The following is a 57671-nucleotide window of genomic DNA, read 5'->3' as shown; positions in this document are numbered from 1 at the left end:
CCGTCCTCGTGGTACTCGGCGTCGAGCTGCATGGGCGGGTACATGCCGTCGGCGTACCAGTCCAGGTGCCCGGAGATCTGGAAGAGCTGCTCCTTGGTGATGTGCGGCGAGTTCACGAAGGAGTAGCCGGCCTGCACGTGCCGGCGGCGCGAGTACTCCTCCATCTCCATGCGGATGATGCCGCCCTTGGGGTGGAACACCGCCAGTCCGGACCCGATCTCCTCGGGGAACGAGAACAGGTCGAGCTCGTTGCCGAGCTTGCGGTGGTCGCGGCGCTCGGCCTCGGCGATGCGCTCGAGGTACGCCTTGAGCTCGTCCTTGGTCGGCCACGCGGTGCCGTAGACGCGCTGCAGCTGCGGGTTCTTCTCCGAGCCGCGCCAGTAGGCGGCCGCGGACCGGGTGAGCTGGAAGCCGTTGCCGATCAGGCGCGTGCTGGGCAGGTGCGGGCCGCGGCACAGGTCCTGCCACACGACGGTCTCGGACTCGCGCCCCGCGCCACGCACGTTCTGGTAGATCGACAGTCCACCGAGCCCCACCTCGACGGAGGCGCCGTCGGTGTCCCCGGCCTCGCCCTTGAGCCCGATGAGCTCGAGCTTGTACGGCTCGGCCGCGAGCTCCTCGCGCGCCTGCGCCTCGGTGACGTCCCACCGCCGGAAGGTCTGGCCCTCCTTGACGATGCGCCCCATGACCTTCTCGATCGCCTTGAGGTCCTCCGGGGTGAACGGGGTCTCGACGTCGAAGTCGTAGTAGAAGCCGTCCGTGATCGGCGGGCCGATGCCCAGGCGGGCCTTCGGGTTGACCTCCTGCACCGCCTGGGCGAGCACGTGGGCGGCCGAGTGCCGCAGCACCGCGAGACCGTCCGGGGAGTCGATGGTCACCGGCTCCACCACGGCACCGGGCGCCAGCGGCGCGGCGAGGTCCTTCAGCTCACCGTCGACGCGCACGACGACGACGTCGCGGCGGTCGGCGAACAGGTCGGCGCCCGTCGTGCCCTGCGCGACCGGGGTCTCGACGCCGTCGACGGTCAGGGTCATCTGCTCGGGCACGTTCGTGGGCTCCTCGGGTCTGCCCGCTCCGCGGGTCGCGGCGGGTCGGCGGCGCGGGTCGGCGGTCGTCGACACGGGCCAGGTCGATGCTACCGACCGCGGTCGGCACGGACCGCACCGCGGTCGTGCCGGACGGCCGGCGGACGGCTGCGGGGCGGCTGCGGGGGCGGCTCAGGCGGGCGGCGGTGCGGCCGACAGGTCGTGCGGGACGTGCGCGTCGAGCTCCGCGAGCCACGCGGCCACGGACGCGTCGGACGGCATCCGCCAGTCGCCGCGCGGCGACATGGTGCCGCCCTCGCTCACCTTCGGCCCGTTCGGCAGCGCGGAGCGCTTGAACTGGCTGGCGAAGAACCGCCGCAGGAACACCTCGAGCCACCGCCGCACCGTCGGCAGGTCGTACGCGGGCCGCCGGTCCTGCGGCCAGCCCGGGGGCCACTCCCCCGCCGACGCGTCGTGCCACGCGTGCCACGCGAGGAAGGCGACCCGGCTGGGACGCATGCCGTGGCGCAGCAGCTGGTACAGCGCGAAGTCGTGCAGCGCGTACGGGCCGATCGTGTCCTCCGTGGACTGGATCCGCTCGCCCTCGCGCGCCGGCACCAGCTCCGGGGAGATCTCCTGGTCCAGGACGCGCAGCAGCACGGCGTTCGTGGCGTCGTCGAAGTGCCCCTCGCCCACCACCCAGCGGATGAGGTGCTGGATGAGTGTCTTGGGCACGCCGGCGTTGACGGCGTAGTGGGACATCTGGTCCCCCACGCCGTACGTGCACCAGCCGAGCGCCAGCTCGGAGAGGTCCCCGGTCCCCAGCACGATGCCGCCGCGCTGGTTGGCGGCCCGGAACAGGTAGTCGGTGCGCAGGCCCGCCTGCACGTTCTCGAACGTGACGTCGTAGACCTCCTCGCCGGCACCGGCGGGGTGGCCGAGGTCCGCGAGCATCTGCCGGGCGGCAGGGCGGATGTCGATCGTCTCGAACGTCGTGCCGAGCGACTCCATGAGCGCCAGCGCGCTGGCCCTGGTGCCCTCGCTGGTGGCGAACCCGGGCATCGTGAACGCGAGGATGTCGCTGCGGGGACGGCCGAGCCGGTCCATGGCCCGCGCGGCGACGATCAGCGCGTGCGTCGAGTCCAGCCCGCCGGACACCCCGATGACGACCTTGGCGCCACCGACCGCGCGCAGCCGCTGCTCCAGGCCGCTGACCTGGATGTTGTAGGCCTCGTAGCAGTCGAGGGCGAGTCGCTGCGGGTCGTCCGGGACGAACGGGAAGCGGTCGACGCGGCGCCGCAGCCCGACGTCGCCCGTCGGCGGGTCGAGCGTGAAGGCGACGGTCCGGTGCGAGGCACCGGCGGGCGCCATGCCCAGCCCGCGGCGGTTGTCGTCGAAGGTCCCCGTGCGCTGGCGGTGCTGACGCAGCCGGTCGAGGTCGACGTCGGCCACCGTGTGCACCGGATCGTCGACGAACCGCTCCCCCTCGGCCAGCAGCTCGCCGAGCTCGTAGACCATCGTCTGGCCGTCCCACGAGAGGTCGGTGGTCGACTCGCCGTACCCGGCGGCGGCGTAGACGTACGCCGCCGCGCAGCGCGCCGACGCCGACCGCACCAGCAGCCGACGGTCTTCCGCGCGCCCCACGGTGATCGGGCTGGACGAGAGGTTGACGAGCACCGTGGCGCCCGCGAGCGCGGCCGTGGCGCTGGGCGGGACGGGCACCCACAGGTCCTCGCACACCTCGACGTGCAGCACGAGCCCGGGCACGTCGGTCGCGGCGAACAGCAGGTCGGGGCCGATCGGCACGTCCTGCCCGGCGATCGTGGTGGTGCCGCGGACGTCGTCCCCGGGGGCGAACCAGCGTCGCTCGTAGAACTCCCGGTACGTGGGCAGGTACGACTTCGGCGCCACGCCGAGGACCCGGCCGCGGTGCACGACCACGGCGGTGTTGAGGAGCCGCCCGCCGTGCGCGAGCGGCGCGCCCACGACCAGGACCGGCCGCAGGTCGCGCGAGGCGGCGACGACCTCGTCGAGCGCGGTGCGCACGGCGTCGAGCAGGGCGTCCTGCAGGAACAGGTCGTCGATCGCGTAGCCGGACAGGCACAGCTCGGGCAGCACGGCCACGGCGACGCCGTCGTCGTGGCAGGCACGCGCGGCCGCGATGACGGCGGTCGCGTTGCGGGCCGGGTCGGCGACGGTGACCGGCACCGTGCACGCGGCGACCCGGGCGAAGCCGTGGGCGTAGGCGGAGAGGAAGTCCACCTCGCGAGTCTGGCACGGAGCGCGGGTGCCGACGTCAGCGCAGGCCCCGGCCGGCGCGGTCCCCGAGCAGCGGCGCCGGCTCCCGGCGCGACGGGCGGGGTCGCCCTGGGGTGGCAGCAGCCGCGCACCGGGTCCGGACACGACGACGCCCCCGGCCGTCAGGCCGGGGGCGTCGTCGAACGGGTGGGCGATACTGGGTTCGAACCAGTGACCTCCTCGGTGTGAACGAGGCGCTCTACCACTGAGCCAATCGCCCGCTGCGTGCACCGTCCGGGCCCGTCCAGGGCCGACCCTCTGAGGGCAGACCACCGGCGAACCACCCGTGGGCGGCACGGGAGACGATGTTAGCGGACGTCGGCCCGAACGCCGAACCGACGTCGTCGTCGGCGTGCCGCACCTGCCGTCGGAGCACCGCGCACGAGGGCCGCGGGGCGCTCACGACGGCGCCCCGGACCGCCGCCACGCGGGGCGACTTGCCGGGATCTGCACCCGCCCGGGCGATGTGCAACGTTTTCCATCACGGTGAAAGGGTCCGGGCGGGTGAACTGTGGGCAAGCAACGGTCCAATGGGACATCGGTCCTGCCATGATGTGAGTCCACGGCCCGTGCGGGCAACACCACGCGACAGGAGGACCCGATGACGGGATCGTCGTACGACGTCATCGAGGTCGTCGCCATGCAGCTCATCGGGTCCGATGCGACCGTCATCCCGGTGTCCGCGGAGCTCTGCTTCCGCACCACCGACCCCTACACCGTGCGCGCCGTCTTCACCGGCGCCCACACGATGTCGACGTGGCTGCTCGGCCGCGAGCTGCTCGCCCAGGGCGTGCACGCGGTCGCCGACGCCCCGGCCGGCACCGGTGACGTGCAGGTGTGGCGCGACGACGACCCCGACTACACCCTCGTGTCGCTCTCGGGCGTCGAGGGAAGCGCGCTGCTGGCGGCGCCGACGGAGCCGCTGCTGCGGTTCCTCGCCGCGACCGAGTCCCTCGTCCCCGTGGGCGCGGAGTCGGACAAGATGGAGGGCGAGATCACGGCGCTGATCGCCGCCCTGCTCACCGCCTGACCCGCGGCACCACCCAGACGACCACAGCCGGTCCCGCACGCGCGGGGCCGGCTGTCGTCGTCCGGGGCGCACCACCGTCCAGCCGTGCCGCCGTCCGCCCGTGCGGCGGTCCGGGGCCCGCCGCCGTCCGGCACCGCGGGCTACGGGTCGAGGTCCTGGGGCAGCCGCTCGAGGAACACGCGTCGGGCCTCCTGCGAGAGCGGTCCGGGTGTCACGTCCACGTCGTCGAGGCGCACGACCGGGGTCACGTGACGTACGGACCCCGTCAGGGCCAGGTGGGCGCGCCCGGCGGCCACGTCGTCCAGCACCTCCCACGGCAGCTCGTCGGGACGCGCCTCGCGCACCGGGAGCCCGGCCTCGCGCCCCCACAGCAGCACGAGCTCGCGCGTGATGCCCGCCAGCGCACCGGTCTCCAACGAGGGCGTCAGCAGCTCCCCGGCGGTCTCGACGAACACGTTGGACCCCGTGCCCTCCGCCAGGCGTCCCCGGGTGTCCGCCAGCAGGGCCTCGTCGGCGCCGTGCTCGCGCGCGCGGGCGAGCGCCACGACGTTCTCGCCGTACGACGTGGTCTTCAGGCCGGCCAGCGGCGAGCGCTCGTTGCGGACCCACGGCACCCGCACCGCGCGGGCGACCTCGGCGGCCGCCGCCGGCCCGGCGACCACGACGACCACGGGGCGCTGCTCGTCCGGCGCGTCGCGCTGCGTGCCCAACGGTCCTGGACCGCCGGTCACGGTGATCCGCAGGCGGCCCGCCCGCTCCCCTGCCGTGGCGAGCACCGCGCGCACGCCGGTACGCACCTCGTCGAGCGGCGGCGGCGGCAGCCCCAACCCCCGCGCGGACGCCTCCAGGCGGGCCAGGTGCCGGGTCAGGGCGAACGCGACGCCGTGGTGCACGGAGCAGGTCTCGAAGACGCCGTCGCCGACGGTCACGCCGTGGTCGACGGCCGTGAGCAGCGGCTCGTCCGGGGTGCGCAGCCGGCCGTCGGCCCAGATGGTCACGTCCACGCCGCCATCCTGCCACCGGCGAGGCGTTCGCCGCCGGGCGTCAGCGCGACGCGAGGCCGACCAGCCGGGCGGCCTTGAGCTCGGTCTCGTCCCACTCCGCAACGGCGTCGCTCGCCCACGTGATGCCGGCCCCGGTGCCGAAGCGCAGGACGTCGTCGCGCCACCAGAAGGTGCGGATGCCGACGGCGAGCTCGGCGGACCAGGTGCCGTCACGGGCCACGTGCACCCATCCGACCAGCCCGCAGTACGGGCCGCGCGGGACGGGCTCGAGCTCCGTGATCACGTCGAGCGCCGAGCTCTTGGGCGCCCCGGACACCGAACCCGGCGGGTACGTGGCGGCGAGCAGCCGGGTGAACCCGTCCGGCGCGTCCCGGACCTCGGGGAGCAGGTCGCCGGCGACGGTCGTGACGAGGTGCACCAGGCCGGGGTGCTGCTCGGTGGCCAGGAGGTCGGTCACCCGCACGGTCCCGGGCCGGCACACGCGCTGCAGGTCGTTGCGCACGAGGTCGGTGATCATCACGTTCTCGGCGCGGTCCTTGGCGCTCAGACCGGCGGGCGTGGCGGCCGTGCCCTTGATGGGGGCCGACGTGACGACGCCGTCCCGCACCCGCAGGAAGAGCTCGGGCGAGGCCGTGACGACCCACCCGGGGGCCACAGGCCCGCCGGAGGGCACGTGGACGCCCCCGGAGTACGGCGCCGGGTTCCCGGCCGCGAGGCGGGCACCCAGGGCGCGGGCAGCGGGCTCACGGCCGTCGCCCGCGTGCAGCGGCGCGGAGAGCACGCGGCAGACGTTCGCCTGGTACACCAGCCCGTCGCGCACGTGCGCGCGGACCCGCTCGACCGCGGCCACGTAGCCGGCGCGGTCCAGCGACGACGTCCAGGCCGCGCGCGGCGGCCCCTGCCAGCCCCCCGACGCACCCTGCGCAACGGCCGCCGGGCGCACGTCGGCGAAGCGCCACGCGTCGACGCGGCCCTCGAACTCCCCCACGACCGCCCACCAGCCCGGCGCCGCCGTCGCACCCGGCCGGGCCCGCAGATCGGCGTGCTCGAGGACCCCTCGGGCGTGACGACCCCCGAACCAGGCCTCACCGGGGGCGACGACGGGCGATGCGGACGGGCTGGGCACGGGGCCAACCTACCGAGCACCGACGGGCGTCCGGGCCGGTCACGGGGCCCGCGGAACCCACCCGCGGACACGCTGGTGAGGGGCCGGTTGGACTCTCACCGAGTTTGTCGTCTAGAGTCTTCGACGCACCAGGAACGCCGGTGAAACGGCGGAACTGACGCGCGGACGTGGCTCAGTGGTAGAGCATCACCTTGCCAAGGTGAGGGTCGCGGGTTCGAATCCCGTCGTCCGCTCGGAGGCTATCCCCATCGGTACCCAACCGTTGTGGACTGCGGTCTCAGCGGTGGAGTGGCCGAGAGGCGAGGCAGCGGCCTGCAAAGCCGTATACACGGGTTCGAATCCCGTCTCCACCTCGCATGTACTCCCCCATGGGCGATTGGCGCAGCGGTAGCGCGCTTCCCTGACACGGAAGAGGTCACTGGTTCGATCCCAGTATCGCCCACCAGCACCACTCAGCGAGAGCCGTCCCGGATGTCCGGGACGGCTCTTCTGCTGTCCGGTGACGTCGGCGGCCGACGTCACCCCGTCAGCTCCCCGCGGGCAGCACCAGCCCCGCACCGGGGATCGCGGCGAGCAGGTCTCGCGTGTACCGCTCCCGGGGGGCGTCGAACACGTCGTCCGTCGGGGCGTGCTCGACGACCTTGCCCTCGCGCATGACGACGACCGAGTCCGCGATCTGCCGGACCACGGCGAGGTCGTGCGTGATGAACAGGTAGGCCAGTCCCAGCTCGCGCTGCAGCCCGGCGAGCAGGTCGAGGACCTGCGCCTGCACGAGGACGTCGAGCGCCGAGACGGCCTCGTCGAGCACGACGACCTCGGGCTCGAGCGCCAGGGCGCGCGCGACGGCGACGCGCTGCCGCTGCCCCCCGGACAGCTCGGCGGGGAAGCGGCGCATGACGTCCTGCGGCAGGGCCACCATATCGAGCAGGTCGCGCACCCGGGCCTCGCGGGCGGCACGGTCGCCGACCCGGTGCAGCCGCAGCGGCTCCTCGAGGGACCGGTACACCGAGTACTGCGGGTCCAGCGACCCGTACGGGTTCTGGAAGACCGGCTGGATGCGGCGGCGGAACGCGAGCTGCTCCCGGCGGCTCAGCCCGCCGACGTCCTGCCCGTCGAACAGCACCGTGCCGGCCGTCGGCTCCAGCAGGCCGAGCACCATGTTCGCCGCGGTCGACTTGCCCGAGCCGGACTCCCCCACCAGTGCCAGCGTGCGGCCACGGGTGAGCGTGAAGCTCACGTCGTCCACGGCCGTGAAGCCGGTCGCGCGCGCACCACGGCCACGGGTGCGGAACACCTTGGTCAGGTGCGAGGCCACGACGACCTCGTCGCGTGGCGCCGCGGGCTCGTCGGCGTGCCGCGCGAGGAGGTCGTCGACGGGCTCCTCGCCCCGCGCGTGCGCGACCTGGATGCGCCGGGACGACAGCGAGGGCGCCGAGGTCACGAGGCGCCGCGTATACGGGTGCTGGGGGTCCGCGAGGATCGCGCGCGCCGGGCCGGACTCCACGACCTGCCCGCGGTACATGACGACGAGGTGCTCGGCGCGCTCGGCGGCCAGGCCGAGGTCGTGCGTGATGAACAGCACGGCCGTGCCGAGCTCGTCCGTGAGCACGTCCAGGTGGTCGAGGATCTGCCGCTGCACGGTCACGTCGAGCGCCGACGTCGGCTCGTCGGCGATGAGCAGCCGGGGCCGCGCCGCGAGCGCGATCGCGATGAGCGCGCGCTGGCGCATCCCGCCGGAGAACTCGTGGGGGTACATCGTCGCCCGCTGCGCGGCCTCGGGAAGGCCGGCCTCCGCCAGCAGCTCGGCGACCCGCGCGCGCCGCTGCGCCCGCGACCCGCGGAAGCCGTTGGCCCGCAGCGCCTCCTCGACCTGGGAGCCGATCCGCCACACGGGGTTGAGGTTCGACATCGGGTCCTGCGGGACCAGACCGATCTGGTCCCCCCGCAGCGCCTCGACCTCGCGGCGCCCGAGCCCGACCACCTCACGACCCGCGAACCGGATGCTGCCGCCGGTGACCTTGCCGGTGCCCGGCAGCAGGTCGACGACGGCGTGCGCGGTCGTCGACTTGCCCGACCCGGACTCCCCCACGATGGCGACGGACTGCCCCGGGTAGACGGTGAGGTCGGCGCCGCGGACGGCCTGCACCGGCCCGCCACCGGTCGAGAACGTCACCTCCAGGCCCCGGACCTCGAGCAGCGGGACGTCCGGGTCGGGCGGGGTACGGGGCGTGGGGGCGCTCATCGGGTGCGTGCCTTCGGGTCGAGGGCGTCGCGCACGACGTCGCCCATCATGATGAAGCCGAGGACGGTCAGGGCCAGGGCCCCGGCCGGGTACAGCAGGATCTCCGGGTCGGTGCGGATGGCGCCCTGCGCCTGGGAGATGTCCCCGCCCCAGGACACGACCGACGGGGGCAGCCCGATGCCGAGGAAGCTCAGCGTGGCCTCGGCGACGATGAACGTGCCCAGGGCGACGGTCGCGTAGACGATGATCGGCGCGGCCGAGTTCGGCAGCACGTGGCGCACGAGGATCCCCGCGCGCCCCATGCCGAGCGACCGTGCCGCGGTGACGAACTCGTCGTTCTTGACGGACATCACCGTGCCGCGTGCGATGCGTGCGATGGGCGGCCACCCGAAGGACGCGAGCACGAGGGCCACCGTCAGGGCCGTGCGGGTGCTCGCCAGGCTCATGATGACGATCGCGGCCAGCACCAGCGGGATGGCGAAGAAGATGTCCGTCACGCGTGCCAGCAGCGTGTCCGCCCACCCCCCGAGGTAGCCGGCGAGCGCACCGGCCACGGTCCCGACGACGGTCACCAGCAGCGTGGTCAGCACCCCCACCGTCAGCGACGCCCGCGCGCCGTGCATCGTGCGCGAGAAGATGTCGCAGCCCTGGCGGTCGAAGCCGAAGACGTGGCCGGCCCGCGCGGGGTCGAGCGCGTCGGACAGCGCGCAGGTGCGCGGGTCGATCGAGGTGAACAGCCCGGGGAACGCCGCCACCAGCAGGACCAGGACGATCAGCGCCCCGGACACCCAGAACAGGGGTCGGCGACGCATCCCGCGCCACGCCTCGCGCCAGAAGCCGGCGGGTGCGTCCTGCGTCCGGACGGCGTCGACGGCGCCGAGGTCCTCGGTGAGGGGCTGCGCGACGTGCTCCTGCCCGGGGCGCGGTGCGGTGCGCAGGGCGCGCGTGGCGCCGGTCGTGGGAAGTGCGTCAGGCATAGCGGATCCTCGGGTCCAGCGCGGCGTACAGCAGGTCGACCGCGAGGTTGGCGACGATGTAGACGAGCACGAGCACGGTGGTCAGCGAGACCACGGTCACGTTCTCGCCGCGTGTGATGGCGTCGAAGAGCGTGCCCCCGACACCGTGGATGTTGAAGATCCCCTCGGTGACGATCGCGCCGCCCATGAGCGCGCCCAGGTCGGCACCGAGGAACGTCACGACGGGGATGAGCGAGTTGCGCAGCACGTGCCGTCCGGTGACCTGCGCGCGGGACAGCCCCTTGGCGCGCGCGGTGCGCACGAAGTCGGCCGACAGGCTCTCCTGCACGGAGGTCCGCGTCAGCCGCAGCACGTAGGCGAAGGACGTCGCCGCGAGGACGGTCGCCGGCATCAGCAGGCTGACCACGTCGGGGTCGCGTCCGGCGGTGATCGGCAGCCAGCCGAGCTGGACACCGACGACGATCTGCAGCACGAAGCCGACGACGAACGTCGGGACCGCGATGACCAGCAGGCTGAGCACCAGGACGGAGGAGTCGAACAGCCCGCCCTTGCGCATCCCGGCGAGCAGCCCGAAGCCGACCCCGAGGACGGCCTCGATGAGCAGCGCCATGAGGGCGAGCTGGAACGTCACCGGCAGCGCCTGGGCGATGACCTCGGTGACCTCGCGCCCCGTGAACGTGACCCCCAGGTCGAGCGTCACGATCCCCTTGAGGTACAGCAGGTACTGCACGAGGAACGGCTCGTCGAGGTGGAACTCGGCGCGGATCTGCTCCTGCACCGCCTCGGGCAGACCGCGCTCACCGCCGAGCGCGAGGACGGGGTCGCCCGGGCGCAGGAACACCAGGGCGTACAGCAGGAGCGTGGCTCCGAGGAACACGGGGATGACCTGCAGGACCCTGCGGCCGATGTACCAGCGCATGCCGACGTCTCTTCCGGTGGTCACGTCACGAGCGGGTGGACGGGTCCCGGCGCCGCCGGTGGGCGGCGCCGGGACCGGGTCTCACTCGCTCGTGGTGACCTGGTAGAGGATCGGGTCGGAGTCCCAGCCGAACTCGACGTCCTCGACGGTGTCGGCCCAGCCGCCGGTCGCGTTGTTGTACCAGAGCGGGATGCCCGGCAGCTCCTCGAACAGGATCGCCTCGGCCTCCAGGTACAGGGCCACGGCGTCCTCCGGGCTGTCCGCACCGTTGGCCTCGGCGAGCTTGGCGTCGAAGGCCGCGTTGGACCACTGCCCGTCGTTCGACCCCGCGCCCGTGCCGTACAAGGGGCCGAGGAAGTTGCTCATGGCCGGGTAGTCGGCCTGCCACCCGCCGCGGAAGAGCCCCGGCACGGCGCCCGCGTCGCGGGCGTCGAGGTACTCGTCGAACGTCGGGTACGGGTAGAACTCGCAGCCGATCTCGAGCACCGTGCGGATGTTGTTGCACACCGCGTCGACCCACGTCTGGTGGTCCGAGTCGGCGTTCGACGCGATCTGCAGGGTGTAGTCGCCGACCGGCGCGAGCGCCTCGGCCTGCGCCCACAGGTCGACCGCCAGCTCCGCGTCGTAGTCCAGGACGTCGTTGCCGGGGATGTCCTCGGTCCAGCCGTCGATGACCGGTGACGTGAAGTCCGTGGCCGGCGTGCGCGACCCGGAGAAGATCGTCTCGGTCACCTCGGCGCGGTTGATCGCGTGGGACACCGCCTGGCGGCGCAGCTGGCCCGCCTCACCCTGGAACTCCGGCAGCCACTGCGGCACGGTCAGCACCTGGATGACGGCCGCCGGCTGGTTGGCCGACCGACCCTCGAGCTCGTCCTCGAACGTCGCGAACGCCGACGACGGAACGTTCTTGATGATGTCGAGCTGACCGCCGAGCAGGTCGTTGTACGCCGAGTCCTCGTCGGTGTACGCGATGAGCTCGAGGCCTGCGTTCTGCGGCGTGCGCTCCCCGGTGTACTCGGGGTTGGGCAGCAGCGTGATGCTCGAGTCGTGCTCCCAGGAGTCCAGCATGTAGGGGCCGTTGCCGACCGGCGCCTCGCCGAAGGCCTCGGGGTCCTCGAAGAACGCCTCCGGCAGCGGGAAGAACGCGGCGTAGCCGAGGCGGATCGGGAAGTCGGACTCGGGCTGGCTGAGCGTGACGACGAGCGTGCTGTCGTCCTCCACGACCAGGCCGCCGGCCTCGATGAGGGACACGTCCTCGTCGTAGGAGAACCCCGCGATGGGCTCGAAGAAGTACGACAGGCTCTGCTTGTTGTCGAGCGCGGCGCCGTAGTCCCACGCCTTGGCGAAGCTCTCCGCGGTGACGTCGGTCCCGTCGCTGAACGTCCACCCGTCGGCGATCGTGATCGTCCACGTGAGGTTGTCGTCGGACTCGATCGACTCGGCGACCTCGTTGTGGACGGCCCCCTCGGCGTCGTAGTACACGAGCCCGGCGAACAGGTTCTGCACCACCATGCCGCCGTAGACCTCGTTGGTCATGGTGGGGATCAGCGGGTTCTGCGGCTCGCCGTTGTGGACGGTGACGACACCCCCGCCTGCGTCCGCCGTGGCCGTGTCCGAGCCCCCGTCGTCGCCGCCGGACGCGCAGGCCGTCAGGGCCAGAGCGCCGGACAGGCCGAGCGCGGTGAGGACGGTGAGGCGCCTGGTTCTCATGTGTTCCTCCGGTACGAGGCGGCGTCGGGTGTGCCGCCGTCGGTGGCGCCCTCCGTGACGGGTGGCGCGTCCGTGGTGCGGACGCGCCGGACAGTAGGCGAAGCGCTCCCGTCGGCACACCCGTCCGCCGCCTGCAAGACCCGCTGTTACTCAACTGCATCCGCGTGTTTACACGCCTGACACCAATGCCCGGGAATCGCGATACTGACCATTCTTGTTGGCGTCCATCACGGTTCACCCGCACGGGCGACAACCGCGCCTGGTGCCAGGACGACCGCCCCCGTCCACGCCCTTCGCACGGGGCGATACGCGACGTACAGTGCGGATCGACCACGTGCCGACCACCTGCCGACCACGCGCAGGGCGTCAGGAGCAGCGACTTGACCACCGTCGTGACCTCCCGCGGACCCGCCCCCAAGGGGCGGATCCTCGATGCGGCAGACGTGCTCTTCTATGACAGGGGCATCCGGGACGTCAGCATCGAGGACGTCGTCGTCCTCGCCGGGACCACGCGCATGACGCTGTACCGGCACTTCCCGTCCAAGGACGAGCTCGTGCTCGCGCACCTGCGCCGGCGCGCCGAGCACGAACGCGCGGTCGTGGCGGGTGTCGTCGACGTCGCGGCGCGCGAGCGGCGCAACCCGCTGCTGCTGCTCGCGGCCCGCCTGCGCGACGACGTCGCCGCGCCCGGGTTCCGCGGGTGCCCGTTCCTCAACGCCGCGGCCGAGTACCGCGACCCCGAGCACCCGGTGCGGCGCCTCGTCGCCGCGCACCGGGCCTGGTACCGGACACGCCTCGTGGGGCTCGTCGCCGAGACCGGCGCGCACGACCCCGAGGGGACCGCCGACAGGATCGTGCTGCTGCGCGACGGCGCGATGGCCGGCGGGGCGCTGGGTGGCGGCGCGCCGGGTGGCGCGTCCTCGCCGGCCGGTGCCCTGCCGCCCGCCGTGGCCGCGGTGCTGGGGGTGCGCAGCTGACGGGACGGCGCGGGCCTCAGCCCGCCAGGAGCTGCACCGCCGTCACGTCCGGCGTCGGCAGGCCGTCGCGCGCCAGCACGGTCACGACGACGAGTCCGTCGGTCCGGGCCGCGCCGTCCACCGGGAGGTCCTCGTGCACGACGCCGTCCCGCTCCGCGGTCGCGGCCGGCTGCACCACCGCGGGGCCGAGGCGCACCTCGTGCGCGCGCGGGTCGTCCGCGCCGGCCGCCCGGTACGTCACCCGCACCACGCGCCCCCGGCCCTCCGGGTCGCGCAGCGCGTAGGAGAACCACCCCCTCGCGCTGCGCGTGCGCGTCCCGCCGTCGCTGCGGGCCCGGGTGCCCTCACCGGCGAAGCCGTGGTCCGACTCGGGCTGCTGCTCACCGGCGGCGACCTCGTCGAGCACCGTCACCCGCGGCGCGTCGGACGCGTCGAGCGCCGTGAGCCGCGCGCGTCGCACGTCCGCGTCCTCGCCCACCGGCCAGTACACCGTGTAGCGCACGTCGTGCAGGCGCGTGAACGGCTCGAGCCGTACGCGCGTGGGGACGTCCGCACCGGCGCACCGGACGGTGAGGTCCACGGTGAGCGGGTCGCGCGCCGCCAGGGTCACGGCCCGCGCGGGGTCGCCGACGACCACCGGCGTCGCCGCCAGCGGCCGGACGGGACCGGCCGCGACGTGCCCCATGCGCTCGGGGCCGGCGAGCAGGCCGTCGAGGTCGTCCTCGCCGTCACGCGCGGCGAGCACGACGGGCCCCCAGCGGTACGCGACCCAGGACGCGTCGCCGGGCAGGGGCTCGGCCACCAGACCCGTGGTGAACCGGACGGTCAGCGTCCGCTCCCCCGACCAGGTGCGGCGCACCACCAGGTGACCGTCGTCGAGCACGGTGGCCACAGGCGCACCGTCCTCCTCGACGACCACCTCGGACGCCCACCCGGGCCGGCGCAGGCGCAGGGCGAACGCGACGGGCTCGCGGACGGCGACACGGACGACGGCCACGTCGGACCGGTGCAGGTCGGCCTCGACGCGCACGGTGGCGCCGCGCTCGGCCCAGTCGAGCTCGGCGCCCAGGTACAGGTTGACCGCGAGGTCGTCGTCGTACCGCGAGAAGACCAGCGCGCCGTAGCCCGCGTGGTTCTCCGTGCCCGTGCCCACGCAGCACCACATGGACGTCTCCGGCTGGGAGTACACCCGGTAGTGCGCCGGCCGCAGCGGTGTGAAGTACACGAGACCGCCGTGCTGCGGGTGCTGCGAGGACAGGACGTGGTTGTACGTCGCGCGCTCGTAGTGCTCGAGGAGGTCCAGGTCCCCCGTCGCCGCGAAGCGCAGCGCCGTCAGCTCGAGCATGTTGGCGGTGTTGCACGTCTCGGGCCCCTGGCGGTCGGTGACCGCGGCGACGGGGTCGTCGTGGAAGTGCTCGCGCACCGAGTTGCCCCCGATCGCCAGCGTGCGGTGCCCGGTCACGGTGCGCCAGAACGTGTCCGCGGCCGCGGCGTAGCGCTCCTCCCCCGTCAGGTCGGCCAGCCGGGCGTACCCGACGACCTTGGCGATCTGCGTGTTCGCGTGCAGCCCGCCGAGCTCGTCGCGCCCGGCGGCGAGCGGGTCCAGCAGCCGGCGGTGCTCGAAGCGGCGCGCCTCCGCCAGGTGCGCGGGGTCGCCGGTGAGCTGCGCGAGCGTCGCGAACGCGTCGGCCATCCCGCCGAACTCGGTGGTCAGCACGTCCTCGAAGACGTCGTCCGGCACCGCGCGGCTGACCGACAGCCACCACCCGGCCCAGGCGACGGCGAGCCGCATGGCGCGGGCCGACCCCGCGAAGGTGGCCGCGTCGAGCAGCCCGGCGAACGTCTTGTGCAGGTTGTACAGGGGCACCCAGCGCCCGTTGAGGCTGAACGTGTCGGCGTCGACGACGCCCGCCGCGAGCTCCTCGCCGAGCCGCGCGCCTCCGGGCACGCCCCCGAGGTACCCCGTGCCGACCGCCTCCTGGCAGCGCTCCAGGACGTCGAGCACGCGCTCGAGCCGGTCCCGCAGGCGGGCGTCACCGGTCGCCGCCCACAGCTTCGCGCACGCCGACAGGTGGTGCCCGCCCATGTGACCACCCATGCCGTCGCCCTCCCAGTTGCCGTAGCCGGGGCCGCTCGGCAGGCCCGCCTCGCGCAGGTAGGGCGCGCAGAGCCGGTCCGGGTCGAGCGCGAGCACGTAGCGCACCGACGCGTCCTGGGCGACGCGGAACGGCCCGTCGAGCAGACGGACCTGCGACAGCGGGAACGTCCCGACGGGACGGGGGGTGCGGGGTGCGCCCGACGGGGCGACGGTCAGCGGCATGACGGTTCCTCACGGTGGAGCGGGTGGCGGGCGTGGCGGCGCGCGCGACGGGGTGCGCGGGTGGTGCCCGGCGACCTCAGGCCCGCGGGATACGGCCGACGAGGTGCGCGAGCGCCCCGTCGCGTGCGAAGACCGGCAGGGTCGCGAGCGGGGCGTCCACGTCGAGCCACTGCCCGCCGTCGTACACCTGCCCCGTCACGAGCGACGTCCACGTCGCCCCCTCCGGCAGCCAGACCCGACGGGACGTCGCACCCGCCTCCAGCACGGGGGCGACGAGCAACGACGGCCCGTACAGGTACTGGTCCGCCACCCGCCACGCCCACGGGTCGTCCGGGAACTCGTGGGCGAGACCCCGCATGACCGGCTGACCGTCGGTGTGCGCGGCGGCCATCAGCTCGCGCGTGTACCCGCGCAGCTCCTCCCGCAGGTGCACGTAACGCTCCAGCACGCCGTAGACGGCGTCGCCGAAGGACCACAGCTCGTTGCCCGCCCCCGTGGGGTTGCGCTCCGAACCGTCCGCGGCCCGCACCGGGCTCGCCGGGACGCGGTCACCGTGCAGCCGCATCACCGGCAGGAAGGTGCCCACCTGGAACCAGCGCACCAGCAGCTCGTGGAAGGCGGGGTCGTCCGTGCGGCCGCCACCGAAACCGCCGATGTCGGTGGTGAACCACGGGATGCCGGCGGCACCCATGTGGACGCCGGCGACGATCTGGCGGCGCAGCGTCGGGAAGTCGGAGTGGATGTCGCCCGACCACACCAGCGCCCCGTAGCGCTGCGACCCCGCCCACGCGCAGCGCACGAGGTTGACGACCTCCCGCTCCCCGTCGGCCGTCTGCCCGTCGAAGAACGCGCGCGAGAAGGCCTGCGGGTACCAGTTGGCCACCTCGGTCCCCTGGCCGGCGTGGAACCGGTAGGCGTCGTGGTCGTAGACCCCGAACTCGGGCTCCGCCTCGTCCAGCCAGAACAGGCGGACGCCGTGGCGCGCGTACCCCTCGCGGCACCGGTCCCACAGGAACCGCCGCGCCTCGGGGTTCGTCGCGTCGACGAACCGGCTCGGTCCGCCGAACCACATCTGCACGTCGATACCGCGGTTCGTGCGCACGAGCAGGTTGCGCCGCGACATCTCGGGGAAGTTCTCGGACTCCGGCGACACCTGCGGCCAGACGGACACCATGAGCTCGACGCCCAGCTCGCGCAGCTCGGCCACCATCGCCGCCGGGTCCGGCCAGAACTCGTCCTCGAACCGGTAGTCGCCCAGGTGCGGCCAGTGGAAGAAGTCCGCGACGATCACGTCGAGCGGCAGGCCGCGGCGCACGTGCTCGCGCGCGACCGCCAGCAGCTCGGCCTGGCTCGCGTAGCGCAGCTTGCACTGCCAGAACCCCAGACCGTGCTCGGGCATCATCGGCGCGTGGCCCGTCGCCTCGGCGTAGCGCCGGCTGACGTCCGCCGGCGTCGCGCCCGCGGTCACCCAGTAGTCGATCTGGCGGCAGGCCTCCGCCGTCCACTCGGTGCGGTTGGCCGCGAACGTCGCGCGGCCGATCGCCGGGTTGTGCCACAGGAACCCGTAGCCGGCGCTGGACCGCACGAACGGCACGCTCGCCTGCGAGTTGCGCTGCGCGAGCTCGAGCGTGCTGCCCTTGAGGTCGACGAGGTCCTGCTGGTACTGCCCCATGCCCGCCAGGTGCTCGCCGGCCGGGGTCCGCAGCGCGAGCCCGGCCTGCACGCCGCCGCCCGGCAGCGGCCGGTACGTGCGGGCCCGCACCTTCAGGGCGCCGCCCGACGGCACCTCGGAGAACAGGGGCCGGCCGTCGACGTCCTCGAACGCGAGCCGGCAGTCGTGCGCGAGGGCGCCGGTCTGCCAGTCCTTGCCGCTGGTGGCCGTCGCGACGACCCGGATGCGGCCGTTGGTCAGCGTCGCCGTCGACCCGTCCACCACGACGTGCGCGTCGGCGTGCGCCGCGGGGTCCGGCGGCAGCAGCGCCCAGTCGGCGTCGACGACGTCGCCCAGGGCCGCCCGCACGCGGACGCTGTCGCGGCCCCACGGCTCGACCACGAGGGTCTCGCCGTCGCCGCGCCAGACGAGGGTGCCGGCTTCGGTGTCGAACACGTGCGTCACAGGTCTGCGTCCTTCCCGCCGGGGCGTGGCCCGTGCAGCGGTGGAGAGGGATCGGGGTGGGACGGGGCGGGGCGGGGCGGGTGGTGGGCCGGGTGGGCGGTGCGGTGCGGGCCGGGACGGAGCCTCGGCGTGGGCGGGACCGTGCCGGTGGTCAGGCGACCGCGGCCGCCTCGACCGACGGAGCACGCACCGCCCCCGGGAGCACACCGCTGCCCCAGAGCGTCGAGAACGACAGCCAGGCGGGCAGCGCGACGCCGAACACCGGCGCCAGCCCCGGGACGAGGTAGTACGCGCACAGCACGGTACCGACCACGACCGCGTTGCCCAGCGCGAGGACGGGGCGGGCGGCGACGAGCAGCACGGCCCGGCGCAGCAGGCGTACCGGACCCTCGGCGTAGTGGGAGGCCAGGACCGGCAGCACGGCGCTGACCACGAAGAAGGCGACGGTGAGCACCGTCAGGAGGCCCGCGAGCACCGGCCCGGCCGCACCGAGGTCCGTGGTGGCGAGGACCCGGCGGTCCAGCAGGAGCACCCCCCACAGCCCGAGGACCGCGTACCCGACCACGTTGGCCGGCACGAGCTCGACACGCCACGCCGCCCGGAACTCCGCGCGCACGGCACGCACACCGCGGCCGTCGACGCCGTGCATCGCGTCACGTCGCACGACCGCGTGCACGGCCGCCGAGGCCGGGAAGACCCCCAGCACGACGCCCCCGCGGACCGTCCAGGCGATCCACAGCAGGTGCAGCACCAGCAGCCGCAGCCCCAGGTCACCGACCCTGGTGTGCCAGCCGACGAGCCGGCCCATCAGCCCTTCACCGACCCGACCATGACGCCCTTCTCGAAGTACTTCTGGATGAAGGGGTAGACCAGCAGGACGGGCAGGGTGGAGACGATGATGACGCCGTACTTGATCTGGTCGGCGAACTGCTGGGCGTACGCGCCGCCGCCGGATCCCCCCGCACCGCCCGCACCACCGGCGAACGCCTGGTTGGACAGCAGGATGTCGCGCAGCACGATCTGCAGCGGCTGCTTGTCGTAGTCCCGCACGAAGATGAGACCCGTGAAGAAGTCGTTCCAGTGCTGCACCAGGTAGTACAGCCCGATCACCGCGATGATCGCCTTCGACAACGGCAGCGCCATGGAGACGAAGAACTTCAGGTACCCCACCCCGTCGAGCATCGCGGCCTCGAAGAGCTCCTCGGGCAACGAGTTCTCGAAGAACGCACGGGCGATGATGAGGTTGTACACGTTCAGCGCCGACGGCAGGACGAAGACCAACCAGTTGTCGAGCAGGTTGAGGTCGCGGTAGAGCAGGTACGTCGGGATGAGGCCGCCGCTGAAGAACATCGTGAACGCGAAGAAGAACATCAGCGCGCGGCGCGGGGCGAACTCCCGGCGCGACAGCGCGTAGGCCGCCGGCAGGGTCACCACGAGGTTGAGCGCGGTGCCGACCACCGTGTACAGCAGCGTGTTGCGGTAGCCGGTCCAGATGCGGTCGTCGGCGAGGATCTGCTCGTACCCGAAGGTGCTGAACCCCTGCGGGATCAGCCAGACCCTGCCGGTCGCCACCATCGCGGGGTCGCTGACCGACGCGATCGAGACGAACCAGATCGGGTAGATGGTCGCGAAGAGCACGAGCGCCACGACGGTGCCGACGGCGATCGAGAACAGCAGGTCGCCGGGTGTCCGCCGACGCAGGGACGTCGTGAGCATGGTCGTCCTCCCGGTTACCACAGGCTCGTGTTCGCGAACTTCTTGGCGAGCTGGTTGGTCAGCACCAGGAAGGCGAAGTTGATGACGGTGTTGAACAGGCCGATGGCGGTGGAGTAGCTGAACTGGCTCTGCAGGATGCCGATCTTGTAGACGTACGTGGAGATGACCTCCGACGCCGGCAGGTTCATCGGGTTCTGCATGAGGAAGATCTTCTCGAATCCCGCGTTGAGCACACCGCCCATGTTGAGGATGAACAGCACCACCATCGTCGGCACCAGAGCGGGCAGGTCGACGTGCCGGATGATCTGCGGTCGGCTGGCACCGTCGACGCGTGCCGCCTCGTAGAGCTGGGTGTCGATGCTCGACAGCGCGGCGAGGTAGATGATGCTGTTCCACCCGCAGTGCTGCCAGACCTCGGAGATCACGTAGACGGAGACGAACGAGCCCGGGTCGCCCAGGTAGTTGGTCCCCTCCACGCCGAACAGGCCGAGGAAGTGGGGGATCACGCCCGACGTCGGCGACAGGAACACCTGCAGCATGCCGACGACGACGACGATCGAGATGAAGTGCGGCAGGTACGTCGCGGTCTGGGTGAACCGCTTGCGCCGCGGTCCGACGATCTGGTTGACCGTCAGCGCCAGCAGCACCGGTGCGATGAACCCGACCATCAGGGTCGTCAGGCTGATCGCCACGGTGTTGCGGATCAGGTCCCAGAACAACGGGCTGTCGAAGAACTGCTGGAAGTACTTGAACCCCACCCACTTGCCGCCGGTGAGCCCGGCGGCGAAGTCGAACTCCCGGAACGCGAGCTGGATCCCGTACATCGGGACGTACGAGAACACCGCCGTCACGACGACGGCCGGCGCCAGCATGAGCCACAGCTGCCACCGGGTGCGCAGGTGCCCGCTGAGCGTCCTGCGCCGTCGGCCGCGCACCATCGCGCGGACCGGCGTCGACCCCGGCACGTTCGCCGCGGTCTCGTCGAGGGTCACCGCCACGACACCACTCCCTCCTGTCACGACCCGCGCCGTCGCGGGTCGTGGATCGTCCGGTGCGGCGTGGTGGCGGGCGGACGCCCGCCACCACGCCCCGGTGGCGTCAGCCCTTGGCGGCCTCGTCGTAGTACTTCTGGTACAGCTCGACGTTCTGCGTCAGACCCGCCGCCTCGAGCTGGTCCACGTACGCGTCCCAACCGGCGTCGATCCCGCCGGAGGTGACGAACTCGGCGAACTTCGTCTGGCTGAGGTTGAGGATCGCGGAGTTGTTGAGCGCGAGCGTGCTCAGGTCCTCGGTCGACATCTTCAGGTAGGGCGGCAGGACGTCCTCGTCGACGTCGACGTTCGCGACCGCCTCCTCCAGCGGGACGCTCTGCTCGACGGCCTCGGCGAGGTCGGTCGGCAGGGTCACGTCCAGGCCCTCGCGGATCCACAGCGGTCCGAGGTCGGCCAGCGTCGACGTCCACTTCCAGGTCGACGGGTCGCTCTCGCCGTCGGCGGGCGGCAGCACCTCGTACGAGCCGTCGTCGCCCGGGGCGATGTTGGTCCCGAAGTCACCGAAGAGCACCTGGAGCGAGAGGTCCTGGGAGTAGAGCGCGTCGACCACGCGCAGCGCCGCGTCCTTGGCCTTGGTCCGCGCCGAGACGACGACGTGGTTGGGCGTGAGGTTCTCGAAGTCGTAGCTCCAGGTCACGTCCTCGCTCTGACCGGCCTCCGCGAGCAGCGGCGCCATCGAGGCGTACTGCGGCGCGAGCTGCGCACCGAACCGGTCCGAGGCGGTCCAGCCCCAGCTGAAGCCCACGGCGGCGGTGTCGCCCGAGCCGCGGCCGATCGACTGGTACGCCGAGTAGTCCTGCGTGATGACGTTCTGGTTGACCAGGCCGGCGGAGTACGCGCGGTGGAGGAACTCGAGCACCGCCTTCCAGCGCTCGTCGGCCAGGAAGCTGCCCACCTTCCCGTCCTCGACGAAGTACCCCGTGCCACCGCCGCCGGTGATCGGCAGCCCGGTGCTGCCGAGCAGCGCGGTGGGCTGGAAGTAGCCGTAGCCCGTGGTGCTGACGGGCGACCAGTCCATGGGGATCTCGTCGGAGGGGTCGCCGTTGCCGTTCGCGTCCTGCTGCTTGAACGCGAGCAGGACGTCGTAGAGCTCGTCCCACGTCGTCGGCATCTCCAGGCCGAGGTTGTCGAGCCACTGCTGGTTGATGTACTGGCGGGTGATGGCCTGCGGCCAGAACTCCTTCCAGCTGGGCAGCGCGTAGATCGCGCCGTCGGCCTGCGTCGACATCGCCTTCGCGCCGTCGACCTGCTCGAACATGGCCTTGACGTTCGGCATCGCGTCCATGTCGTCGCTCAGGTCCTCGAACAGGGTCCGGAACGTCGCGAGGTCCGAGTCGGTGATCACGTTGCCGCCGATGATGAGGTCGGGCGTGTCACCGGCGGCCAGCATGGTCGACTTCTTCTGGTCCCAGTCGGCGCTGACCTCCTCCCAGGTGATCGTGACGCCCGCGGTCTCCTCCAGCTCGTCGACCCAGGCCATCTCGCTCATGGCCCGGGTGAGCGCGTGCTTGACGACCAGGATCGTCAGGTCGTCGCTGCCCGAGGCCGCCGCCTCGTCGTCGTCACCGCCGGTGCACCCCGCCAGCACCAGGCTGGACGCGGTGAGCAGCGCCGCGGCGGACGTGAGCGCACGGCGGGCGGGCGCGCGGCCCGGTGCCGTGGGGCGTGGACGGGTGCTGCGAGCCATGGGTCTCCTCCTTGAGACGGGCGGGCCGACCTGCCGGCGCACGCCGGGCGGGCGCACCGTCGACGGCGTCGTCGCCGGGACGGCACGCGCACGACCCCGGTCCGCGTGCGCGTCGCAGGTCAGCGGTGCAGGCGCCCCGTGGGGTGCCGGGACCGATCCTCATGGACCGACTTCAGCGTTGTCAAGAAAGTAGCCAAGAACATGGCCGTCGGCGGGTGCAGCGCGCACCGGTGAGGTGGAGCGATGGCGTCCCTGCAGGTCGGAGCGCCGCCCGATGGCCGCGCCCGCGGCTCAGACCGCGGCGGACGACGCGCGCGGGACGAGGTCCGCCCCGGTGCGCACCGCGCGCGCGGGACCCGCGTGGCCCGCGATGCGCTCGAGCAGCATGGCCACCGCGTGCTCGACCATCTCCCCCTGGCGCGGGCTCACCGACGTCAGGGACGGGACGGTGAAACCGCTCTCGTCGGTGTCGTCGAACCCGGTGACCGCGACGTCCTCGGGGACGCGCACGCCGTGACGGTGCAGGGCGCGCAGCGCGCCGGCCGCCACGGCGTCGTTGATGCACAGCGCCGCGTCGAAGGAGGCCCCGGACCGCAGGAGCCCCACCATCGCCTCGTACCCCGAGGCACGCCGGTCCCAGTCGGACCCCACCGCGACCAGCGCCGGGTCGTGCGGCACGCCGTACGCCGCCAGCGCGGCCAGATGGCCGGCGAAGCGGTCGTCGGAGGGACGGACGCCGGGCGCGCCGTTCCACACCAGGGCGATGCGGCGACGCCCGGTGTCGAGCAGGTGACGCGTCACGGCGTCGGCACCCTCCCGCTCCCCCATCACGACGCAGTCCCAGCGACCCGTCGGGACGCCGCCGAGCTGCACCACGGGCCGCGCGGGCGCCGTGTCGTCGGGCGGGAAGGCCACGTGGGGACACACGATGACGCCGTCGACGTCCCGCACCCGGCCGCCCAGCACCGCCTCGCGCTCGGCGGCACCGTCGTGCGCGATCTGCAGCATGGCGGTCAGACCACGCGCGTCCAGCGCGAGGATCAACCGCTCGGCGACCTCCGCGAAGTACGGCTGGTAGATGTTGGGCACCACGACCGCGACGCGCCCCGTGCGGCCGGACGCCAGCCCGCGGCCCGCCAGGTTCACCTCGTAGCCGCACTGCTCGACGGCGGCGAGCACCGCCCGGCGCGTGGCCTCGGAGACCCCGTTGCGGCCGAGCATCACGTTGGAGACGGTCTTGGCCGAGACCCCGGCCACCGCGGCGACGTCCGCCAGGGTCGGGCGCCTCACGGCAGCGCCTCGCCGAGGGTGGACTCCCGACGCACCAGCTCCACGGGCAGGGTGACGGCGCGCGGGCCCTGCGGCGCGCGCCCCGCGAGCCGGTCGTCGAGCAGCTCCAGCGCCATGCGTGCCAGGCGGGCCGGTCCCGGGTCGACGGTCGTCAGCGAGGGCGTCGAGAAGCGGCCGTCGTCGAGGTCGTCGTAGCCGACGACCGCCACCTGGCCGGGGACGTCGACGCCGCGGCCCCGCAGCGCCGCGAGCGCACCGAGCGCCACCTCGTCGCTGACGCACACCAGGACGTCGAGCGCGGGGTGGGCGTCGAGCGCCCGCGCCGCCGCCCGTGCCCCGGCGCGTCGGTCCGCGACGCCCTCGACCGGCACCACCGGCACGGCGTCGGGGTCGAACCCGGTCTCCGCGAGCGCCGCCCGCAGGCTCGCGGAGGGGCGCGCCGGGTCCTCGTCCGGGCGGGCCGCACGGTCGCCCCCGAGCAGGGCCGGACGGAGCCGACCCATGACCGCCAGGTGCCGCACGACGAGGGCCATCGCCTCGTCCACGTCCTCCCGCACGTGGTCCACGGACCCCGCCTCGCGCCCGCCCTGCACGACGACGACCGGGCGGTGGGTGAGCGCACCGTCGGTGCCGACGCGCGGCGGCGGCGCGCCGATGTGGACGAGCCCGTCGAAGCGGGTGCCCCTGCCGGCGAAGAGCGCCCGCGTGCGCTCGTCGTCGCCGCGCGTGGGTTCCACCGCGACGGGGATGCCGCGCCGGTCGGCCTCCACCACGAGCGCCTCGACGAGCGTCGCCAGGTACGGCCGCCGCAGCTCGTCCACGCCGATGCCGATGAGCCCGGTGCGCCGGGTGCGCAGGTTGCGCGCCGTCGCGCTCGGGGTCCAGTCGAGCTCGGTCATGGCCGCCCTGACCCGTTGCACGACCTCGGGCCGCGTGTGGGGGGCGCCGTTGACGACGCGGGACACCGTCTTCACGGAGACACCCGCCAGAGCGGCGACGTCACGCGCGGTCGGTGCCACCGCGCCATCATAGGCGCGCGGCACCGCGCCCGACCCCGTCCACGGCGCGGCCCTGCACGTCACGGCGGTGCGGGCTGCCGGGCTCCCCGCCGTGCCGCGCCGGTCGGCGTCGCGGGCCGGGGCGCCGGGTGCCGCCGGGGCCGTCCGGCGCCCTGTGGCGACCTCGGGGACCCGCTGCGACGCTGGCTGGATGGCACGGGCGGGGGTCTCGTTCCCGGCGGGCACCCGCGGCGGTGGCCGCACGGGGTGGGTGGTCGCCTGCGCCGCGGGCGTCCTCGCGCTCGTGGTGCGGTGGCACCTCGTCGGGGGCGCGGCGGGCGTGCGCGGTTACCACGGGTACGACGACGGCGTGTACTTCTCCTCGGCCGTCGCCCTCGTGCACGGCCGGGTGCCGTACCGCGACTTCCTGCTCCTGCACCCGCCGGGTGTGGTGCTCGCGCTGGCGCCGTTCGCCGCGCTGACGCGGTGGACGGGCGACCCGACGGCGCTCGCCGCCGCGCGCGTCGCGTTCATGGCCGTCGGCGCGGTCAGCACCGTCCTCGTCACACGGCTGGCCCTGCGCTGGGGGACGGCCGCCGCCGTCGTGGCGGGCACGCTGTACGCCGTCTCCTCCGCCGCCGCTCGCGCCGAGCGCCTCACGCTGCTCGAGCCGCTCGGCACGCTGACGCTGCTGGGCGCCGTCTGCCTCCTGCTGCGGGCCCGCGCACCCCACGCGTCCCGGTGGTGGCTGTACGCCGGCGGCGCCGTGCTCGGCCTGGGCCCCGTCGTCAAGATCTGGAACGTCGCCCCCGTCCTCGTGGTCGTCGCCTGGCAGGCGTGGACGCAGGGGACGCGCTCGGCGGTGCGCGTCGTGGGTGCGGCGGCCGGCGCGTCGCTGCTCGTCCTGCTGCCGTTCGCCGTGGCCGCGCCCGGCGCGCTGGTGCGGCTCGTGCTGCTCGCCCAGCTGGGCCGTCCCCGGTCGACCACCACGACCGGTGAGCGGCTGGCGGGGATCAGCGGCGTAGGCACCGCACTCGCACCGCAGCCCGCCGCGACACGCACCGCTCTGACGGCCGTGGTGTGCGTGGCGGTGGTGGTCGCCGCGGTGGCCGCGTGGCGCGGGCGCCGGGGACGGCTGTGGGTGGCGCTCCTCGGGACGCAGGTCGCCGTGCTCCTGGCCGCGCCGTCGTTCTACGTCGGCTACGCCGCGTTCAGTGCCGCGGCGGTGGTGCTGGTGGTGGCCGCGGCCGTGTCGCTGGTCCCCGCCGGGGGGCCGGCGCCGGCGGGGTACCGGGTGTGGGCCGCGGCCCTGACCGTCGGGGCGCTGGGGCTGCCGACGGCGGCGCTGCGCCCGCCGCCGCCGGAGACGCTCGCCGTCGCCCAGGTCCGCGGGCTGCTCCCGGAGCAGGGCTGCGTGCGCGCGGACTCCCCCGGCGTGCTGGCCGTCCTCGACGTGCTGTCGCGCGACGAGGAGCGCGGCTGCCGGACCCGCGTCGACGTCTCCGGGCAGACGTACGTGGTCGGCGACCGCGACGACCGGGGGGACCCCGTCCCCCGGTCCCGCAACACCCGCTGGCAGGAGGACGCGGTGGCCTACCTGACGTCCGGGACGGCCGCCGTCCTCGTCCGCACGACGGGCAACGGCTTCGACGACACGACCGTGCAGCAGCTGCACCGGCACGGCACGCTCGTGCGGGTGCACGGCGCGCAGGTGCTGCTGCCCCGTGACGCGGCGCCCCCGCACCGACCCGCCGCGCACCCCTGAGAGCGCGTGGTCGGGGCGGGCCCAGGCGCGCACGCGGCTGCTGCGGTGGGTGGCGGCCACGTCCTCGCTGTCGAGGGCCGTGCCGGCGGAGAGGTCGACGCCGTCCACCGTGTCGAACGGGTTCACCAGGCGCACCTCCCTCGCCGGCCATGACGAGCGGCGCCATCCGGTGGCCGGTCCTATGGTCGAGGAGTGAGGCAGCACGACGACGTGGCCGCACGAGGGGGCGCGATCATGGCCGGTGCACCGTTGGAGCATGTCGTGGCCCGCGCGTCCGGCCTGATGCTCACGGACCGCGCGGTGGGCCAGGTCCTCGACCTGCTCACGGCGACCCTCCTGCAGGCCGTGCCCGCGGCGTGCGGTGCGGGCGTCACGGTGGTCGACCGTGACCGCGACGAGGGCCACGGCGGCACCACGACCGCGGCCACGGGCACGCTGGTCGAGGCCGCCGACGCGGTGCAGTACCGCCTGGCGGAGGGCCCCTGCCTCGCCGCGTGGCTGACCCGCCGGGCGGTGCGGGTCGACGTGGTCGCGACGGACCCGCGCTGGCCGCGCTGGGCGCAGGAGGTGGCCGCCCTCGACGTGGCGTCGGTGCTCAGCGCGCCGATGGTGGCCGGCGACCTCGCAGTCGGATCGCTCAAGCTCTACGCGCACGAGCCGCACGCGTTCGGGCCCCGGGACGAGACCACGCTCAACCTGTTCGCCGCGCAGGGCGCCCTCCTGCTGGCCAGCGCCCGGACGTTCCGGGACGCGGGGCGGCTGTCGCAGGACGTGCGGACCGTGCTGGCACGGCGCGACGCCCTGCAGCGCGCGGCCGGGCTGCTCATGGGGCGTGACGGCCTGACCGACCAGGCGGCCCTCGCCCACCTGGCGGCGCGGGCCGAGCAGGAGCGCACGGGCGTCCACCAGATCGCGACCCGTCTGCTCACGGACCACACGCACCGGGTGGCCGGGCGTTGACCAGCGCGGGCGACCGCCAGCGCGGGCGGATCCGCGCCGCGTTCGGGCGCACCCGCCTGCGGCCGGAGGACCTGTGGGTGCGGTACTTCGCGCTCGGCGGCCAGGCGGGGCCGGCCGACCTCGCCGAGTTCCTCGACGGGACGTCGGACCTGCCGGTCCGTGAGCGGGACCGGGTCGCCCTGGCGGTCAACGAGGAGCTCGACCGGATCACGGGCAGCGACCGCGCGCCCTACTCGCGCCCCCTGCGGTCCGCCGAGCCCGAGGGCGGCCCGCTCGCCGCGCTGGTCACGCTGCTGCGCGGCACGCACCTGGCGCCCCCGGACGCGCTGCCCGAGGCCGTCGTCACCGCCGCGCACCACCTCGGGGTCGTGCCCGTGCTGTACCTCGCGGACGAGGCGGCCCGCACCCTGGTCCCGCTGCCGGACGGCCCCGGCCACGGGCGCGCGCCGTTGTCGGTGGACGGCACCCTGCCCGGGCGGGCGTACCGGTTGCTGCAGACGCAGCCCGCCGTCGGGGAGGACGGGCAGGCGCGCCTGTGGGTCCCGGTCGTCGACGGTGCCGAGCGCGTCGGCGTGCTCGACCTCATGCTGGCCGACCCCGCGGACCTCGACGACCCCAACCTGCACCGCCACTGCTGGTGGCTCGCCCACTACCTCGGCCACCTGGTGACGGCGCTCGACGCGTACGGCGACACGCTGGAGCAGGTCGTCTCGGTGCGTCCCCGCAGCGCACGGGCCGAGCTGGTCCGCCGCCTGCTGCCGCCGTCGACCGCCGGCACCGACCGGGTGCTGGTCGCGGGGCGCATCGAGCCGGCGCACGACCTGGGCGGCGACCTCTTCGACTACGCGCTGAGCGCGACCCGCGCGCAGTTCGCGGTGCTCGACGCGACGGGCCACGACCTGCGGGCGGGCCTGGCGGTGGCGGCGGCGATGTCGGCCTACCGCGCGGCGCGGTGCAGCGGGGCGGGTCTGTTCGAGCAGGTGGAGGCCGCGCACGACGCGATCGCGGAGCACTTCGCGGGGCACGTCTTCGCCACCGGGGTCGCCGCCGAGCTCGACCTGCTGACCGGCCGGCTGCGCTACCTCGCGGCCGGGCACCCGCCGCCCCTGCTGCTGCGGGCCGGCAAGGTGGTCAAGCACCTCGACGACGGGCGCCGGCCCCTGCTGGGGATCGAGGTGCGCAGCACCACGGTCGGCGAGGAGCACCTGCAGCCGGGCGACACCGTCGTCGTCCACTCCGACGGGATCACCGAGGAGCAGGACGGAGCGGGACGCACGTTCGGGGTCGGCGGGCTCGTCGACGTGCTGCAGCGCACCGCCGCGGAGGGCATGCCGCTGCCCGAGGTGACGCGGCGGGTGGTGGCGGCGATCCTGGACCACCACACCGGCACGCTGCAGGACGACGCGACGCTGCTCATGGTGCAGTGGACGGCCGGCCGTCCGGACGCCCTGGACCCCGCGCCCCGTTGACGAACCACTGACGGTCCGTGTGCGTCAGGCCTCCGCCCGGCCGGGGGCGCCGCCCTCGGAGCCGCGCAGACGCACCTCCCACCGCCGCCACGGCGGCAGCACACGCCACTGGCGACCGAGCGTCCGGAAGGCCCGCCCGAACCGCGGCACCCACTGGCGTCCCGGGCGCACGGACCGCGCCGACACCCCCACCCGCCACGACCGGTCGACGACGACCCGCGCACCGGGGCCGAGCGCCATCGCCAGGTCCAGGTCGTCGTGCACGTCCTCGGTGCGCGTCACGTGCGGGCGGGCACGGCGCCACGACTCGGCGCGCAGCGCGGCGGAGGACCCCCAGATCACGCCGTGGCCCGCGGCGAGCGCACCGAGCAGGTAGTACGACCCGAGGTACACCGTCGCGAGGAGCACCCCCCAGGGGCGGGGCACGTCGAACCGGCCCCACCCGCTGACCGCCTCGACGTCGGGGTCGTCGAGCACCCGCACCGCGTGCTCGACCCACCCGGGCCCGGGGCGGGAGTCGGCGTCGAGACGCAGCAGCACGTCACCGCGGGCCGCGTCGTACCCGGTGGCGACCGCGGCGGGGATGCCGACCCGCGGCTCGTGCACCACGCGCGCACCGTGCCGCAGCGCGACCTCGACGGTGGCGTCGGTGGACGCGTTGTCGACGACGACGACCTCGTCGGGCAGCCGGGTCTGGCGGGCCAGCAGGGTGAGGCAGGCGTCGAGGTGCGCGGCGTCGTCACGCACCGGGACGACGACGGAGACGAGGCGCGGCCGCCCCGGCGGTGCGGGGACGGGCTCCGGACGGACCGGCTCGCTCATGGCTGTCACTCGACCTGCTCTCGGGGTGGTGGTGCCGACGACGATCCCACGAACCGGCCGTCCGCACCCGCCGCGGGCGGACGGCGGGCTCAGTGACGCGCGCCGGCCGCCCGCTGCGGCGTGGGCCACGACGACGTCGCGTGCCCGCTGACCTCGTCGTACCGGTCGAGCGCGATCGCGGCCAGCCGCGGGTCCGGCGCCAGGGGGGCCGTCACGACGTCCGCGCCCGCCTCGTGCACGCGGTCGAGGAAGTAGCCCGGGGCGAGCAGGTAGGAGGCGACCACGACGCGCCCGCCCGGCGCGAGCCCGGCGCGCGCCGCCGCCACGGCGACCGGCACGCGCGGGTGGGCGCCCGACCCGTACCCGACCGTCACGGGCCGGCCCAGGTGCTGCGCGAGCGCGTCCACGACGTCCCGCACCGCGGCGGCGGCGGCGGGGTCGCTGGACCCGGCGGCCGCGAGCACGACCGCGTCCCCGTCCGCGAGACCCGCGGCCGCGAGCCGTTCGGCGAGGATCTCGACCAGGCGCGGGTCCGGGCCCATCGGCCGGGCCGCGGCCGCACCGGGCCGGTCCACCGCGCGCGCCACGTCGACCTTCACGTGGAACCCCACGGACAGCAGCAGCGGCACCACGACCGCCGGTGCCTCACGGAGCGCACCCGTGACGACGTCGTCGACCTCGGGCTGCTGCACGTCCACGAACGCCTCGCGCACGTCGAGGCCGGGCCGGGCCGCGACGACGTCGACGAGGATCGAGGCGATCGCCGCGCGGCCCGCGGCACTGTCGGTGCCGTGCGAGCAGCCGACGAGGACGGGGACGGTCGCGGTGGAGGTCACACCTGCTCCTGGAGCTCGAGCCGGTAGCCGCGCTTGACCACCGTACGGATGAGGGCACGGCTCCCGGCCGCGTCACGCAGCCGCGCGATCGCGACCTCGGCGGCGTGCGGGTCGGACGACACGCCGGGCAACGCGGCCAGGACGTGCTCACGGGGCACGACGGAACCGCGCGCGTGCGCGAGCAGCCGCAGCACCTCCAGGCCGGTACGCGACAGCGGCAGCACGCGGCCGTCCAGCACCGCCGCCGCCCGCCGCACGCGCAGCGGGCCGGCGACCGTGTCGAGCGCGTCGACGCCGCCGTAGTGCGTCACGACCGCGCGCACGAGCGAGCCGAGCCGGCCCCGGTCGGGCACGAGCGGGTCGATCCCCACGTCGAGCAGCGGCTTGGCGGTCACCGGGCCGACGGCGGCGAACACCACGGCGCCGGAGCGGTGGCGCCGCAGGACGCCGTCGAGGGCGTCCGCCTCGGTCGCAGCGGCCAGCCACGCCGCCGCGCCGGGTGCCGACGTGAAGACCACGGCGTCGATCCCACCGTCCGCGACGGCCCGGGCCGAGTCCCGCACCAGTGCCGGGTCCGGTGGCGGACCCCACCGGTAGACCACGAGGCTGCGCACGCGCGCGCCGGCCAGGGCGAACGCCTCGTCCAGGCCGTCGGCGCCGGCGCCGTGGTGCTGGACGACGATGTCGCGACCCGCCACGCCCTCGTCGAGCAGCGTCTCGGCGATCTCGGCACTGGTCTCGGACTCCGCGACCCAGTCCGCGCTGAGCCCCGCCGCCTGGATGGCGCCGCGCGCCTTGGGGCCGCGCGCGACGATCCGGGTCCGGCGCAGCACCTCCACGAGCCGGTCCGCCACACCGGCGGCGTCCGCGGCCTCCACCCAGCCGCGGAAGCCGATCCCCGTGGTGACGACGAGGGTGTCCGGTGGGTCGACCAGCAGGTCACGCGTGCGGGCGAGCAGCAGGGCGTCGTCCGTGTGGGGCACCATGCCCAGGGCCGGGGCGTGCCGGATCGTGGCGCCGCGACGTTCCAGGGCGGCGCTCAGCTCCGCGGCGCGGCGGTCCGCCGTGACGAGCACGACGCACCCCGCCAGCGTCTGGTCGATCATCTCGGCCGTCACGCGCCCATTGTCGTCGCACCGGAGCCGGACGTCTCGGGCGTGCCACCGGTCGGGACGTCGAGCAGCCCGGGCGCCGCGACGTCGCCCAGCAGGACCACGGCCGGGGCGGCCACGCCCCGGGCCCCGGCCTCCGCGGCGACGGCGTGCAGGGGTGCTCGGGTCACCCGCTGGTCGTCCTGCGTCGCCCGCTCCACCACGGCGACCGGCAGGTCCGGGTCGACCCCGGCGGCCAGCGCGTCACGCACCAGCCCCGGCAGCGCCGCGACCCCCATGAGGACGACGACGGTGCACGACCGGTCCCGCAGCCCGGTCAGCGCCGCGGCCGACCAGCCGTCGGTGCCGTTCATCACGTGCACGGCGCCCACGACCCCGCGGTGCGTCAGTGGGATGCCCGCCGCCGCGGCCGCGGCGAACGCGCTGCTCACGCCGGGGACGACGGTGACCGGGACCCCTGCCGCACGGCACGCCAGCACCTCCTCGCCGCCCCGCCCGTACACGAAGGGGTCCCCGCCCTTGAGGCGCACGACGAGCCGGCCGCGCTGCGCCTGCTCGACGAGGATGCGGTTGATCTCGTCCTGCGGGACCGGGTGGTGCCCGGGCGACTTGCCGACGTCGACCACCTCGACGTCGCCCGGCAGCTCCGCGAGCACGTCGGTCGGCCCGAGCCGGTCCGTGACGACGACGTCCGCCTCGGCGAGCGCACGCCGGCCCGCGACGGTCAGCAGCCCCACGTCACCGGGGCCGCCGCCGACGAGCACGACGCTCCCCCGGCCCGGGCTCGCCCGGCGTCGGCGCAGGTCGACCCGGCCGGTGCGCAGGTGGGCGGCGAGCCGGTCGCGCACCTGCACGCTGCGGCGCGGGTCGGCGCCGGCGGTCGAGACGACCCCGACGAGGACGTCACCGGCCCGCGTCGTGGCCGGGGTGCGCGCCGTCCCGGCGGCGGGGCGGCGTGCGCCGCCCGCGTCGACGCAGAACACGCGACGTGCCGTGGCCCACGCGACCACCGCAGCGTCGGTGGCCCGCTCCCCCGTCGCCGTGTGCGCGAGCCACACGTCGTCCAGGTCGGACTCGACGACCTCGCGGTCGGACCACCGGGCACGTCCCGCGACGACCAGGTCCGCGAGCGGCTCGCAGACCTGTGGCGCGACCACGTGCACGAGCGCACCGGCGTCCGCGAGCGACTCCGCCCGCCGTGCCGCGACCGGTCCCCCGCCCGCCACGAGCACGGGTCGCCCGGCCAGCTCGACCCCGAGCAGCGCGGTCACGACGGGCCCCCGCCCACGGCGACCTGCACGTCGCCGTCCACGACCCGCACCTGCCAGGTGCGCAGGTCCGGGGAGCGACCGGCGGCCGGCTCCTTACCGGCCGGGTCGAGGCACCGGCCGGTCCCGAGGTCGAAGACCTGCTTGTGCATCGGTGAGGCGACCGTCGGCACGTCCAGGTCGGCCACCCGCCGGGTCCCGACGATGCCACGCGCCATCACGTGGGCGTCGCTGAACGGGTCGTGCTGCTGCACCGCGAGCACCCGCTCGTCGAGCAGCCGGAAGAGGGCGACCTGGGTGAGCACGGGCAGGCCGCCTGCCTCGTCGGGCACGAGGGCCGCGGCGCCCCGCTCGTACGCCAGGTCGTGCAGGCGGCACACGGTCAGCCAGGTGGTGGCCGGGTGGTCGAGGGTGGTCACGAGCGGACCTCCAGGGTGGTGCCGGCGACGAGCACGGCGCGCTCGTCGGGGGTCGCGGGGCGCACCTGGCCCCGGGTGGGGACGTAGGCGAGCGACGGGTCGGGCACGTCGGGTGCGTTGACGAACGACGCGAACCGCGCGAGCTTGTCGGGGTCGTCCAGCGTGGCGCGCCACTCGTCCTCGTAGTCGGCGACGTGCCGGGCCATCTGCTCGTCGAGGTCGGCGCAGATGCCGAGCGAGTCCTCGAGGACGACGGCGCGCACGCCGTCGAGCCCGCCCTCGACCTCCTCGATCCACGGGGCCGTGCGCTGCAGCCGGTCGGCGGTGCGCACGTAGTAGAGGAGGAAGCGGTCGATGGTGCGCACGAGGGTCTGGGTGTCGAGGTCCTCGGCCAGCAGGCGGGCGTGGCGCGGCGTGAAGCCGCCGTTGCCGCCGACGTAGACGTTCCAGCCCTTGTCGGTCGCGATGACGCCGACGTCCTTGCCGCGGGCCTCGGCGCACTCGCGCGCGCAGCCCGAGACGCCGAGCTTGATCTTGTGCGGCGAGCGCAGCCCGCGGTACCGCAGCTCGAGCATGACCGCGAGCGCGACGGAGTCCTGCACCCCGAAGCGGCACCACGTCGACCCGACGCACGACTTCACGGTGCGCAGCGACTTGCCGTACGCGTGGCCGGACTCGAAGCCGGCGTCGACCAGGCGGCGCCAGATGAGCGGGAGCTGGTCGATGCGGGCGCCGAACATGTCGATGCGCTGCCCGCCGGTGATCTTGGTGTACAGACCGAAGTCGCGGGCGACCTCGCCCACCGCGATGAGCCCCTCGGGGGTGACCTCGCCGCCGGCCATGCGGGGCACCACCGAGTACGAGCCGTCCTTCTGCAGGTTCGCCATGACGTGGTCGTTGGTGTCCTGCAGGGCGGCGCGCTCGCCGTCCAGCACGTGCGCGGGCGCCGTGGTCGCGAGGATCGAGGCGACGACGGGGCGGCAGATGTCGCACCCGCGCCCGTGCGAGCCGAACCGCTCGAGCACCTCGGTGAACGTGCGCAGCCCGGCGACGCGGACGGCGTCGTACAGCTGGGCGCGCGACAGGGCGAAGTGCTCGCACAGCGCGCTGCTGACCGTCACGCCGAGCTTGCCGAGCTCGGTGGCCATGAGCTTCTTGACCAGCGGCAGGCAGGACCCGCAGCTCGTCCCGGCGCGCGTGCAGGCCTTCACGGCGCCGAGGTCGTGGCAGCCCTGCTCGGCCACGGCGTGCCGGACCGCACCGGCGGGCACGTTGTTGCACGAGCAGACGCCGGCGTCGTCGGGCAGCTCGAGCTCCGGGGCGCCGGTGCCCCCCTCGGGCAGCAGGAACGCGGCGGGGTCGCCGGGCAGCTCGCGTCCCACCATGGGACGCAGGCTCGCGTACGCGGTGGCGTCGCCGACCAGCACGCCGCCGAGCAGGGTGCGGGCGTCGTCGGACAGGACGAGCTTCTTGTACACGCCGCCCACGGGATCGGCCCAGACGACCTCGAGCGCGCCGGGGGTGCGCGCGAACGCGTCGCCGAAGCTGGCGACGTCGACGCCCGCGAGCTTGAGCCTGGTCGCCGTGTCGGCCCCGGGGTACACGGCACCGCCGCCGAGCAACCGGTCCACCGTCACCTCGGCCATCGTGTAACCGGGCGCGACCAGACCGATGCAGGCCCCCCGGATGCACGCGACCTCGCCGACCGCGGACACGTCCGGGTCGTCCGTCAGGCACGTGTCGTCGACGACCACGCCGCCGCGCGGGCCGATCGGCAGGCCCGCGGCGCGCGCGAGCTCGTCGCGGGGACGCACACCGGCGGCGACGACGACCACGTCGGCGTCCAGCCGTGTGCCGTCGGCGAGCTCCACCCGCCCCACACCGCCGGTGCGGTGCGGCAGCAGCCGGGTCGTCCGGGACTGGGTGCGGACCCCGATGCCCAACCGGTTGACCAGGCGACGCAGCGCCTCGCCGCCGCCGAGGTCGACCTGGGCGGACATCAGGTGCGTGTCGACCTGCAGGACCGTGGGGCGCGCCCCCAGCGCGTCGAGCGCACCGGCGGCCTCCAGGCCGAGCAGCCCACCGCCCAGCACGACCCCGCGCACGGTGCGCTCCCCGGCGAGCGCGGTGACGTGGCCGCGCAGGGCCGCGACGTCGTCGAGCGTCCGGTACACGAAGACGCCGTCGAGGTCGGCGCCCTCCATGGGCGGGACCCACGCGGACGAGCCGGTGGCCAGGACGAGGTGGTCGTAGCGGTGCGTGCGCCCCGACGCGGCCGTGACGGTCCGCGTGGCGCGGTCGACCGCGGTCACCGCGTCCCCCCGCACGAGCGTGACGAGCGGGTCGTCCCACAGCGCGGCGTCACCCAGCGCCAGGTCCTCGGGGGTCCGCCCCGAGAAGTAGCTCGTGAGGGCGACGCGGTCGTACGGCCGCCGCGGCTCCTCCGCGAGGACCGTGACCCGCCAGACGCCGTCGCCGTCACGGTCCCGCAGGGCCTCGACGAGGCGCTGGGCGACCATGCCTCCGCCGACGACCACGAGGTGACGCTGTGCGTCCATGGGGACCCTCCAGGAGCTCGGACCGGGGCGGTCGTCGCGGGCGGGCCGGGCGACCGCCGCTGCCGACGACGCTAGGGGCGGCGTGTTTCCACCGGGCACGCCTGGGCGTTACCCCGCCGGAACCGTCCGCGCACACCGGCGCCGGCCGCCGTGTGAGGTGCGCGCGGACGACGGTGCCGGCGCAGCCGGACGATCATCCGTGCCGGATGAGGCGCGGCGCCGGCCCGACGGCGAGCCTGGGGTCGGGCCCCGGCCTGCCCGGCGTGACGCCGGGCGGGGCGACGGACCGGCCCGGACGAGGAGACGACGGTGGCCACTCTGAGCGTGTGGAAGTTCCAGACCCCCGAGGGGGCGTCGCAGGCGGAGGACGCGGTCCTCGCCCTGCAGACGCAGCACCTCATCGACGTGCAGGACGCCGCCACGGTGTCGTGGCAGCCCGACAAGAAGAAGCCGAAGACGCGCCAGTCGCACAACCTCGCCGCCGTCGGCGCGCTGGGCGGCACGTTCTGGGGCCTGCTGTTCGGCCTGCTCTTCTTCATCCCGCTGGTCGGCGTGATCGTCGGCGCGGCCGCGGGTGCCCTCGGTGGCGCCCTGACGGACGTGGGGATCGACGACAACTTCATCAAGCAGGTGCGCGAGAAGGTGACGCCGGGTACGTCCGCGCTGTTCCTGCTCACGTCCGGCGAGGTCCCCGACCGGGTCATCGCGTCGCTGCGGGAGCAGGGCATCCACCCGGAGCTGCTCGCGACGAACCTGTCGTCCGAGGAGGAGGCCAAGCTGCGCGAGGCGTTCCAGGAGAACGTCTGACGGCTGAACCTCGGACGGTGACCACCCGGCCGTCCCCGCCCGCGCGGGGGCGGCCGGCGGTGCGTCGGGGCCGGCGCGGACGCCACGGGACGTGGTCGGGCGGGAGCGGCCCGCTCGGGCTGGCCGGGCCGAGCCGGGACGCGACGGTCGTTCAGGCGTCCACGAGCCCGCCGTCCTCCTGCCGGTCGGGCACCCCGGGCGACGCGCTCTGCACCAGCAGGACGAGCGTGTCGTTGATGCGCTCGAGACGGCGCGCGACGCTCCCGAGCGGGCTGCCCGCCGGCAGGTCCGCACGTCCGGTGTCCGGCAGGTCGGGACGCACCTCGGTCGGCAGGCGTCCGGCGAGGACGTCGAGCAGCGCCGTGAAGTTGACCTGCAGCGTGGCGCGCACCGCCGCCCAGTCCTGCGCCTCGCGCGCGGAGCCGCCGTGGATCGCCGCCTCGACGTTCCGCACCAGGTAGCGGGTGTCGTACGTGAGCGCCCACAGCGCGGTCAGCCGGGCCTCGACGCCCGCCGCGGCGGACGCACCCGCCGCACGGCGCAGCGGGGCGGCCGTGGCGGAGACGCCCCGCGCCTCACGCTCCACGACCAGCACCCGCTCGCGCATCGCCCTGGTCGACACCGACCTGCCGGACGCCAGGTGCCCGACGGCCGTCGTGACGAGCGCCGCGAGGTCCCGCACGAGCTGGGTCGTGTCCTTGTCGAGGACGGCTGCGGTCCTGGTCGGCAGGACGAGCCAGGCGACCACCACGGCGGCGGCCGCACCCAGCAGCGTCTCGAGCACGCGCAGCTCCAGCGCGACGGGCGTCAGCCGGCCGAGGAACTCGTAGATGACCGCGAACAGCATCGTGCGCCACAGGGTCGCCGCCGCCGGGGAGACCTGGGTGTAGTAGGTCGCGGCGAAGACGGCGACGGCCAGCAGCGGGACCAGCACCCACGGCTCGTGACCCGACCAGATGGCCACGCCGAACCCGATCACCGCACCCACGACGGTGCCACCGACGCGCTGCAGCCCCTTGAGGCGCGTCTCCCCGTCGGTGCCCCCGAGCACCTGGTAGGCCGCGAGGGTCGCCCAGTACTGGTGGGAGGAGGACACGAGCTCGGCGATGAGGAGAGCGGCGCCCACCGCGATGCCGGCCTGGGCCGAGCGTCGGGTCACGGACGACAGGTGCAGGCCGGTCGCCTGCGGGTCCGCACCGTCCCAGTCGAGCTCCTCCAGCGCGTCCGCGTCGGCGTCCGCGTCGGCGTCGGCCGACCGCCGGTCCGGGGCGCCGCTCCCGGCCGGGACCGGGACGCCCGGGGTGGTGGCCGCGGCCCGGCCGGTACCCGCCGCGGGACCCGCGACCGCGTGGAGCGTGGTGCTCAGCCCCGTCGCCACGTCATAGAGCTCGTTCATCGAGCGCCACAGCGCCCGCGCCGGTGCGGGCCACTGCGCCGGCGGCGGCGGCACGTCCCAGGGGTCCACGCGGGGCGTGAGGGCGTCGCCCGCACGTGCGGCGTCGTGACTCGCGGCGAGCTGCTGCAGGTGCGCCCGCAGCAGCTCGAGGCGTCCTGCCAGCCGCCCGCGCAGCTCCAGCGACACCGCCGTGCCCGTCACGTCCCGGGCCGTGCCCACGAGGTGCGACGCGGACAGGGTCGTGTCCAGGAGCCGCAGGCGCAGCCGCACGGCCTGCCGCGGGTCGAGCCCCGTCACCTCCGGCGGACCTGTGAGCTGGCCCGTCATGAACGCCGCCCCGCGCGTGAGCCGGCGCTGGTCCACCGCGACGCGCTTGCTGACGTCGGGGTCCCAGCGCGCCCAGGAGACGGCGTCGACGAGCGTGTCGATCAGCGCGACGAGCTCCCGCTGGTACCCGCTGATGCCCGCGCGCAGGACCCGGACGGGACGCTCGGGCAGGAGGACGTCGGTGAGCAGGAACCCCCAGGCCACGCCGAGCGCCGCCGTCGCGAGGTAGGACCCGACGTCGGACAGCTCCAGGCGCAGGACGAGGGCGAAGTAGTAGACCATGAAGGTCGTGCGGCCCAGGGCCGCCCACCGGAGCCCGTAGCGGGCCATCCAGGTGCCGGCGACGGCCACGGCCACGACGAGCACGGCGGTCCACACCGGAGAGCCGGACACCAGGGCGCCGAGCACGACGACGACGGTGACCGGCACGAGGAGCAGGACGCTCGTGGCGCGACGTGCCCGCACCGTGCGGTCCACCGCGATTCCTGCGCTCAGCATGCCGACGAAGCCACCGAAGAGCGCCGGCGTCAGGACGTCCTCGCCGAGGGCACGCAGCAGGAGGAGGCCCGTCAGACCGGCACCCACGGCCGCGAGCAGCGCACGGGTGGCCGCGCGCAGCCGCGCGTACCCCGGGTCCACCTGCGTGACGTGCTCCCGCAGGAAGGTGTGCCACCGGGACAGGGCACGCCGCCCGGCCGCGTCCGGCCGCGTCGGCTCGGGCGGGCCGGACAGGTACTCCTCGACCCCGCGCAGCGACAGCGCGCCCTGCGGGTGCAGGATCGAGACCGGCCGGTCGGTGACGATCACCGGCTGGTAGTCCAGGTCCCGTGCGACGGCGACGCTGACCTGCTGCGACCGGTACGCGAACGGCAGCCAGCCGGTGTACCGCCGGTACGTGTCGTCCGGGTCGGCGCCGGGCCGCACGCCCGCGAGCGCTGCCATGTCCTGGTCGAGCTGGAGGAACCGGGCCGCCCACACCCCGCTGGCGTCGTCCGGCACCTCGCCGTCCGCGAGGCGCGCGAAGCGGTCGGCGTCGACGACCTCGGGCACGTCCGTGCTCGTCCAGCGCAGGCGACGCTGCAGGTAGTTCCCGAACTCGAGGACCTCGAAGGTCAGCGGCTCGAGCCGGGGCAGGGTGGCGCCGGGGTGCCCGGTGGGCAGCCCCCAGCGCAGCGCGGCGACCGTCCCCGACGTCATGCGCAGTGCGTAGGGCAGCGCGAACTGGTCCCGCCCGCTCTGGAAGTAGTAGGCAGCGAAGTGCAGCCGCAGCCCGTCGGTGTACGACCCGAAGGCGTCGCCGATGTCGTCCAGGTGGCCGTCGAGCCCGTTGGGCTGCCCGTCGCGGACGTACGGGGCGATGCTCGCGACGGCGGACCCCGCCCCGCGCTCGGCGGTGACGAAGCGGGTGCACAGGCTGTTGAGGTCGCCGATCACCGAGTACACGCCGAGCAGGTACGTGAGGATCAGGGACAGCAGGAGCACGCCCGTCAACGTCTCGGTGATGCTGAGGAAGCGCAGCAGGTCGGTCTCGGCGGTCAGCGACGACCCGCCGACCGTCGACAGCTGGGCGGCGCTGAAGTACAGCGCGCTGAACAGGTCCAGCGACGCTCCCGTCCCCGAGACGGAGAACGACGTCGGCGTCATCAGGCCGTCGTAGACGAGTCCGTAGCCGACGACCGTGCCGACGACCCACAGCACGATCGTGAGGACCACCTGCAGGCCGGTGACCTGCCGCAACGCCGTCGGGCGCCACCGTCGCGGCAGCCGCCGGGTGACCGCCCGCAGGCTGCGCCACTGCAGCCGCGTCACCGGTGCGGCGAGGAACCCCGACTCGTCGTAGTTGAGTGCCGTGAGGAAGACGTCGAGCAGCGTGCCGACCAGCACCACCACGCCCAGCAGCAACCACACCACGTCCACAGGCGTCTCCTCGGTCGGTCGGGGTCAGAGCACCAGCTCCGGCTGCAGGCGGTTCGGCGTCCACGTGCGGCGCCGGTACGCCGCCCAGGTCGTGGCGACCAGGCCCAGGACGAGGACGCCGGCCAGGACGGCGGCGTCACCGGCGGCGCTCGCCAGGTCGCCGCCGTAGAGCGTCTGGCGCAGCCCGTCGACGGTGTACGACATGGGCAGCAGGCGGTGCACCGACAGCAGCGGCTCGGGGATCGTCTGCCACGGGAAGGTCCCGCCGGCGGTGACGAGCTGCACGAGCATCAGCACGAGGCCCAGGAACTCCCCGACGGCGCCGAACCAGACGTTCAGCGCCTGCAGGATCGCGATGAACGCCGCCGACGCGAGCAGGAGCAGCAGCACCGTGTAGGCGCCGTAGACGGGCCGGATGTCCAGCGCGAACGCGACCAGGGCGGTCATGAGCACCACCTGCGCCGCCCCGAGGACCACCGCCGGCAGCCACCCACCGAGGGCCGTGCGCCACGCCGGAGCACCGGCGGCGAGCGCACGCTGGGACAGCGGCCGCACCAGCAGGAAGAGCACGTACCCGCCGATCCAGGTGGCCAGCGACATGAAGAACGGGGCCAGGCCCGCCCCGTAGCTGCCGGCGCGGGCGAGCTGGTCGTCCGCCACCCGCACGGGGTCGCCGATGGTGCGTGCCGTGTCGCGCTCGGTCTGCTGGTCGAGGTCGGGGATCCGCGCCAGCCCGGACTGCAGGCCGTCGCGCAGCTCGGTGACCCCGGACGCCAGCTCCTTCGTCCCGTCGTACAACGTGAAGCTGCTGTCGGCGAGCTCGTCGGCGCCCTGGGCCACCTGGGCGGTGCCCGACGACAGCTGACCGGCGCCTGCGGCCGCGGAGGCGATACCCTGCGCGAGCCTCGGCGTGGCGTCCGCGAGCGCCGCGTCGCCCTGCGCGACCTCCCGGGCGCCGATGTCCAGCGCCCTCAGGTCGGTGGTCGCCGTGTGCAGGGCCGCCTCGGCCGCCGCGAGCTCGCCCTGCAGCCGGGGGACGGGATCGGTGAGGGCCTGGACCTGCTCGGGGGTGAGGTACCCCTCGTCCTGCAGGACGCTCAGCTCGTGCTGGACCGCCGCGCGCGCGCTCTCGAGTGCGTCGTACGCGGCGTCGAGATCCTGCCCCTGATCCGTGCCGCGACGCTCCTCCACCCGCTGCGCACCTTCCTGCGCCGCTCTCGCCGCGGCCTGCGCCTCCGTCGCCGCCCTCGCCGCGGCCGCCTCGACCTCCGTCGCGACCCTCTCGATCTCGTCGTCGCCCGCTGCCACCTTGGCCGCGCCCGCGGCCAGCCGGCGCGTCGCATCGGGCAGCGTGCGGGTGTCGGCCCGCAGCGTGTCCAGACCGTCCGCCAGCTCGGCCGCGCCGCGGGACGTCTCCGCCGCCCCCGCCGCCAGGCGTCCCGTGCCGCCCACCAGCTCCTGGGTCCCCGTCGCGAGCTCACCCGCACCCGCGACGAGCCTGTCCGCACCCTGGACGCCCTGGGCGAGGTTGGTGTGGATGGAGCCGAAGCCCTGCAGGAACAGCCCTGCGGCGTCGGTCCCCACCTCGGCGGCGATGGCGTCGCGCACGTCGTCGGCGATGGTGTTCGCGATGGTCGTGGAGAGGTAGTTGTTGGCGTCGTTGGTGACCAGCGTCAGGCTGGCCTGCTTCGGCCGGTACTGGGCGGACGAGACCAGGTCCTGCGAGAACGAGGGGCCGATGATGAGAGCCGCGTCGTACCGGTCGTCGCGGACCCCGGCCTCGGCCTCGGCCTGGGTCGTCCGGACCCAGCGGAAGCCGCCCCGGCCGCCGGCCAGGCGGTCGGCGACCTGCCGGCCGTAGTCCACCTGCTGGGTGGTGCCGGTGTCCGGGTCCGTGGTCGTCGCCCCGCGGTCGCGCACGACCAGCGCGGCCGGGACCTGGTCGAGCCGGCCGTACGGGTCCTCGTTCGCGAACAGGTACAACCCCGAGTACAGGGACGGGATGACGACGAGCGCCAGGATCGCCAGCTTGGGCAGGGTCCCCGCCGCGAGGCGCCGCAGCTCGGTGGCGGTGAGGCGCGCGATGATCACGACGGCTGCTCCTCTCCCGGCAGCGGGTCGTCGGTCGCGGAGCCGGGCGTCGAGCCGGGCGGGGCGTCGGTCGCTCCGGGCGGGGCGTCGGCGGGGGCGTCGGGTGGGCCTTCGGGTGGGGCGCCCACGGCCGGCAGCTCGCGTGTCGTCACGTCGTCCGCCGGCGGTGCCACGCCGGGCGCGGTGCGCGTCACCTCGACGTGGGCCGCACGTCCGGCCGCGTCCCCGCGCGTGCCGGCCACCGGCACGCCGAGGTGGCTGGCCGACGCCCGGGTGCACTGCACCAGCACACCGAACCCGCGCGCGGCGAACGCCTGCGCGATCGCCCACCAGCCCGACGGGTCGCCGCCGTGACGGTCGGGCAGCGTCAGCACCAGCAGCCGCACGCCCGGTCGCCCCGCGGCCAGCGACGTCAGCAGCGCGGTGCGCCGCGGCCCGTCCAGCTCGCCGACGCGCGTCCCGAGCCGGTCCCCCATGTCGTGGTCCGCGAGCCAGTCGCGCGTCGCACGGGCTCCGCTCGGCCGGTGCCCGAGCGCGAGCTCCTCGGCCACGACGGTCCCCACGGTCAGCACGTCGTCCGGCTCGGAGACCTCGGGCAGGTCCACCACGGCGGTCACGGCGCGCAGCTCCGCGGGGGTCGTGGTGCTGCGGCCGTCGGCCGTCGTCAGGGTGACCGTGCCGGTGTGCGGGGTCAGCCGGCCGGTGGCGACCAGCGCGAGCGCCGTGTGGCCCTCCCCCGGGTCGCCCGCGATCAGCACGCACTCCCCCGACCCGAACGTCAGGCCGGGCAGGTCGAGCATGGGGCCGTGCCGGCCGGTCACGTGCACGTCGTCCACCGTCAGCCGCACCGGGCCGGCGACGTCCGGCGACGGGTGCCGCGCGGTGTCCCGACGGGAGCGTCGGGAGACCCGCCCGCCGGTGGGCCGCGACGCCTCGACCGTCATGGTCGCCGGAGGGCGGGGACGGCCACCGCGATGATGAGGAACACCCACGTCGTGAGGATGTACGGCCAGGTGTAGTGCGGGGCGTCGAACGCGTCGTTGAGGCCGAGGGTGACCACGGCGGTCACCACCGTGCCGACGACGGCGTAGATCCAGGAGGCGACGCTGCTGCGCAGGAACACGACCGAGAGCGCGATCGCGGTCAGGACGCCGGAGTAGCCGGCCAGGCCCTCGCCGATGTCCGTCCCGGACCACCCCAGCGCGAACGCGCACAGGCTGCCCACGGCGCTGCCCATCGCGGCGGCGAGCCCCACCTTCCACGAGGCGATGAACAGGCCCAGCAGGATGAGCGCGCCGGCCCACACGCTGCTGACCAGGACGACCTCGGAGACGTTCGTCAGCAGCGAGCGCAGGTACGTCGCCACCGCCCCGTCGGTGACGTGGATCGCCGGCGAGCGCTCCTGCAGGCTCGCGGTGGTGGCGTGCATGATCCCGGCGACGACGCAGAACGGTGCCGTCGTCGCCGGCAGCGCGAAGCGCTGCAGGGGCCGGCTGGCGAACAGGTGCACGAAGAACCACGTGCCGAACGCGCACGCGATACCCCCGACGAACGCGATCGGGTATGCCCAGCCCTGGCCACCCAGCGCCGTGTAGACGGCGGCGCCCAAGAGCGCCCCGCAGAAGCCCTGCATGCCCAGCGGCACGTCGTCCGCCCCGATGAGCGCCCCGGTCAGCGTGCCGGCGATCGTGCCGATGACGACGAGCACCGCCATGCGCCAGTCCGCGACGACGAACGCGGCGAGGATGAGCAGGCCCGTCCACACGTTGCGCTGGAAGAAGATCTGCGACAGCCCGTCCGCGAGCGCACGGGGGTCCAGCGCGGCCCCGGCCCGCGCGGACATGTTCGGTGACGTCGTGGCTGCCATGACGCTCTCCTGACGTGCGGTCGGGTGGGACGGGGACGGGTCGGGGACCCGTCCGGCTCAGGTCTTGCGCACCAGCGGCGCGGGCGCACCGGTCAGGTGCTGCCGCAGCGCCCGCCAGGCGCGCGTCGTCGCGTGCGTGACGGCTGCGGTCGCGTTGCCGACGATCCGGACCCAGGCGCCGACGTCACCGGGCAGGGCACTGACGCCCAGCAGGACGTCCGGTGCGTCGGCGAGCTCCGCGTGCAGGAGGTCGGCCAGCTCACGGGCCGTGGCCAGCGGCGTCACCACGTAGAGCATGCCCAGCACGTCGTGGTCGGCGAGCACCGCCAGGCCACCGGTCCCGCCGTCCTGCGGCGTCAGGCGCACCCGGTCGAGCGCCAGCACGGTCCCGTCCGGGCGGCGGATCTCCACGTCGGACGCCAGCGCCGCGTACCGGTGCCGCTCGCCGCGGGCGAGCCGCCCGGCCAGCAGGGTCTCGCCGGCGATGAGCGTCCCCGACTCCGCGACGACCAGCCGGGTGCTCTGGTAGAGGCGTGCGTCGACGAACATCACGACGGGCTCCGGCAGGTACTCGACGTAGGCGTCCTCGCCGACCTCGACGGTCGTGAGCGCCACGGCGTAGTCGACCTCCATGCGCAGCACCCGCGTGTACGCCGTGGTCGTGACGTAGGCGCTGGTCCCGGGCCCGAACCGCAGGTCGGTCCGCAGCCGGTCCCCCTGCAGCACGCCCGCGCCGGTGGACATGAGGTAGACGTACGGCATGTCGGGGCGCTGCGGGTCGTAGTAGAGCGGGCGCATGATCTGCAGCGGCGACTTCTGGTAGTGCTCCACCAGCTCGGTGCCGTGGCCGGTGAGCGCGAACTCCAGGTCGAGGATGCCGACCTTGCCGGGGCTGCCCGTGGGCAGCATCGTCGGCACGCCGGCGAAGCGGGCGATCTCCCGGGGCAGGCGACGCGGCTCGTAGTACGCCGGCTGCAGGTGGTGCCCGCCGTACGCCGGCGCGGGCCCGCCGGCGGGCGCGCCCTCGTCCCGACGCGCCCGCGGGGGCGTCGGGACGGCGGGCGTGGCCGGCTGGGCGGCGAGGTCTGCGCTCACGGCACCAGGGCGCGGCTGCGCTCGTCCCACATGGCCAGGATCTGGTCCTGCAGCACGTCGACGCCCTCACCGGTGAGCGAGTTGGTCAGCACGACCGGCTTGCCGTCGCGGACCCGGTAGGCGTCGGACTCCATGACCCCCAGGTCGGTGCGGACGTACTGCGCGATATCGATCTTGTTGATGACGAGGATGTCGGAGTCCGTGATGCCCGGGCCCCGCTTGCGCGGCATCTTCTCGCCCTCCGAGGTGTCGAGCACGAAGACGAAGACGTCGACGAGCGCCGGGGAGAACGTGAGCGTGAGGTTGTCACCGCCCGACTCGTACAGCAGCGTGTCCACGTCCGGGAACCGCTCGAGCATCTCGGCACCCGCCGCCAGGTTCATCGTCGGGTCGTCGCGCACCGCGGTGTGCGGGCACGCACCGGTCTCGACGCCGACCACGCGCTCGGGGTCGAGCACGCCCGCCAGCTCGCGCCGCACGTGGTGCGCGTCCTCCTGCGTGTAGATGTCGTTGGTGATCACGGCCGGGCGCCGGCCCACGGCGATCAGCCGGGGCACCAGCGCCTCGGTCAGTGCGGTCTTGCCGGAGCCCACCGGGCCACCGATGCCGACCCGCAGCACGTTCTCGTTCATCCTCGTCTCCGTCCTGCCGGCATCCGCCGGCACGTCGTCAGCTCGCGAACAGGCGCGCCTCGGCACGCTCGTGCTGCGCGGACATCACGTCCGCCAGGGGGACGCAGCCACCCATGTCGTCCAGGTCGCGCGCGACGGCCTCGTCGGCCGCCTGCTCGATCACCGGGGCGAGCGCGTGCAGCGCCACCTGGACCTCGCGGTGGTCCGCGAGGCGCAGGCGCAGCGCGGCCCCCAGCACGCTCATCGCGAACGCCGCGAGGTCGGACGCGACCGCCGCGGTCGTCTCGACCCCCGTCGCCGCGTAGACCACGGCGGTGGCGACCGGCTGGCACCCCGGCGACTCCTTCGCCGCGATCGCCTGCGCCCACGTCCCGATCACCGGTCCACCGACCGCCACCCCCGCCACGTCGGTCAGCTGGTGCCCGCTGCGCACGGACGCCCGCCGCATCTCGGCGTTGAGCTTGGACGCGAACAGCAGCCGGTCGACCCGGTGCACCTGCTCCCGGTCGCCCGCCGTGGTGGCCTCGTGGGCCCGGGCGAGCGCTGTCGCGTCGCCCGGGCCCACCCCGTGCAGCAGCAGCCCGCGCAGCAGGCCGACCACCCCCCCGTGGTCGACCAGCCGCGCCTGGCTGAACCCCTCGAGCCCGTGCGACATCGTGTAGAAGCCGCTCGGGAACGCGGAGTCGGACAGCTGCAGGCTCATGAGCAGCGCCCGGATGTCGGTCGCCACCGTGCTCCTCAGGCCAGGAAGAAGAGCTGGGTCATGGGCAGCGACTGCGCCGGCTCGATGTGGGCCGGCTCCCCGTCGAGCGTCACCTTGTAGGTCTCGGGGTCGACGTCGACGACGGGCAGGGAGCCGTTGCGCACCATGTGCTGCTTGCCGAGCTGGCGGGTGCGACGCACCGGCAGCACCGTGCTCTCCAGCCCCAGCTTGTCCGGGACACCGGCCTCGACCGCCGCCTGCGACATGTACGTCACCCGGGTGCTCTGCTGCGCCCTGCCGAACGACCCGAACATCGGCCGGTAGAAGACCGGCTGCGGCGTCGGCAGCGAGGCGTTCGGCTCGCCCATGAGCGCCCACTTCACCAGGCCGCCCTGGAGCACCATCTTCGGCTTGGCCGCGAACGACCCGACCGGCCACAGCACGATGTCGGCGATCTTGCCGACCTCGAGGGAGCCGACGTAGTCGGAGATGCCGCACGTGATCGCCGGGTTGATCGTGACCTTGGCGAGGTACCGCAGCACGCGGAAGTTGTCGTTGCCCTCGGCGTCCTGCGGCAGCTTGCCGCGCTTGTCCTTGTTGTGGTGGGCGGTCTGGAACGCCCGCGTGAAGGACTCGCCGATCCGGCCCATCGCCTGGGAGTCCGACGAGAACATCGAGATGACGCCCTCGTCGTGCAGGACCGTCTCGGCCGAGATCGTCTCGGCGCGCACGCGGGAGTCCGCGAACGCGACGTCCTCGGGGACGTCGTGCGACAGGTGGTGGCAGACCATCACCATGTCGAGGAGCTCGTCGACCGAGTTGACCGTGTAGGGCAGGGTCGGGTTCGTCGACGACGGCAGCACGTTCGGGTGCCCGGCGAGCTTCATGATGTCCGGCGCGTGGCCGCCGCCGGCGCCCTCGGTGTGGAACGTGTGGATGGTGCGGCCGTCGATCGCGGAGATCGTGTCCTCGACGTAGCCCGCCTCGTTGAGGCTGTCCGTGTGCACGGTGATCTGGACGTCGTAGTCGTCCGCCACGGACAGGGCGTTGCTGAGGGCCGCCGGGGTCGTCCCGTAGTCCTCGTGGACCTTCAGCGCGGCCGCCCCGGCCTCGATCTGCTCCTCCAGCGCCGGGCGCAGCGAGCCGTTGCCCTTGCCGTAGATGCCCATGCTGACGGGCATGTCCTCCGCCGCCTCGAGCATGCGGTGCAGGTTCCAGACGCCGGGTGTGGTGGTCACACCGTTCGTGCCGTCGGTGGGGCCGGTGCCTCCGCCGAACAGCGTGGTGATGCCGCCGCAGATCGCCGTGTCACCCTGCTGGGGCGAGATGTAGTGCACGTGCGCGTCGATGCCGCCCGCGGTCGCGATCAGGTGCTCACCGGCGAGGAGCTCGGTCCCCGGGCCGACCACCAGGCGCGGGTCGACCCCGTTCTGGAGGTTGGGGTTGCCGGCCTTGCCGATGCCGGCGATCTTGCCGTCCTTGACGCCGATGTCCCCCTTGAGGACGCCGAGCACGGGGTCGAGGATGATCGCGTTGGTGATGACCAGGTCCAGCACGCCCTGCGACGAGGTGGTGCGCGGGTCGGCGGCCATGCCGTCACGTGCGGTCTTCCCACCGCCGTAGACCACCTCGTCGCCGTAGTGCCCCTCGCTGAAGTCGTGCTCGATCTCGATCACGAGGTTCGAGTCGGCCAGACGGACCTTGTCCCCGACCGTGGGGCCGTACAGGTCCGTGTACTGCTTGCGCGAGATGATCGCCATCAGTGCTCCCCCCCTACTTCTTCTTCTTCGTGCCGGCGGCCGGCTTCGCCGGCTCGCCGTCGGCGAACTCGCGCTCGGCGAGCCGACGCAGCGCGTCGAGACGCGTCTGGCGGGAGTCGAGACCCCCGTCGACGAGGTTGTTGAACCCGACCACCCGGCGGCCGCCGCCGTACGCGACGAGCGTCACCTCGCGGGTGTCGCCCGGCTCGATCCGGACGCCGTTGCCGGCCGGGATGTCCAGGTGCATGCCGTACGCCTTCTCGCGGTCGAACTTCAGGGCGCGGTTCACCTCGAAGAAGTGGAAGTGGGACCCGATCTGCACCGCGCGGTCGCCGGTGTTGGCGACGAGCAGGGTGACCTTCTCGCGCCCCGCGTTGATCTCGATGTCCTGGTCGTTGTGGTGGTACTGCGGGCTGCCGAGCATCGTGGTTCCTCCACGTCCGTGGTCGGTTCGAGGGTGCCCGCGTCAGCCGCGGGCGGGTGCAGCCGCACCCGGTGCCGGCACGGCCGGCGCGAGGCGGGCGGCGCGGTGCGGGTGCGGGTGGGTGTGCGGGTGGCCGGTCCCCGCCAGCCCGGCGTGCGAGTGCGCGTAGCCGTGTCCGTGGTCGGCCTCGAGCCCCTCCTCGATGCCGTCGTGGCCGTGCTGCAGGTCGTGCTCCGCCGCCGCGAGGCGCTCCCGGACGATCCGCAGGAGCGCGGTGTCCGACAGCAGCGGGCCGAAGAAGGCGGCGCCGTCGAGCGCGTCCGCGCAGGGCGCCGTCGCGGCGAAGCCGGCCGGCACGACCACGACGTCCTGCGCGCCGAGCAGGCGCACGCGCTGCACCGCCCGGGCGAGGTCGGCGTCGGTGCCGACGCACGCGACACCGATCTCCAGCCCCGTCCCGAACGTCCGGACGAGGTGCGCCACCCGGTGGAGCTCCGCGTCGTCGAACGGGTCGGCGCCGGGCGCGGCGAGCACCAGACCGGCCCCCGGCTGCCGTGCGGCGGTCCGCGTCGCAGCAGCGCGGAGCAGCGCCACCAGGTGGTCGATCGTCCCGAACTGGTCCGCCAACGCGATCCGCCCCCTGCCGGACCCCGCGGCGAGCCAGCGCAGCGTGCGCGCCGTGTCGGCGACCATCACCGGGTCGCGCCCCCACGTCATCGGCAGGACGATGACGGGCTCCGGGCCGACCGCGAGGCCGGCGCGCACCGCGTCCTGCAGCGACCGGCCCGGCGCGCACACGACAGCGCCCGGCAGGGCACCGCGGAGCCGCTCGAGGTCCGCCCCCCGCGCGCTCTCGTGCCCGCCGACCAGCACCGACCGGACGTGGGAGCCGGCCATGCTCAGGCCGACACGGGGTCGTGGCAGGAGACCAGCTTGCTGCCGTCGGGGAACGTCGCCTCGACCTGCAGCAGCGACACCCGCTCCCGGACGCCGGGCATGCAGTCGGACTCGGCGACGACGTGCTTGCCGAGCTCCATGCACTGCGCCACGGACTTGCCGTCGCGCGCACCCTCGAGGATCGCCTCCGAGACCAGCGCCTGGACCTCGCTGACGTTCAGCTTGGTGCCTCGCTCGCGGCGTTGCCGGGCCAGCTGGGCCACCTGGTACACGTAGAGCTTCTCCCTTTCACGAGGTGTCAGATCCATGGTGCGGCGACCTTTCGGAAGGTAACTGCGCAGCCCACCTGCGCCATTGCCGACCATACACCGACGCTCATTATTGACAACTTCTGCGCGAGCGCTCGGACCTGATCGGGGCGAACGTCTCGTAGATTCGCCGTGACGGGCGGCCGAACAACATCCGTGACATTCTCTGGACACGTGGTCCAGTGAATCGATTTGCCCACACGATCCCACCCCTGGACGCTTGGCCAGATGAATCGATTCGCTGACGCGCCTTCCGTCAACACGCGCGCCGGGCATTCTCTGGGCCTAATCTCGCAACCATGGCCCAGGCACCGGGGAACGCCCGCCCTCCAGCCGGCGGCACGTCGCACGCGGCGCACCACCACGTCCCGCTGCGGTGGTCCGCCGTCGGGCTCGTGCTGCTCGGCGGAGGAGCCGGCGTCGCCGCTCGCGAAGGACTCTCGCTCGCCGTGCCGGACGTCGACGAGGTCCCGGTGGTCATCCCGCTGGTCAACCTCCTCGCGGCCTTCGTGCTCGGCTACCTGTACGAGGGCGTCGCCCGGGCCCTGCCGGGCACGCCGCTGGCGGGTCGGCTCAAGCTGCTCGTCGGCACCGGGTTCTGCGGCGGCCTGAGCACCTACAGCTCGCTGGCCACGGACACAGCCGTCCTGCTCGACCACGAGCGCGGGGGCGTCGCGGTGCTGTACGCGCTGGGCACGGTCGTGGTGGGCGCCATCGCGACGCTGGCCGGGATCGCACTCGGGTCCCGGCTGCACCCGCACCGGCCCGACGCGCACGAGCTGCGCCGCATCGAGGGGCACGCCGACACGAGCCCCGCCGCCGGGAGGACGTCATGACGCCGGGCCTGTTCCTGCTCGTGGTCGTCGCCGGCGGCCTCGGCGCCTGCACGCGGTACGTCGTCGACGCGCTCGTGCGCTCGCGCACCACGTCCGCCTTCCCGTGGCCGACCACCGTGATCAACCTGACCGGCTCGTTCGTGCTCGGGTTCCTCACCGGGCTGGTCGCCGGCGATCTCGCCTCGGCGGACGTGAGCGCCGCGGTCGGCACCGGATTCCTGGGCGGCTACACCACGTTCAGCACGGCGAGCTACGAGCTCGTCCAGCTCGTGCGGCAGAAGAAGTACGGCGTCGCGCTCGCCTATGGCGTCGGCGTGCTGGTGGTGGCCGTGGTGCTCGCCCTTCTCGGGTACCGCTGGGGCGACTCGCTGTGAGGGATCGTCGACGCCCGCAGCAGGACGCGCACCCGGCAGCCGATCGATTTCTCGCGCCGGGCATTTCTCTGGACGCCCGACCTGCACGCGCGTCCATTATTGCCGGGGCCGCCCGGCGCACCTTCTGCAGGATCTTCCCGCACGCCTAGTACACGTCACGGACGTACCGACGGGCACGCGTCATCGCCTTGACGTACGCCGCCGCCGCGTCCGGCGACATCCCGCCGTGCGCCGCCACCACCTCGCGCAGGGTCCGGTCGACGTCCGCCGCCATGCGCGAGGCGTCCCCGCACACGTAGACGTGCGCGCCCCGCACGAGCCAGGACCACAGCCGGGCGCCCTGCTCGTGCATCCGGTCCTGGACGTACACCGTCGTGCGCTGGTCCCGGGAGAACGCCGTGTCCAGACGCGTCAGGACGCCCTCGGACCGCAGCCCGTCGAGCTCCTCGCGGTACCAGAAGTCGGTGGCCTCGTGCCGTTCCCCGAAGAAGAGCCAGCTCTCGCCGGTGTCGCGGCGCGCGCGCCGCTCCGCCAGGAACCCGAGGAACGGCGCGACGCCCGTGCCCGGCCCGACCATGACGACCGGCACCGACCCGTCCTCGGGCAGGTGGAAGTGCGGTGAGGGCTGCACGTGCACCGTGACGTCCGCGCCGGCGGGCGCGTCCGCGAGGTACCCCGAGCAGGCGCCGGCGCGTGCCGCACCGCCGGGAGCCGTGTACCGCACGACGCCGACGGTCAGGGCGATGCGGTCCGGGTCCACCAGCGGGCTGGAGGAGATCGAGTACTGCCGGGGCTGCAGCCGGGGCAGCGCGTCGGCCCAGTCCTGCGCCGCCGCGTGCACCCGCGCCGCCGCGACGACGTCGACGACCTGCCGACCCCACAGCCACTGCCGCAGGGCGTCGCCGCGGCCGGGCCGCAGGAGCGCACCGAGGTCGTCGCCGGCGGACCGGTCGGCGACGAAGCGCAGCAGCCCGGCGGCGGGCCGGGTCAGCTCCAGGTCCGTGCGCAGGGCGTCGGCCAGGACCCGCGCCCGGCCGTCCACGATGACCTCCGTGGCACCGTCCAGGCCGGTGGCGGCCAGCCACTGCGCGACGAGCGGCGCCGCGTTGACGGGGTGCACGGCCAGCGCGTCCCCGGCCCGGTAGGGCAGGGACACCGGGCTGTCGCCCACGTCGAGCACGACCTGGCGGACCTCCTTGCCGGAGCCGGCCGCCCCGAGCCGCCGGTTGACCGCCAACCGGCCGCGCCCGGGCCGCGCCCGGGTCGCGCGCTCGCCGGTCCCGCGTGCGCCCGTCGCGTCCGGCTCCACGACCCGGGCCGTCCGGGCACCGGGACGCGCCGCGCCCTGCCCGGCGGCGTGCAGCGACCCCGTCCCAGGCCCGGTGGCGCCCGTCGTCACCTCCGGGGGCGCAGCGGGCACGCCGTCGTCGCCCCGCAGCGCCGCGGCGAGCGCGTCGACCCACGGGTCGACGCACGCGTCGTCGCCCGGCTCACGCTCCAGGTGCGGGACGAGCCGCTGCGCGCCGAGCTCCGCCAGCCGACCGTCGAGGCGCCGCCCGTGCCCGCAGAAGCGGTCGTACGACGGGTCACCGAGCGCGAGCACCGCGAACCTCGCCGCCGCGAAGGACGGCGCACCGGGGTCGGCGAGCACCTCCCAGAGCGCGGCACCGTTGTCCGGGGCGTCCCCGTCGCCCGTCGTGCTGGTCACGAGCACCAGGTCCGCCCGCCGCGGCAGCGCGGCGAGCGCGTCGTCCATCGCGAGCACACGAGGCCTGCGGCCGGTGGCGGCCGTGAGCCGGGCGGCGACCTCACCGGCCAGCTCCTCGGCCGTGCCGGTCTGCGAGGCCCACAGCACCACCAGCTCGCGCGTCCGCGGAGCGTCGGCGCCGGGGTCGGCGCCCCCGCTGCGGGAGAACAGGCCGGCGAGCACGCCGTCGACCCACAGCGCGTGCTCCCCGGCCACGGGTGCGCCGGGTGGCAGCACCGGCACCCCGGGGGCGCCGTGCCCCAGGCCCGCCAGGAAGCCCGCGAGGTACCGCTGCTCGCCCGCGTCGAGCACGGGCGCCGCGACCTCCGGCAGGCCGAGCGCCACCGCGAACGCGCGGGCGGCCGCGGCGGACGCACCGTCGCCTGTCACCGGCAGCACGGGCAGCGCCGGCGGGGCACCGGCGGGCCGGTCGTCCCCGTCCGCGCCCGCCCCGGCCGCGCCCGCCCCGGCCGCGCCCGCACCGGCGGCGCCCGTGCCGGCGTCCGGGACAGGGGCCGGTGTCGCGACCGGCGTCAGCGTGACCGCGCAGGCCTTGAGCTCGGGCTGGAAGGACAGCGGGTCCACCGCGTCGTTGGTCACCGCGTTCACGCTGAGGTACTCGCCGAACAGGTCGTTCCAGTGGAACGGCGCGAACACCGTGCCGGGCAGGACGCGGTCGGTGACGACCACGGGCAGCACGGCACGGCCCCGGCGGGACGCGACCTCCACCGCGGCGCCGTCCGCCAGCGCCAGCCGGGCCGCGTCGTCGGGGTGGACCTCCACGAACGGGCCGGGGTTCAACCGGTTGAGCGCCGGGACCCGGCCCGTCTTGGTCAGGGTGTGCCACTGGTGCGCGACCCGCCCGGTGGTGAGCAGGAACGGGTGGTCGTCGTCCGGCAGCTCGGCCGGGTCCACGTGCGGTCGGGCGTGGAAGACGGCCCGCCCGCTCGGGGTGGGGAACACGAGGCGGGGCGCGGTGCCGTCGTCGCGGACGTGCCGCGGCTGGTGCACGCCGTCGTTGAGGTAGCGCATCGGGTTGCGCGCCGGACCGTCGGGGGCGGCCGGCCACTGCACCGGGCCGGTGCGCAGCCGCTCGTACGTGACGCCGCGCAGGTCGTAGCCCGTGCGCGGGTTGCTGCTGCGGCGCAGCTCCGCGAACACCTCCTCGGCCGACGTGTGGGCGAACCCGTCGAACCCCATGGCGGTGGCCACGCGGGCGATCAGCTGCCAGTCGGGCAGCGCGCCGCCCGGTGCGGACAGGGCGCGGCGCGCGAGCGTCATGGTCCGCTCGCTGTTGACCATCACCCCGTCCGCCTCGGACCACATGGCGGCGGGCAGCACGACGTCGGCGTACGCGTTGGTCTCGGTCTCGGCGAACACGTCCTGCGTGACCACCAGCTCGGCACGCTCGAGGCCCTCGATGACCGTGCGCCGGTTGCCCACCGACGCCACCGGGTTGGTGCAGATGACCCAGCACGCGCGGATCTCGCCGTCGGCCATGCGGCGGAACATGTCGATCGTGCCCGTGCCCGCGCCGTCGGCGCGGATCGTGCCCGCCGGCAGGTCCCACAGGTCCTCGCAGAACGCCCGGTCGTCGGGGTCGAGCACGCTGCGCTGGCCGGGCAGCCCCGGACCCATGTAGCCCATCTCGCGCCCGCCCATGGCGTTGGGCTGGCCGGTCAGCGAGAACGGCCCGCTGCCCCGGCGGCCGATCGCCCCGGTGGCCAGGTGCAGGTTGACCAGGGCGTTCGTGTTCCAGGTGCCGTGCGTGGACTGGTTGAGGCCCATCGTCCAGCACGACACCCAGCTCGCGGCGCCCGCGATGAGCGCCGCCGCGGCCCGCAGGTCCGCCGCCGGGACGCCGGTGAGTCCCTCGACGACGTCCGGCGGGTAGTCGGCGAGCAGCTGCGGCATCGCCTCCCAGCCCTCGGTGTGCTCGGCGACGAACCCCTCGTCGACCGCGCCCGCCTCGAGGAGCAGGTGCAGCAGCCCGTTGAGCAGCGCGATGTCGGTGCCGGGGCGCACCTGCAGGAACAGGTCGGCCCGGTCCGCGGTCGCGGTGCGGCGCGGGTCGACGACGATCAGCCGGGCGCCCGCCTTCACACGGTCCAGCACCCGCAGGAACAGCACCGGGTGGCAGTCCGCCATGTTGGCGCCCACGAGCAGGAGGACGTCGGCGTGGTCGAGGTCGTCGTACGACCCGGGCGGGCCGTCCGCGCCCAGCGAGAGCTTGTAGCCCGTGCCGGCGCTCGCCATGCACAGTCGTGAGTTCGACTCGATGCGGCTCGTGCGCAGGTAGCCCTTGGCCAGCTTGTTGGCCAGGTACTGCGCCTCGATGCTCATCTGCCCGGAGACGTACAGGGCGATCGCGTCCGGCCCGTCGCGCTCGAGGATCTCCCGCAGCCGGCGCGCGACCTCGTCGATCGCGACGTCGACGTCGGCGGGCACCGGTGCCGCCCCGCGCTCGGTCCGGACCAGCGCGCTCGTCAGCCGGCCACCGGCCGTCAGCACCGTCGCGCTGGTCGAGCCCTTGGTGCACAGGCGCCCCGCGTTCGAGGGGTGCGAGCGGTCACCGCTCGCCCGGCGCACGGCGCCGTGCTCGTCGACGTCGAGCACGATGCCGCAGCCCACACCGCAGTACGTGCACACGGTGGCGACCTGGGTCGCCCCCGTGCGCACGTCCCGCGTGGTCGTGGTGGCGGTCATCAGATGACGGCGTCGCCGAACGCCGCACCGCGGCGCACGTACACGGCCCACGTGGTCGCCGCCATGACCCCGTACAGCGCGACGACCACCCACAGCGCCGCCTCGATGCCGCCCGTCGCGCCGGTGGAGACGGCGAAGCCGCGCGGGATGAGGAAGCCGCCGATCGCGCCGACGGCACCGGCGATCCCGATGCACCCGGCCGCCACCTTGGCGCGGCGGGCGCGGTCGGCGGCGTCCCCGGCACCGTGGCGGAACACGGCGGGGATCATGCGGTAGACGGACCCGTTGCCGGCGCCGGTGGCCAGGAAGAGCACGAGGAACGACCCGAAGAACAGCGGGAACGACCCGGCGCGCAGCGCGAGGATCGCGGACACGGTGCCCGCGGCCATCACGGCGAAGGCGACGATCGTGACCCGCGCACCGCCCAGCCGGTCCGCCAGGATCCCGCCCAGCGGACGGGCGACCGAGCCGACGAGGGCGCCGAGGAAGGCGATCGACAGCGTCATGGTCGGGAACTCGTTGCGCAGCAGCGTCGGGAACGCTCCCGAGAACCCGATGAACGAGCCGAACGTGCCGATGTAGATGAACGAGATGATCCAGGTGTGCCGCTGCCGCGCCGCGGAGCCGTAGGTGCGCGGGTCGGTCGCGGCGTCCTTGACGTTGTCCATGAGCCGCCACGCGAGCACGGCGGCCAGGATGGCGAGCGGGATGAACATCAGCCCGGCGCGCTCGAGCTGCACGCCCGCGGCGGAGACGATCACGAGCGGGACCGCGAGCTGCACGGCCGCCGTGCCGATGTTGCCGCCCGCCGCGTTGAGCCCGAGCGCACGGCCCTTCTCCCGCTCCGGGTAGAAGAAGGAGATGTTCGCCATCGAGGAGGCGAAGTTGCCGCCGCCGACTCCCGCGAGCGCCGCGACGCCCAGCAGGACGCCGAACGACAGGTCGGGCCGCTGCACCGCCCACACGAGAGCGAGGGTCGGGACCAGGAGCAGCAGCGCCGACACCACCGTCCAGTTGCGGCCGCCGAAGACGGGTACCGCGAACGTGTACGGGATGCGCAGGGTCGCGCCCACCAGCGACGGCACGGCGATCAGCCAGAACATCTGGTCGGCCGTCAGCGCGAACCCGGCCGCGGGCAGCTGCGGCACGACGATGCTCCACAGCGCCCACACGGCGAACCCGAGGAACTCCGCGAAGACCGACAGGACCAGGTTGCGTCGGGCGACGGCCCGCCCGACCGTCTGCCACTGGTCGGTCGCCTCGGGGTTCCAGCCGTGCAGCCACCGCCCCCGGTGGCGCACCAGCTCGGGCGTCGTGCCGGGCGGGGTGAGGACGACCGCGCCGGAGCCGTGGCCCGTGGCGGCGCCCGGTGGGACGGGCGGGGCGACGGGTGGGGCGGACGGCCCCGCCGCGGGCGGCGTCGTCGGGGTCTGGGTCACGGGGAGCCTCCGGGCGTCGGGCCGCGTGCCGGGCACGCGAGGTCGGGCGTCGGTGCCGGCCGGGCCGGCGGGGCGCCGCGTGGTGCCGGCGTCGTGCTCGAGGCTAGGAACGCCGTGTTTCCCCCGCGGTGGCCCCCCGGTAACCCGCCGCGAACGTTCCGCGCACACGAGCCCGGCACGGGGTGTGAGGTACGGGGTGCGGTGCTCGACGCGAGTCGCGGTGCCGTGGGGTCCCGTCGGCGCGGGCGGGGGCGCGTGCCGCCACGCGGGCCGCGCACCGGCCTGCGAGGATCGACCCATGCCGGACCTCCATGCCCTGACCACCGAGCTCCTCGACGCCGCCCGCACCGACCCCCACGGCCGCAGCGCCCGCCTCGTCGTGCACGACGGTGAGCTGCGCCAGACCGTCATCGCGCTCGTCGCCGGCTCCCGTCTGGGCGAGCACGCCTCGCCGCCCGCCGCCAGCCTGCAGACGCTGGTCGGGCGGGTCCGCGTCGAGGTCGGTGACGACGTGCAGCAGGAGGTCGGCGCCGGTGGGCTCTGGGAGCTGACCCACGAGCGGCACTCCGTACGGGCGCTCGAGGACAGCGTCGTGCTGCTGACCACGGTGACGGGGGTCACGACGGGGTCGCACGGGTGAGCCGCACGG

General features: G+C 74.4%; 45 protein-coding genes and 4 tRNA genes (2 of these 49 running past the window's edge). 13 read left to right on the top strand and 36 right to left on the bottom strand.

Annotation, left to right across the window (positions count from 1 at the left end):
* The 3 genes from thrS to BMZ16_RS06935 form a co-directional block, all read right to left on the bottom strand.
* Positions 1-1034 carry the 5' portion of a threonine--tRNA ligase gene (gene thrS, locus BMZ16_RS06945; RefSeq protein WP_089799921.1) on the bottom strand. Its footprint begins 967 nt before the window's first position, so 1034 of the gene's 2001 nt are visible here — the first part of the coding sequence; its start codon is at positions 1032-1034; the stop codon falls past the left edge of the window.
* 183 nt (positions 1035-1217) lie between these two features.
* Positions 1218-3287 carry an NAD(+) synthase gene (locus tag BMZ16_RS06940; protein WP_089798898.1) on the bottom strand — a complete coding sequence of 690 codons (2070 nt, stop codon included), beginning with the start codon at positions 3285-3287 and terminating at the stop codon, positions 1218-1220.
* 184 nt (positions 3288-3471) lie between these two features.
* A tRNA-Val gene (locus tag BMZ16_RS06935) sits at positions 3472-3543 on the bottom strand.
* Between the two features lie 381 nt (positions 3544-3924).
* On the opposite strand from BMZ16_RS06935, the gene BMZ16_RS06930 reads away from it, so the two are divergent.
* A complete protein-coding gene (locus BMZ16_RS06930; RefSeq protein ID WP_089798897.1) occupies positions 3925-4353 on the top strand; it encodes an SsgA family sporulation/cell division regulator in 429 nt (142 codons plus the stop codon).
* A 140-nt stretch (positions 4354-4493) separates the two neighbouring features.
* Here BMZ16_RS06930 and BMZ16_RS06925 read toward each other — a convergent pair whose 3' ends face one another.
* Positions 4494-5357, bottom strand: coding sequence for an aminotransferase class IV (locus BMZ16_RS06925; protein WP_089798896.1), 864 nt, complete (start codon positions 5355-5357; stop codon positions 4494-4496).
* Between the two features lie 40 nt (positions 5358-5397).
* Positions 5398-6483: a chorismate-binding protein gene (locus BMZ16_RS06920; RefSeq protein ID WP_089798895.1), complete on the bottom strand. Its 1086-nt coding sequence runs from the start codon at positions 6481-6483 to the stop codon at positions 5398-5400.
* Between the two features lie 161 nt (positions 6484-6644).
* Between BMZ16_RS06920 and BMZ16_RS06915 the strand changes: the two genes are divergently transcribed.
* The 3 genes from BMZ16_RS06915 (at position 6645) to BMZ16_RS06905 (ending at position 6928) form a co-directional block, all read left to right on the top strand.
* Positions 6645-6716 (top strand) — tRNA-Gly (locus BMZ16_RS06915).
* Positions 6717-6765: 49 nt separating this feature from the next.
* Positions 6766-6836 (top strand) — tRNA-Cys (locus tag BMZ16_RS06910).
* Positions 6837-6853: 17 nt separating this feature from the next.
* Positions 6854-6928 (top strand) — tRNA-Val (locus BMZ16_RS06905).
* Positions 6929-7009: 81 nt separating this feature from the next.
* Here the strand turns inward: BMZ16_RS06905 and BMZ16_RS06900 are convergent.
* The 4 genes from BMZ16_RS06900 to BMZ16_RS06885 form a co-directional block, all read right to left on the bottom strand.
* On the bottom strand, positions 7010-8725 hold the full coding sequence (locus tag BMZ16_RS06900; protein ID WP_089798894.1) for a dipeptide ABC transporter ATP-binding protein: 1716 nt from the start codon (positions 8723-8725) through the stop codon (positions 7010-7012).
* A complete protein-coding gene (locus BMZ16_RS06895; protein ID WP_089798893.1) occupies positions 8722-9702 on the bottom strand; it encodes an ABC transporter permease in 981 nt (326 codons plus the stop codon). Before BMZ16_RS06895 ends, BMZ16_RS06900 begins: the two co-directional genes overlap by 4 nt.
* Complete coding sequence (locus tag BMZ16_RS06890) at positions 9695-10621, bottom strand: ABC transporter permease (RefSeq protein WP_089798892.1); 927 nt, start codon at positions 10619-10621, stop codon at positions 9695-9697. The genes BMZ16_RS06895 and BMZ16_RS06890 overlap by 8 nt, the downstream gene beginning before the upstream one ends.
* Before the next feature lie 81 nt (positions 10622-10702).
* Complete coding sequence (locus tag BMZ16_RS06885) at positions 10703-12331, bottom strand: peptide ABC transporter substrate-binding protein (RefSeq protein WP_089798891.1); 1629 nt, start codon at positions 12329-12331, stop codon at positions 10703-10705.
* A 380-nt stretch (positions 12332-12711) separates the two neighbouring features.
* Between BMZ16_RS06885 and BMZ16_RS06880 the strand changes: the two genes are divergently transcribed.
* Positions 12712-13308 carry a TetR/AcrR family transcriptional regulator gene (locus BMZ16_RS06880; protein ID WP_177199623.1) on the top strand — a complete coding sequence of 199 codons (597 nt, stop codon included), beginning with the start codon at positions 12712-12714 and terminating at the stop codon, positions 13306-13308.
* Between the two features lie 16 nt (positions 13309-13324).
* Here the strand turns inward: BMZ16_RS06880 and BMZ16_RS06875 are convergent, their stop codons facing one another.
* The 8 genes from BMZ16_RS06875 to BMZ16_RS06840 form a co-directional block, all read right to left on the bottom strand.
* Positions 13325-15628, bottom strand: a complete 2304-nt coding sequence (locus tag BMZ16_RS06875) for a beta-L-arabinofuranosidase domain-containing protein (RefSeq protein WP_089798889.1) — start codon at positions 15626-15628, stop codon at positions 13325-13327.
* Between the two features lie 76 nt (positions 15629-15704).
* Positions 15705-17744, bottom strand: coding sequence for a glycoside hydrolase family 31 protein (locus BMZ16_RS06870; protein WP_255366419.1), 2040 nt, complete (start codon positions 17742-17744; stop codon positions 15705-15707).
* Between the two features lie 151 nt (positions 17745-17895).
* The gene (locus BMZ16_RS06865; protein WP_089798888.1) at positions 17896-18552 is read right to left on the bottom strand and encodes a YesL family protein; all 657 of its coding nucleotides are present in this window, start codon (positions 18550-18552) and stop codon (positions 17896-17898) included.
* Positions 18552-19460, bottom strand: coding sequence for a carbohydrate ABC transporter permease (locus tag BMZ16_RS06860; protein WP_089798887.1), 909 nt, complete (start codon positions 19458-19460; stop codon positions 18552-18554). The genes BMZ16_RS06865 and BMZ16_RS06860 overlap by 1 nt, the downstream gene beginning before the upstream one ends.
* Positions 19461-19474: 14 nt before the next feature.
* Positions 19475-20458 carry an ABC transporter permease gene (locus tag BMZ16_RS06855; RefSeq protein ID WP_255366418.1) on the bottom strand — a complete coding sequence of 328 codons (984 nt, stop codon included), beginning with the start codon at positions 20456-20458 and terminating at the stop codon, positions 19475-19477.
* Between the two features lie 100 nt (positions 20459-20558).
* Entirely contained in the window at positions 20559-22199 is a 1641-nt protein-coding gene (locus BMZ16_RS06850; RefSeq protein WP_089798886.1) for a type 2 periplasmic-binding domain-containing protein, read from the bottom strand.
* Positions 22200-22490: 291 nt separating this feature from the next.
* A complete protein-coding gene (locus BMZ16_RS06845; protein ID WP_089798885.1) occupies positions 22491-23489 on the bottom strand; it encodes a LacI family DNA-binding transcriptional regulator in 999 nt (332 codons plus the stop codon).
* Positions 23486-24508 carry a LacI family DNA-binding transcriptional regulator gene (locus BMZ16_RS06840; RefSeq protein WP_089798884.1) on the bottom strand — a complete coding sequence of 341 codons (1023 nt, stop codon included), beginning with the start codon at positions 24506-24508 and terminating at the stop codon, positions 23486-23488. The genes BMZ16_RS06845 and BMZ16_RS06840 overlap by 4 nt, the downstream gene beginning before the upstream one ends.
* A 190-nt stretch (positions 24509-24698) precedes the next feature.
* Between BMZ16_RS06840 and BMZ16_RS06835 the strand changes: the two genes are divergently transcribed.
* The 3 genes from BMZ16_RS06835 (at position 24699) to BMZ16_RS06820 (ending at position 28681) form a co-directional block, all read left to right on the top strand.
* Complete coding sequence (locus BMZ16_RS06835; protein ID WP_089798883.1) at positions 24699-26252, top strand: hypothetical protein; 1554 nt, start codon at positions 24699-24701, stop codon at positions 26250-26252.
* A 192-nt stretch (positions 26253-26444) separates the two neighbouring features.
* Positions 26445-27212, top strand: coding sequence for a GAF domain-containing protein (locus tag BMZ16_RS06825; protein ID WP_089798881.1), 768 nt, complete (start codon positions 26445-26447; stop codon positions 27210-27212).
* Entirely contained in the window at positions 27209-28681 is a 1473-nt protein-coding gene (locus BMZ16_RS06820; RefSeq protein ID WP_089798880.1) for a PP2C family protein-serine/threonine phosphatase, read from the top strand. The genes BMZ16_RS06825 and BMZ16_RS06820 overlap by 4 nt, the downstream gene beginning before the upstream one ends.
* 24 nt (positions 28682-28705) lie before the next feature.
* Here the strand turns inward: BMZ16_RS06820 and BMZ16_RS06815 are convergent, their stop codons facing one another.
* From BMZ16_RS06815 to nirB, 6 genes are all read right to left on the bottom strand, one after another.
* The gene (locus tag BMZ16_RS06815) at positions 28706-29503 is read right to left on the bottom strand and encodes a glycosyltransferase family 2 protein (RefSeq protein WP_089798879.1); all 798 of its coding nucleotides are present in this window, start codon (positions 29501-29503) and stop codon (positions 28706-28708) included.
* An 89-nt stretch (positions 29504-29592) separates the two neighbouring features.
* A complete protein-coding gene (locus BMZ16_RS06810; protein ID WP_089798878.1) occupies positions 29593-30339 on the bottom strand; it encodes a sirohydrochlorin chelatase in 747 nt (248 codons plus the stop codon).
* Positions 30336-31445, bottom strand: a complete 1110-nt coding sequence (locus tag BMZ16_RS06805; RefSeq protein WP_089799915.1) for a uroporphyrinogen-III synthase — start codon at positions 31443-31445, stop codon at positions 30336-30338. Before BMZ16_RS06805 ends, BMZ16_RS06810 begins: the two co-directional genes overlap by 4 nt.
* Positions 31446-31453: 8 nt before the next feature.
* Entirely contained in the window at positions 31454-32722 is a 1269-nt protein-coding gene (cobA, locus tag BMZ16_RS06800) for a uroporphyrinogen-III C-methyltransferase (RefSeq protein ID WP_089798877.1), read from the bottom strand.
* Positions 32719-33138 carry a nitrite reductase (NAD(P)H) small subunit gene (locus tag BMZ16_RS06795; RefSeq protein ID WP_089798876.1) on the bottom strand — a complete coding sequence of 140 codons (420 nt, stop codon included), beginning with the start codon at positions 33136-33138 and terminating at the stop codon, positions 32719-32721. The genes cobA and BMZ16_RS06795 overlap by 4 nt, the downstream gene beginning before the upstream one ends.
* Positions 33135-35696, bottom strand: a complete 2562-nt coding sequence (nirB, locus tag BMZ16_RS06790; RefSeq protein WP_089798875.1) for a nitrite reductase large subunit NirB — start codon at positions 35694-35696, stop codon at positions 33135-33137. Before nirB ends, BMZ16_RS06795 begins: the two co-directional genes overlap by 4 nt.
* 309 nt (positions 35697-36005) lie before the next feature.
* Between nirB and BMZ16_RS06785 the strand changes: the two genes are divergently transcribed.
* The gene (locus BMZ16_RS06785) at positions 36006-36503 is read left to right on the top strand and encodes a DUF1269 domain-containing protein (RefSeq protein WP_089798874.1); all 498 of its coding nucleotides are present in this window, start codon (positions 36006-36008) and stop codon (positions 36501-36503) included.
* Positions 36504-36654: 151 nt separating this feature from the next.
* On the opposite strand, the gene BMZ16_RS06780 is transcribed toward BMZ16_RS06785, so the two are convergent.
* The 11 genes from BMZ16_RS06780 to BMZ16_RS06730 form a co-directional block, all read right to left on the bottom strand.
* The gene (locus tag BMZ16_RS06780; protein WP_089798873.1) at positions 36655-40143 is read right to left on the bottom strand and encodes an FUSC family protein; all 3489 of its coding nucleotides are present in this window, start codon (positions 40141-40143) and stop codon (positions 36655-36657) included.
* A 24-nt stretch (positions 40144-40167) separates the two neighbouring features.
* Positions 40168-42234 carry a YhgE/Pip domain-containing protein gene (locus BMZ16_RS06775; protein WP_089798872.1) on the bottom strand — a complete coding sequence of 689 codons (2067 nt, stop codon included), beginning with the start codon at positions 42232-42234 and terminating at the stop codon, positions 40168-40170.
* On the bottom strand, positions 42231-43061 hold the full coding sequence (locus BMZ16_RS06770) for a P-loop NTPase family protein (protein ID WP_218143333.1): 831 nt from the start codon (positions 43059-43061) through the stop codon (positions 42231-42233). The genes BMZ16_RS06775 and BMZ16_RS06770 overlap by 4 nt, the downstream gene beginning before the upstream one ends.
* Before the next feature lie 113 nt (positions 43062-43174).
* Complete coding sequence (locus BMZ16_RS06765; protein ID WP_089798871.1) at positions 43175-44101, bottom strand: urea transporter; 927 nt, start codon at positions 44099-44101, stop codon at positions 43175-43177.
* 57 nt (positions 44102-44158) lie between these two features.
* Positions 44159-45196 (bottom strand): urease accessory protein UreD, encoded by a 1038-nt coding sequence (locus BMZ16_RS06760; RefSeq protein ID WP_218143332.1) that lies wholly within the window; start codon positions 45194-45196, stop codon positions 44159-44161.
* Positions 45193-45828: an urease accessory protein UreG gene (gene ureG, locus BMZ16_RS06755; RefSeq protein ID WP_089798870.1), complete on the bottom strand. Its 636-nt coding sequence runs from the start codon at positions 45826-45828 to the stop codon at positions 45193-45195. Before ureG ends, BMZ16_RS06760 begins: the two co-directional genes overlap by 4 nt.
* Before the next feature lie 37 nt (positions 45829-45865).
* Positions 45866-46558 (bottom strand): urease accessory protein UreF, encoded by a 693-nt coding sequence (locus BMZ16_RS06750; protein WP_255366416.1) that lies wholly within the window; start codon positions 46556-46558, stop codon positions 45866-45868.
* 8 nt (positions 46559-46566) lie between these two features.
* Complete coding sequence (gene ureC / locus BMZ16_RS06745; RefSeq protein ID WP_089798869.1) at positions 46567-48291, bottom strand: urease subunit alpha; 1725 nt, start codon at positions 48289-48291, stop codon at positions 46567-46569.
* 13 nt (positions 48292-48304) lie between these two features.
* Positions 48305-48715, bottom strand: a complete 411-nt coding sequence (locus BMZ16_RS06740) for an urease subunit beta (RefSeq protein WP_089798868.1) — start codon at positions 48713-48715, stop codon at positions 48305-48307.
* A gap of 42 nt (positions 48716-48757) precedes the next feature.
* Positions 48758-49612, bottom strand: coding sequence for a sirohydrochlorin chelatase family protein (locus tag BMZ16_RS06735; RefSeq protein ID WP_089798867.1), 855 nt, complete (start codon positions 49610-49612; stop codon positions 48758-48760).
* A gap of 2 nt (positions 49613-49614) precedes the next feature.
* Positions 49615-49920, bottom strand: a complete 306-nt coding sequence (locus tag BMZ16_RS06730) for an urease subunit gamma (protein ID WP_089798866.1) — start codon at positions 49918-49920, stop codon at positions 49615-49617.
* Between the two features lie 299 nt (positions 49921-50219).
* On the opposite strand from BMZ16_RS06730, the gene BMZ16_RS06725 reads away from it, so the two are divergent.
* Together BMZ16_RS06725 and crcB are read left to right on the top strand one after the other, a co-directional pair.
* Entirely contained in the window at positions 50220-50756 is a 537-nt protein-coding gene (locus BMZ16_RS06725) for a fluoride efflux transporter FluC (protein ID WP_089798865.1), read from the top strand.
* Positions 50753-51130, top strand: a complete 378-nt coding sequence (gene crcB / locus BMZ16_RS06720; RefSeq protein WP_089798864.1) for a fluoride efflux transporter CrcB — start codon at positions 50753-50755, stop codon at positions 51128-51130. The genes BMZ16_RS06725 and crcB overlap by 4 nt, the downstream gene beginning before the upstream one ends.
* Positions 51131-51275: 145 nt before the next feature.
* On the opposite strand, the gene BMZ16_RS06715 is transcribed toward crcB, so the two are convergent.
* Positions 51276-55583 carry a bifunctional nitrate reductase/sulfite reductase flavoprotein subunit alpha gene (locus tag BMZ16_RS06715; protein ID WP_089798863.1) on the bottom strand — a complete coding sequence of 1436 codons (4308 nt, stop codon included), beginning with the start codon at positions 55581-55583 and terminating at the stop codon, positions 51276-51278.
* Positions 55583-57022 carry an MFS transporter gene (locus BMZ16_RS06710; protein WP_369822496.1) on the bottom strand — a complete coding sequence of 480 codons (1440 nt, stop codon included), beginning with the start codon at positions 57020-57022 and terminating at the stop codon, positions 55583-55585. The genes BMZ16_RS06715 and BMZ16_RS06710 overlap by 1 nt, the downstream gene beginning before the upstream one ends.
* A 298-nt stretch (positions 57023-57320) precedes the next feature.
* Between BMZ16_RS06710 and BMZ16_RS06705 the strand changes: the two genes are divergently transcribed.
* Positions 57321-57662 (top strand): cupin domain-containing protein, encoded by a 342-nt coding sequence (locus BMZ16_RS06705; protein ID WP_089798862.1) that lies wholly within the window; start codon positions 57321-57323, stop codon positions 57660-57662.
* On the top strand, positions 57659-57671 hold the beginning of the coding sequence (locus BMZ16_RS06700) for a ThiF family adenylyltransferase (protein WP_089798861.1). 1133 nt of this gene lie beyond the right edge of the window; only the first 13 of its 1146 coding nucleotides appear in the window; its start codon is at positions 57659-57661; its stop codon lies beyond the right edge, outside the window. Before BMZ16_RS06705 ends, BMZ16_RS06700 begins: the two co-directional genes overlap by 4 nt.

The organism is Cellulomonas sp. KH9 (assembly GCF_900114185.1).
Classification (GTDB): domain Bacteria; phylum Actinomycetota; class Actinomycetes; order Actinomycetales; family Cellulomonadaceae; genus Cellulomonas.
This window is presented reverse-complemented; position numbering and strand designations above follow the sequence as displayed.

Excerpts from the sequence above, each read along its gene's own strand:
- BMZ16_RS06930 (WP_089798897.1), top strand. The coding sequence starts at position 3,925 with ATGACGGGATCGTCGTACGACGTCATCGAGGTCGTCGCCATGCAGCTC.
- BMZ16_RS06900 (WP_089798894.1), bottom strand. The coding sequence starts at position 8,725 with ATGAGCGCCCCCACGCCCCGTACCCCGCCCGACCCGGACGTCCCGCTG.
- BMZ16_RS06895 (WP_089798893.1), bottom strand. The coding sequence starts at position 9,702 with ATGCCTGACGCACTTCCCACGACCGGCGCCACGCGCGCCCTGCGCACC.
- BMZ16_RS06890 (WP_089798892.1), bottom strand. The coding sequence starts at position 10,621 with ATGCGCTGGTACATCGGCCGCAGGGTCCTGCAGGTCATCCCCGTGTTC.
- BMZ16_RS06885 (WP_089798891.1), bottom strand. The coding sequence starts at position 12,331 with ATGAGAACCAGGCGCCTCACCGTCCTCACCGCGCTCGGCCTGTCCGGC.
- BMZ16_RS06875 (WP_089798889.1), bottom strand. The coding sequence starts at position 15,628 with ATGCCGCTGACCGTCGCCCCGTCGGGCGCACCCCGCACCCCCCGTCCC.
- BMZ16_RS06865 (WP_089798888.1), bottom strand. The coding sequence starts at position 18,552 with ATGGGCCGGCTCGTCGGCTGGCACACCAGGGTCGGTGACCTGGGGCTG.
- BMZ16_RS06860 (WP_089798887.1), bottom strand. The coding sequence starts at position 19,460 with ATGCTCACGACGTCCCTGCGTCGGCGGACACCCGGCGACCTGCTGTTC.
- BMZ16_RS06850 (WP_089798886.1), bottom strand. The coding sequence starts at position 22,199 with ATGGCTCGCAGCACCCGTCCACGCCCCACGGCACCGGGCCGCGCGCCC.
- BMZ16_RS06835 (WP_089798883.1), top strand. The coding sequence starts at position 24,699 with ATGGCACGGGCGGGGGTCTCGTTCCCGGCGGGCACCCGCGGCGGTGGC.
- BMZ16_RS06815 (WP_089798879.1), bottom strand. The coding sequence starts at position 29,503 with ATGAGCGAGCCGGTCCGTCCGGAGCCCGTCCCCGCACCGCCGGGGCGG.
- BMZ16_RS06805 (WP_089799915.1), bottom strand. The coding sequence starts at position 31,445 with ATGATCGACCAGACGCTGGCGGGGTGCGTCGTGCTCGTCACGGCGGAC.
- nirB (WP_089798875.1), bottom strand. The coding sequence starts at position 35,696 with ATGGACGCACAGCGTCACCTCGTGGTCGTCGGCGGAGGCATGGTCGCC.
- BMZ16_RS06765 (WP_089798871.1), bottom strand. The coding sequence starts at position 44,101 with ATGGCAGCCACGACGTCACCGAACATGTCCGCGCGGGCCGGGGCCGCG.
- ureG (WP_089798870.1), bottom strand. The coding sequence starts at position 45,828 with ATGAACGAGAACGTGCTGCGGGTCGGCATCGGTGGCCCGGTGGGCTCC.
- ureC (WP_089798869.1), bottom strand. The coding sequence starts at position 48,291 with ATGGCGATCATCTCGCGCAAGCAGTACACGGACCTGTACGGCCCCACG.
- BMZ16_RS06740 (WP_089798868.1), bottom strand. The coding sequence starts at position 48,715 with ATGCTCGGCAGCCCGCAGTACCACCACAACGACCAGGACATCGAGATC.
- BMZ16_RS06735 (WP_089798867.1), bottom strand. The coding sequence starts at position 49,612 with ATGGCCGGCTCCCACGTCCGGTCGGTGCTGGTCGGCGGGCACGAGAGC.
- BMZ16_RS06730 (WP_089798866.1), bottom strand. The coding sequence starts at position 49,920 with ATGGATCTGACACCTCGTGAAAGGGAGAAGCTCTACGTGTACCAGGTG.
- BMZ16_RS06725 (WP_089798865.1), top strand. The coding sequence starts at position 50,220 with ATGGCCCAGGCACCGGGGAACGCCCGCCCTCCAGCCGGCGGCACGTCG.
- crcB (WP_089798864.1), top strand. The coding sequence starts at position 50,753 with ATGACGCCGGGCCTGTTCCTGCTCGTGGTCGTCGCCGGCGGCCTCGGC.
- BMZ16_RS06715 (WP_089798863.1), bottom strand. The coding sequence starts at position 55,583 with ATGACCGCCACCACGACCACGCGGGACGTGCGCACGGGGGCGACCCAG.
- BMZ16_RS06705 (WP_089798862.1), top strand. The coding sequence starts at position 57,321 with ATGCCGGACCTCCATGCCCTGACCACCGAGCTCCTCGACGCCGCCCGC.